General features: G+C 73.3%; 51 protein-coding genes (1 of these 51 only partly in view). 26 read left to right on the forward strand and 25 right to left on the reverse strand.

The features are described from left to right. Positions 1-30: 30 nt before the first annotated feature. Both DT019_RS39210 and DT019_RS32050 read right to left on the reverse strand, forming a co-directional pair. Positions 31-231 (reverse strand): hypothetical protein, encoded by a 201-nt coding sequence (locus tag DT019_RS39210; RefSeq protein WP_147267368.1) that lies wholly within the window; start codon positions 229-231, stop codon positions 31-33. Positions 232-353: 122 nt separating this feature from the next. After that, complete coding sequence (locus tag DT019_RS32050; RefSeq protein ID WP_114040481.1) at positions 354-1466, reverse strand: citrate synthase 2; 1113 nt, start codon at positions 1464-1466, stop codon at positions 354-356. A gap of 303 nt (positions 1467-1769) precedes the next feature. Here DT019_RS32050 and pdxH point away from each other — a divergent pair, with 303 nt between their 5' ends. Further along, complete coding sequence (pdxH, locus tag DT019_RS32055; protein ID WP_114040564.1) at positions 1770-2393, forward strand: pyridoxamine 5'-phosphate oxidase; 624 nt, start codon at positions 1770-1772, stop codon at positions 2391-2393. Between the two features lie 262 nt (positions 2394-2655). Here pdxH and DT019_RS32060 read toward each other — a convergent pair whose 3' ends face one another. Next, a complete protein-coding gene (locus tag DT019_RS32060; protein ID WP_114040482.1) occupies positions 2656-3036 on the reverse strand; it encodes a VOC family protein in 381 nt (126 codons plus the stop codon). Positions 3037-3218: 182 nt separating this feature from the next. Between DT019_RS32060 and DT019_RS32065 the strand changes: the two genes are divergently transcribed. Further along, the gene (locus tag DT019_RS32065) at positions 3219-4583 is read left to right on the forward strand and encodes a PAS domain-containing protein (protein WP_114040483.1); all 1365 of its coding nucleotides are present in this window, start codon (positions 3219-3221) and stop codon (positions 4581-4583) included. 674 nt (positions 4584-5257) lie between these two features. Here the strand turns inward: DT019_RS32065 and DT019_RS32070 are convergent. After that, positions 5258-6013 carry an SIS domain-containing protein gene (locus tag DT019_RS32070; RefSeq protein ID WP_114040484.1) on the reverse strand — a complete coding sequence of 252 codons (756 nt, stop codon included), beginning with the start codon at positions 6011-6013 and terminating at the stop codon, positions 5258-5260. A 202-nt stretch (positions 6014-6215) separates the two neighbouring features. Here DT019_RS32070 and DT019_RS32075 point away from each other — a divergent pair, with 202 nt between their 5' ends. Together DT019_RS32075 and DT019_RS32080 are read left to right on the forward strand one after the other, a co-directional pair. Beyond that, positions 6216-6908, forward strand: a complete 693-nt coding sequence (locus DT019_RS32075) for a metal-dependent transcriptional regulator (RefSeq protein ID WP_100573958.1) — start codon at positions 6216-6218, stop codon at positions 6906-6908. A 609-nt stretch (positions 6909-7517) separates the two neighbouring features. Next, the gene (locus tag DT019_RS32080) at positions 7518-8381 is read left to right on the forward strand and encodes an alpha/beta fold hydrolase (RefSeq protein ID WP_114040485.1); all 864 of its coding nucleotides are present in this window, start codon (positions 7518-7520) and stop codon (positions 8379-8381) included. Positions 8382-8515: 134 nt separating this feature from the next. Here the strand turns inward: DT019_RS32080 and DT019_RS32085 are convergent, their stop codons facing one another. From DT019_RS32085 to DT019_RS32095, 3 genes are all read right to left on the reverse strand, one after another. Continuing rightward, positions 8516-10123, reverse strand: a complete 1608-nt coding sequence (locus DT019_RS32085) for a transporter (RefSeq protein ID WP_114040486.1) — start codon at positions 10121-10123, stop codon at positions 8516-8518. Further along, positions 10120-10941 (reverse strand): ABC transporter ATP-binding protein, encoded by an 822-nt coding sequence (locus DT019_RS32090; RefSeq protein ID WP_114040487.1) that lies wholly within the window; start codon positions 10939-10941, stop codon positions 10120-10122. The genes DT019_RS32085 and DT019_RS32090 overlap by 4 nt, the downstream gene beginning before the upstream one ends. A 67-nt stretch (positions 10942-11008) precedes the next feature. Continuing rightward, positions 11009-11698, reverse strand: coding sequence for a bifunctional DNA primase/polymerase (locus DT019_RS32095; protein ID WP_114040488.1), 690 nt, complete (start codon positions 11696-11698; stop codon positions 11009-11011). Positions 11699-11957: 259 nt separating this feature from the next. On the opposite strand from DT019_RS32095, the gene DT019_RS32100 reads away from it, so the two are divergent. Further along, a complete protein-coding gene (locus DT019_RS32100; protein WP_114040489.1) occupies positions 11958-13340 on the forward strand; it encodes a transcriptional regulator in 1383 nt (460 codons plus the stop codon). A 91-nt stretch (positions 13341-13431) separates the two neighbouring features. Continuing rightward, complete coding sequence (locus tag DT019_RS32105) at positions 13432-15024, forward strand: hypothetical protein (RefSeq protein WP_114040490.1); 1593 nt, start codon at positions 13432-13434, stop codon at positions 15022-15024. A gap of 105 nt (positions 15025-15129) precedes the next feature. On the opposite strand, the gene DT019_RS32110 is transcribed toward DT019_RS32105, so the two are convergent. Continuing rightward, positions 15130-16491 carry an ABC transporter substrate-binding protein gene (locus tag DT019_RS32110; protein WP_114040491.1) on the reverse strand — a complete coding sequence of 454 codons (1362 nt, stop codon included), beginning with the start codon at positions 16489-16491 and terminating at the stop codon, positions 15130-15132. A gap of 173 nt (positions 16492-16664) precedes the next feature. Between DT019_RS32110 and DT019_RS32115 the strand changes: the two genes are divergently transcribed. Further along, on the forward strand, positions 16665-17111 hold the full coding sequence (locus DT019_RS32115; RefSeq protein ID WP_114040492.1) for an SCO4402 family protein: 447 nt from the start codon (positions 16665-16667) through the stop codon (positions 17109-17111). A 56-nt stretch (positions 17112-17167) separates the two neighbouring features. After that, a complete protein-coding gene (purU, locus tag DT019_RS32120; RefSeq protein WP_114040493.1) occupies positions 17168-18019 on the forward strand; it encodes a formyltetrahydrofolate deformylase in 852 nt (283 codons plus the stop codon). A gap of 42 nt (positions 18020-18061) precedes the next feature. On the opposite strand, the gene DT019_RS32125 is transcribed toward purU, so the two are convergent. Next, complete coding sequence (locus DT019_RS32125; protein ID WP_114040565.1) at positions 18062-19507, reverse strand: zf-HC2 domain-containing protein; 1446 nt, start codon at positions 19505-19507, stop codon at positions 18062-18064. Positions 19508-19515: 8 nt separating this feature from the next. Then, positions 19516-20100 (reverse strand): sigma-70 family RNA polymerase sigma factor, encoded by a 585-nt coding sequence (locus DT019_RS32130; protein WP_114040494.1) that lies wholly within the window; start codon positions 20098-20100, stop codon positions 19516-19518. Between the two features lie 215 nt (positions 20101-20315). On the opposite strand from DT019_RS32130, the gene DT019_RS32135 reads away from it, so the two are divergent. Continuing rightward, positions 20316-20690: an STAS domain-containing protein gene (locus DT019_RS32135; protein WP_114040495.1), complete on the forward strand. Its 375-nt coding sequence runs from the start codon at positions 20316-20318 to the stop codon at positions 20688-20690. Positions 20691-20780: 90 nt separating this feature from the next. Beyond that, positions 20781-21329, forward strand: coding sequence for an EF-hand domain-containing protein (locus DT019_RS32140; RefSeq protein WP_317617827.1), 549 nt, complete (start codon positions 20781-20783; stop codon positions 21327-21329). Between the two features lie 9 nt (positions 21330-21338). Here the strand turns inward: DT019_RS32140 and DT019_RS32145 are convergent, their stop codons facing one another. After that, complete coding sequence (locus DT019_RS32145) at positions 21339-22283, reverse strand: phosphatidylinositol-specific phospholipase C (protein WP_114040497.1); 945 nt, start codon at positions 22281-22283, stop codon at positions 21339-21341. Between the two features lie 37 nt (positions 22284-22320). Then, positions 22321-23856, reverse strand: coding sequence for a class I adenylate-forming enzyme family protein (locus DT019_RS32150; RefSeq protein WP_114040498.1), 1536 nt, complete (start codon positions 23854-23856; stop codon positions 22321-22323). Positions 23857-24005: 149 nt separating this feature from the next. Between DT019_RS32150 and DT019_RS32155 the strand changes: the two genes are divergently transcribed. The 3 genes from DT019_RS32155 to DT019_RS32165 all read left to right on the forward strand — a co-directional run bounded on the left by DT019_RS32155 (position 24006) and on the right by DT019_RS32165 (position 26969). After that, positions 24006-25169 (forward strand): acyl-CoA dehydrogenase family protein, encoded by a 1164-nt coding sequence (locus DT019_RS32155; RefSeq protein ID WP_114040499.1) that lies wholly within the window; start codon positions 24006-24008, stop codon positions 25167-25169. After that, positions 25169-26029: an acyl-CoA dehydrogenase family protein gene (locus tag DT019_RS32160; protein WP_114040500.1), complete on the forward strand. Its 861-nt coding sequence runs from the start codon at positions 25169-25171 to the stop codon at positions 26027-26029. Before DT019_RS32155 ends, DT019_RS32160 begins: the two co-directional genes overlap by 1 nt. Before the next feature lie 418 nt (positions 26030-26447). After that, entirely contained in the window at positions 26448-26969 is a 522-nt protein-coding gene (locus tag DT019_RS32165; protein ID WP_114040501.1) for an ATP-binding protein, read from the forward strand. 249 nt (positions 26970-27218) lie between these two features. Here DT019_RS32165 and DT019_RS32170 read toward each other — a convergent pair whose 3' ends face one another. Next, a complete protein-coding gene (locus DT019_RS32170; protein WP_114040502.1) occupies positions 27219-28145 on the reverse strand; it encodes a cyclase family protein in 927 nt (308 codons plus the stop codon). 87 nt (positions 28146-28232) lie between these two features. Between DT019_RS32170 and DT019_RS32175 the strand changes: the two genes are divergently transcribed. The 3 genes from DT019_RS32175 to DT019_RS32185 all read left to right on the forward strand — a co-directional run bounded on the left by DT019_RS32175 (position 28233) and on the right by DT019_RS32185 (position 31781). Then, positions 28233-29159 carry an SDR family oxidoreductase gene (locus tag DT019_RS32175; protein WP_114040503.1) on the forward strand — a complete coding sequence of 309 codons (927 nt, stop codon included), beginning with the start codon at positions 28233-28235 and terminating at the stop codon, positions 29157-29159. Between the two features lie 436 nt (positions 29160-29595). Next, positions 29596-30735, forward strand: a complete 1140-nt coding sequence (locus tag DT019_RS32180) for an acyl-CoA dehydrogenase family protein (RefSeq protein WP_114040504.1) — start codon at positions 29596-29598, stop codon at positions 30733-30735. Then, the gene (locus DT019_RS32185; protein WP_114040505.1) at positions 30732-31781 is read left to right on the forward strand and encodes a Zn-dependent alcohol dehydrogenase; all 1050 of its coding nucleotides are present in this window, start codon (positions 30732-30734) and stop codon (positions 31779-31781) included. Before DT019_RS32180 ends, DT019_RS32185 begins: the two co-directional genes overlap by 4 nt. Positions 31782-31809: 28 nt before the next feature. On the opposite strand, the gene DT019_RS32190 is transcribed toward DT019_RS32185, so the two are convergent. Continuing rightward, positions 31810-32814: a GlxA family transcriptional regulator gene (locus tag DT019_RS32190; protein ID WP_114040506.1), complete on the reverse strand. Its 1005-nt coding sequence runs from the start codon at positions 32812-32814 to the stop codon at positions 31810-31812. 118 nt (positions 32815-32932) lie between these two features. Between DT019_RS32190 and DT019_RS32195 the strand changes: the two genes are divergently transcribed. Together DT019_RS32195 and DT019_RS32200 are read left to right on the forward strand one after the other, a co-directional pair. Then, entirely contained in the window at positions 32933-34240 is a 1308-nt protein-coding gene (locus tag DT019_RS32195) for an MFS transporter (RefSeq protein WP_114040507.1), read from the forward strand. A gap of 82 nt (positions 34241-34322) precedes the next feature. Continuing rightward, positions 34323-35000 (forward strand): hypothetical protein, encoded by a 678-nt coding sequence (locus DT019_RS32200; RefSeq protein WP_114040508.1) that lies wholly within the window; start codon positions 34323-34325, stop codon positions 34998-35000. Positions 35001-35135: 135 nt separating this feature from the next. On the opposite strand, the gene DT019_RS32205 is transcribed toward DT019_RS32200, so the two are convergent. From DT019_RS32205 to DT019_RS32220, 4 genes are all read right to left on the reverse strand, one after another. Then, positions 35136-35726 (reverse strand): flavin reductase family protein, encoded by a 591-nt coding sequence (locus tag DT019_RS32205; RefSeq protein WP_114040509.1) that lies wholly within the window; start codon positions 35724-35726, stop codon positions 35136-35138. A gap of 77 nt (positions 35727-35803) precedes the next feature. Further along, a complete protein-coding gene (locus DT019_RS32210) occupies positions 35804-36616 on the reverse strand; it encodes an enoyl-CoA hydratase/isomerase family protein (protein WP_114040510.1) in 813 nt (270 codons plus the stop codon). Positions 36617-36859: 243 nt separating this feature from the next. Then, positions 36860-39085, reverse strand: coding sequence for an acetate--CoA ligase family protein (locus tag DT019_RS32215; RefSeq protein ID WP_114040511.1), 2226 nt, complete (start codon positions 39083-39085; stop codon positions 36860-36862). 743 nt (positions 39086-39828) lie between these two features. Continuing rightward, positions 39829-40971: a flavin-containing monooxygenase gene (locus tag DT019_RS32220; protein ID WP_114040512.1), complete on the reverse strand. Its 1143-nt coding sequence runs from the start codon at positions 40969-40971 to the stop codon at positions 39829-39831. Positions 40972-41132: 161 nt separating this feature from the next. Here DT019_RS32220 and DT019_RS32225 point away from each other — a divergent pair, with 161 nt between their 5' ends. The 3 genes from DT019_RS32225 to DT019_RS32235 all read left to right on the forward strand — a co-directional run bounded on the left by DT019_RS32225 (position 41133) and on the right by DT019_RS32235 (position 42820). After that, positions 41133-41585 carry a DoxX family protein gene (locus DT019_RS32225; protein ID WP_114040513.1) on the forward strand — a complete coding sequence of 151 codons (453 nt, stop codon included), beginning with the start codon at positions 41133-41135 and terminating at the stop codon, positions 41583-41585. A gap of 68 nt (positions 41586-41653) precedes the next feature. Beyond that, positions 41654-42130: a Zn-ribbon domain-containing OB-fold protein gene (locus DT019_RS32230; RefSeq protein ID WP_189390109.1), complete on the forward strand. Its 477-nt coding sequence runs from the start codon at positions 41654-41656 to the stop codon at positions 42128-42130. A gap of 132 nt (positions 42131-42262) precedes the next feature. Further along, positions 42263-42820, forward strand: coding sequence for a GNAT family N-acetyltransferase (locus DT019_RS32235; protein WP_114040515.1), 558 nt, complete (start codon positions 42263-42265; stop codon positions 42818-42820). 76 nt (positions 42821-42896) lie between these two features. Here the strand turns inward: DT019_RS32235 and DT019_RS32240 are convergent, their stop codons facing one another. Both DT019_RS32240 and DT019_RS32245 read right to left on the reverse strand, forming a co-directional pair. Continuing rightward, a complete protein-coding gene (locus DT019_RS32240) occupies positions 42897-43547 on the reverse strand; it encodes a pyridoxal 5'-phosphate synthase (RefSeq protein WP_114040516.1) in 651 nt (216 codons plus the stop codon). Positions 43548-43647: 100 nt separating this feature from the next. Further along, a complete protein-coding gene (locus tag DT019_RS32245; protein WP_114040517.1) occupies positions 43648-44826 on the reverse strand; it encodes a thiolase C-terminal domain-containing protein in 1179 nt (392 codons plus the stop codon). Positions 44827-45262: 436 nt separating this feature from the next. On the opposite strand from DT019_RS32245, the gene DT019_RS32250 reads away from it, so the two are divergent. Together DT019_RS32250 and DT019_RS32255 are read left to right on the forward strand one after the other, a co-directional pair. Beyond that, entirely contained in the window at positions 45263-46450 is a 1188-nt protein-coding gene (locus tag DT019_RS32250) for an acyl-CoA dehydrogenase family protein (RefSeq protein WP_114040518.1), read from the forward strand. A gap of 38 nt (positions 46451-46488) precedes the next feature. Further along, positions 46489-46947, forward strand: coding sequence for a nitroreductase family deazaflavin-dependent oxidoreductase (locus tag DT019_RS32255; protein ID WP_114040566.1), 459 nt, complete (start codon positions 46489-46491; stop codon positions 46945-46947). 101 nt (positions 46948-47048) lie between these two features. Here DT019_RS32255 and DT019_RS32260 read toward each other — a convergent pair whose 3' ends face one another. After that, a complete protein-coding gene (locus DT019_RS32260) occupies positions 47049-47696 on the reverse strand; it encodes a TetR family transcriptional regulator (protein WP_114040519.1) in 648 nt (215 codons plus the stop codon). A gap of 424 nt (positions 47697-48120) precedes the next feature. Here DT019_RS32260 and DT019_RS32265 point away from each other — a divergent pair, with 424 nt between their 5' ends. From DT019_RS32265 to DT019_RS32275, 3 genes are all read left to right on the forward strand, one after another. After that, on the forward strand, positions 48121-48912 hold the full coding sequence (locus DT019_RS32265; RefSeq protein ID WP_114040520.1) for a VOC family protein: 792 nt from the start codon (positions 48121-48123) through the stop codon (positions 48910-48912). 161 nt (positions 48913-49073) lie between these two features. After that, positions 49074-51431, forward strand: a complete 2358-nt coding sequence (locus DT019_RS32270; RefSeq protein WP_114040521.1) for a PQQ-binding-like beta-propeller repeat protein — start codon at positions 49074-49076, stop codon at positions 51429-51431. Between the two features lie 396 nt (positions 51432-51827). Beyond that, a complete protein-coding gene (locus tag DT019_RS32275; RefSeq protein ID WP_114040522.1) occupies positions 51828-52616 on the forward strand; it encodes a putative protein N(5)-glutamine methyltransferase in 789 nt (262 codons plus the stop codon). 4 nt (positions 52617-52620) lie between these two features. Here DT019_RS32275 and DT019_RS32280 read toward each other — a convergent pair whose 3' ends face one another. The 4 genes from DT019_RS32280 to DT019_RS32295 form a co-directional block, all read right to left on the reverse strand. Then, the gene (locus DT019_RS32280; protein WP_223279861.1) at positions 52621-53238 is read right to left on the reverse strand and encodes a hypothetical protein; all 618 of its coding nucleotides are present in this window, start codon (positions 53236-53238) and stop codon (positions 52621-52623) included. Between the two features lie 234 nt (positions 53239-53472). Then, positions 53473-54246: an enoyl-CoA hydratase/isomerase family protein gene (locus DT019_RS32285; RefSeq protein ID WP_189390101.1), complete on the reverse strand. Its 774-nt coding sequence runs from the start codon at positions 54244-54246 to the stop codon at positions 53473-53475. Beyond that, positions 54243-54674 carry a Zn-ribbon domain-containing OB-fold protein gene (locus DT019_RS32290; protein ID WP_114040523.1) on the reverse strand — a complete coding sequence of 144 codons (432 nt, stop codon included), beginning with the start codon at positions 54672-54674 and terminating at the stop codon, positions 54243-54245. Before DT019_RS32290 ends, DT019_RS32285 begins: the two co-directional genes overlap by 4 nt. Before the next feature lie 3 nt (positions 54675-54677). Then, positions 54678-55659, reverse strand: the 3' portion of a protein-coding gene (locus tag DT019_RS32295) for a lipid-transfer protein (protein ID WP_114040524.1). Its footprint extends 167 nt past the window's final position; the window shows 982 of its 1149 coding nt (coding positions 168-1149); its start codon lies off the right edge, out of view; its stop codon occupies positions 54678-54680.

Below are 55659 nucleotides of genomic sequence, written 5' to 3' on the forward strand. Positions count from 1 at the left end.
CGCGCCCGTGCTGTGGAGCGGGGGTCCGCGTCAGAGGAGCCCCAGGTCCAGCAGGTGATGATCGCGGTCGTGGTGCCAGCCGTGGTGATGGTGGCAGTCACCGTCGTGATCGTGGTCGTGTGCCGCTACGCGCGGGGCGGCCTGCGGAGCCGCCTGGGCGGTCGCGGCGGCGGGGACTATGACGGCGGCGGAAAGCGCGACCACAACGGCGGCGCGTCGGATGAGGCTCACAGTGAACTCCACGTTCGGTGGAAAAAGCGGACACTCCGACGCTAGGTCGACCCTCCGGGGTTGTCGCGCTGAGCGACCGTACGGCTACTCCGTGTGTGGGCCGCCGGTGCGACCCACCCCGCTCAGTGCGCGCTGATGTCCGTGATGTCGGTGTAGCCCTCGATGTCCCGGGGGTCACGCGAACCCGGGCCCACGTAGCGGGCCGACGGCCGCACCAGACGGCCCGTCCGCTTCTGCTCCAGGATGTGCGCCGACCAGCCCGCCGTCCGCGCGCAGGTGAACATCGACGTGAACATGTGCGCCGGGACCTCCGCGAAGTCCAGGACGATCGCCGCCCAGAACTCCACGTTCGTGGCCAGCACCCGGTCGGGCCGACGCGCGTGCAGCTCGTCCAGGGCCGCCTTCTCCAGGGCCTCCGCCACCTCGAAGCGGGGCGCGCCCAGCTCCTTCGCGGTGCGGCGCAGCACCCGGGCGCGCGGGTCCTCGGCACGGTAGACGCGGTGCCCGAAGCCCATCAGGCGCTCGCCGTTGTCCAGGGCCTGCTTCACGTACGCCGTCGCGTCGCCGGTCCGCTCGATCTCCTCGATCATGCCGAGCACCCGGGAGGGGGCGCCGCCGTGCAGCGGGCCGGACATCGCGCCGACCGCGCCGGACAGCGCGGCCGCGACGTCGGCGCCGGTCGAGGCGATGACGCGGGCGGTGAACGTCGAGGCGTTCATGCCGTGCTCGGCGGCGCTCGTCCAGTACGCGTCCACCGCCTTGACGTGCTTGGGGTCCGGCTCGCCGCGCCAGCGGATCATGAACCGCTCGACGATGGACTCCGCCTTGTCGATCTCCCGCTGCGGCACCATCGGCAGGCCCTGCCCGCGCGCCGACTGGGCGACGTACGACAGCGCCATGACGGCGGCCCGCGCCAGGTTGTCGCGGGCGGTGCGCTCGTCGATGTCGAGCAGCGGCTTGAGTCCCCACACCGGCGCCAGCATGGCCAGCGCGGACTGCACGTCCACCCGGATGTCCCCGGAGTGGACCGGGATCGGGAACGGCTCGGCCGGCGGCAGGCCGGGGTTGAACGCGCCGTCGACCAGGAGGCCCCACACGTTTCCGAACGAGACGTGCCCGACCAGGTCCTCGATGTCGACGCCCCGGTAGCGAAGGGCGCCGCCCTCCTTGTCCGGTTCGGCGATCTCCGTCTCGAACGCGACGACTCCCTCAAGTCCGGGTACGAAGTCGGACATCAGGCGGCTCCTCAAGATGTGTGCGTCGGGCTGCGGGCGGCCCCTGCCGCCCCGGGTCCCTCGGTCATGCCCCGTACGGCAGTCAGGAACCCCGCCGTGGGCCCTCACGTGTATGGAGGCCACAGTGGCCCAGCCGAGAGTTTGGCGGGTCCCGCCGATGCGGGGAAGCGTGACATCCGGCACACTGCCGCAATTCGTCGGCTCAGGGTTAACGCCCCGCCGCCGCGGGCAGACTGGGCTCCCGCCGGGCGGACGGCGACGGTGCGGCAGGATGGGTGCGTGACCGACCTGGACCCCGCAGCGATGCGCGAGCAGTACCGCACCACCCTCCTCGCGGAGGAGGACCTGGCCGCCACGCCCATGGCGCAGTTCGCGCGCTGGTTCAAGGAGGCCGTGGCCGGGGGGCTGCACGAGCCCAACGCGATGGTCGTCGCCACCGCCACCCCCGACGGCCGCCCCTCCACCCGCACGGTGCTCCTGAAGTCCTACGACGAGCACGGCTTCGTCTTCTTCACCAACTACGCCTCGCGCAAGGCCGCCGAACTCACGGCCAACCCGTACGTCTCGCTGCTCTTCCCCTGGCACCAGCTGGCCCGCCAGGTCATCGTCACCGGCACCGCCTCCCGCGTCTCGCGCGAGGAGACCGAGCGCTACTTCCGCAGCCGCCCGCACGGCTCCCGGCTCGGCGCCTGGGCCAGCGCCCAGTCCACCGTCATCGCCTCCCGCGCCGAACTGACCGCCCGCTACGAGGAGTTGGCGGCCCGCTACCCCGAGGGTAGCGAGGTCCCGGCGCCCGAGCGGTGGGGCGGCTTCCGGGTCGCCCCGGAGGCCGTCGAGTTCTGGCAGGGCCACGAGAACCGCCTGCACGACCGGCTGCGGTACGCCGCCGACGGCGCGGCCTGGCGGGTGGACCGCCTCGCTCCCTGACCTGGGCCGCACGGCCCCGGGCAAGCAGAAACCCGCGGGCTCGGGTTCCTCCGGAGAGGAGCCGGCCGGACGTACCGGCGAGCCCGCGGGTCGGTGACTGCTGGGAAATTGGCCGACGTCATGCCGGCCCCGCACTAGGAGTGCGACTGGCAGGCGTCAGCCCGCAGCCACCTCACGCGTCCGGTTTGCATACATCTGTCAAACCACCTCCCTTCTCGTGTGCACCACACATTAGGCAGCCGTCCGGGGCCCCTCAACCGATTTATTCGGCGCCCGCCCGCTCCCCGGCACCGCGCTCCACACAGAACTCGTTTCCCTCGATGTCGGCCAGGGTGAGCCAGCCCGTGCCGTCCGGGCGGCGGTGGTCGGCGACGAGGGTGGCGCCCAGGGCCACCAGGCGGTCGGCCTCCTCGTCGCGGGTGCGGTCCTGGGGCTGGAGGTCGAGGTGGACGCGGTTCTTCACCGACTTGGCGTCCGGCACCGCGATGAAGAGCAGCGAGATGCCGTCGGCGGTGACGAGCGCCTCCGGGTCGCCGGGCACGTCGTCCTCGCCCAGGGAGCCGTCGAGCGCCTCGGCCCAGAAGGCGCCGAGCCGGTGGGCGTCGGCGCAGTCGATGGTCACATGACGTACGAGAGAGGTCATGGGCGTCACTATGGGCACGCCCGGCCGAGGCGTCCAGGGGCGGCCGGTAACCGCCGTCGGCCGGAAGGGATTTCGCCGAAGTCGGTGTGGGCTGCGTCACGTTCGAGTTGAATGATCCGACGTGCGTGAGTCCGCGCGTCAGCCGCGTGATGCGGCGACCACGTCCTGCAGGGGGTGCCAGGATGAGTGCTTCCCGGAGTGAGACCGCCAGTGCGCCGGTTCCGGACGGGACCGGAGCCGGGCCCGCGGGCCCGGCCGAACCCGGCGGAGACCTCCTCGCCGCGCTGCTCGACGGGATGGACGTCGCGCTGTGCGCCTTCGACGCGGACGGCGTGGTCACCCACTGGAACCGCGAGGCCGAGCGGATCCTCGGCTGGCCGTCCGAGGAGGCCGTCGGGCGCCGGGGGTTCACGGGCTGGGCGGTGCGGCCCGCCGACGCCGACGAGGTGCGCGAACGGCTGATGGCGGTGATGGACGCACCGGGCCGCCAGGTGCACGAGTTCGCCCTCCTGCGCAAGGACGGCAGCCGCGTCCTGGTGCGTACGCAGACGGCGGGCGTCCGGGGCGCCGACGGCAACCCGGCCGGGGTGTACTGCGCGTTCAGCGAGGTGCACGCGCAGATCGACCTGGAGCGGTCCATCGCGCTGAGCGAGGCGCTGTTCGAGGACGGGTCCTGGGGCGTCGTCCTGGTCGACGTGGACCTGCGGCCCACCATCGTCAACGCCTACGCCGCCCGCGCGCTCGGCACCGGACGCGCGACCCTGCTCGGGCGTCCGCTGGGCGAGTTGATCGTCCAGGGCGTCGAGGAACTGGAGGGCGCGCTCCAGCACGTCCTGGCCGAGGGCGCTCCGGCCAGCCCCGCCGAGGTGTGGGTGACGCTGCGCACCGCGGAGGGCGAGCGGCGGCGCTGCTGGCGCAGCGGATTCCTGAGGCTGGCGTCGCCGCTGGCGGAAGAACCGGTTCCGCTCGGGGTCGGCTGGCTCTTCCAGGACGTGACCGAGGCGAAGCTCGCCGAACAGGAGATGGACCGGCTCCGCTTCCGCTCCAATCAGCTGCACCGTGCCGCGCGGGCCGCCGCCGAGTGCGAGGACCCGATGGAGGCGGTGACCTGCCACCTGGACTTCGCGCTGGCCGGTTTCGCCGACCACGCGCTGGTGGACCTGGCCGTGGGGGAGCGCCTCGTACGGGCCGCGGCCACCCCGGCCGGTGCGCCGGGCCCGGCCGCGCCGGTGGTCGGCGGCGGCATCCCGGTGCGCTATCCGGCGGGCCACCCCGCGCTCCAGGCGGTCGACCGCATCGGCTCCGTCCGGGCGAGTGCGGGGGGCGCGGACGAGGAGTGGGCCCTGGAGCGCCAGTGGCCGCCCGACACGGCGCACGCCCTGTGCGCGGTGCTGCGCAGCCGGGGCCGCACCCTGGGGGTGCTGACCTTCCTGCGCACGGCGGGCCGGCCGGCCTTCGAGCGGCCGGACGCGGCGTATGCGGAGAGTGTGGCGGCGCGGGTGGCGACGGGGGTGGACCTGGCCGGGGTGGTCCCCGCGACCCCCTGACCGCCGTCCGTCCACCCGGGCGCGGGTACGGGGCCGCTCGCGCCACCCCGCCCGGGGTCCCAGCGCGTATCCGCTCCGTGGGGGGTCTTTTGTCTGCGGGCCGTGCGTGGCTGGTCGCGCCGTTCCCCGCGCCCCTGGGGGGCGGGTGCAAGGGGAGCGCTTCCTCTGCACCCTGGGGGTGTCTTCTGTCTGCGGGCCGGACGTGGTTGGTCGGGCCGTTCCCCGCGCCCCTGGCTGTCCGGTGTGGGGTGGTCGAGCGATCTCCACGCTCCCGGGGGCCGTCCTTTGTCCGCAGGCCGTGGACGGCTGGTCGCGCAGTTCCCCGCGCCCCTGGGTGTCCGCTCCGTGGGGGGTCTTTTGTCTGCGGGTCGTGCGTGCTTTCTCGCGCAGTTCCCCGCGCCCCTAGGTATCCGGTGCGGGGCGAGTGCTTTCTCTGCTCCCCAGGGGCGTCTTTGACCGCGGGCAGTGGACCGCTGGTCGCGCCGTTCCCCGCGCCCCTGGGCGCCCTGTTGGGATGGCCTTGCGGGCTTGGGGTCCCCTTCGGCCCGGGGAGGCAGAATCAGCCCCTCCGGCGTTTGAGGAGCGGGGTCCGGGGCGGAGCCCCGTGTCCGGCGGGGGCGGAGGTCCGAGAGGGGCCCGGGGCGGGGCCGGGGCACCGAGAACCCGGCGGGGCCTCAGTGGCGGAAGAAGATGCGGTCGCCGTATTCCGACATCACGCGGCCGTTCCACTCGTGGCCCCCGTCGACGTTCCCGGAACGCAGCAGCGGGGGCTCGATGCCGCGGGACACCAGGGCCTCCGCGGCCGCGGCCATCGTCGCCTGCATCAGCGCGCTGGTGACCACGGTGGACGCGGGTGCGAAGGGCGCCTCGATGCCGTCGTGGGTCAACTCGGCGTCGCCGACCGCGATCTTGCTGTCCAGCACGATGTCGCAGTGGTCGCGCAGGAACGTACCCGAGACGTGCCGCGACCTGGTGCCCTCGGCGTACGCCAGCGAGGTGACCCCGATGACCTTGAGGCCGAGCGCCCGCGCGTTCATCGCCATCTCCACCGGCAGCGCGTTGCGCCCGGACAGGGAGATGATCACGAGTACGTCGCCGGACCTGGCGGGGCTGGAGTCGAGCACCGCGCCCGCGAGCCCGTCGACCCGTTCGAGGGCGGAGCCGAGGGTGGCGGGCATGACGTCGACGCCGACCACCCCGGGCACCGCGAGGAGGTTCATCAGGGCGAACCCGCCGGCCCGGTAGACCACGTCCTGCGCGGCGAGCGAGGAGTGTCCGGCGCCGAAGGCGAAGAGCCGGCCGCCCGCCTCGACGGTGTCGGCGATCAGGGACCCGGCGGCCGCGATGTTCAGCGACTCCTCCTCCCGCACCCGTCCCAGGAGCCCGATCGCGGCGTCGAAGAACTGACCGGCCAGCTTGCTCTCGCTCATCGCCGAGGACCCTTTCCGGGGTGGGGTTACGACCGTGCGCCGATCACGGTGCGGTCTGGACCTTTCCCCTGTCAATACGGTCTCGCCGGGCGGCTGGTCAAGACGGCGACGGCCACCGCGGCACGGTTGTCAGCGCGATGCGTCAGAATTGCTTCAGGGCCAGCGGTACGACGTTTTTATGTCACAGCATCGAGGGGCACGTATGTCCGGACTGATCGACACCACGGAGATGTATCTCCGCACCATCCTCGAGCTCGAGGAGGAGGGTGTGGTCCCCATGCGCGCCCGCATCGCCGAGCGCCTGGACCAGAGCGGCCCGACGGTGAGCCAGACGGTGGCGCGCATGGAGCGCGACGGCCTGGTGCAGGTCGCGGGCGACCGCCACCTGGAGCTGACCGACGAGGGCCGCCGCCTGGCGACGCGGGTCATGCGCAAGCACCGGCTCGCCGAGTGCCTGCTCGTCGACGTGATCGGCCTGGAGTGGGAGCAGGTGCACGCGGAGGCGTGCCGCTGGGAGCACGTGATGAGCGAGGCGGTCGAGCGCCGCGTCCTGGAGCTCCTGCGCCACCCGACCGAGTCGCCGTACGGAAACCCGATCCCGGGCCTGGAGGAGCTGGGCGAGAAGGCCGAGGCCGACGCGTTCCTGGAGGACGGCATCATCAGTCTGGGTGAGCTCGACCCGGGCCCCGAGGGCAAGACGGTGATCGTGCGCCGGATCGGTGAGCCGATCCAGACCGACGCCCAGCTGATGTACACGCTGCGGCGGGCGGGCGTGCAGCCCGGCTCCGTGGTGAGCGTGACGCAGTCGCCGGGCGGAGTCCTGGTGGGCAGCAGCGGCGAGGCCGCCGAGCTCGGCGCGGACGTCGCGTCGCACGTGTTCGTCGCCAAGCGCTGACCCCTCGCGGCGCCGCGCCCGGCGGCGGTGCCGGGCGCCGTGGCCGTGGCGGAACCCCTCCGACCGGCAGCTGTGACCGAGCGTCATCGGCCCTTCTCCGTACGGCAGTTGAGCGCGCTTCGTGAAGGGTGCGGGAAGCTTGCGGGGAAGGCCGGTTTCCGGGTGGAATGGCAGCGGCCGGGCGGATCGCGTGCGAGGCTTTGCCTTGAGGCATATGACCGCAGAGGCGTGCGGCACGGGAGGGGGCGGCAGCATGGCGCCGTTCGAACCACTCGCACCACCTTCGGCGCCCGGCCCTGTCCGGGCGGCTTCGCCCGCAGACCCGCTTCGGGAAGACCAGGGCCCCGGCGCCTCGCGGCGCCGGGGCCTGTCCTCCCCGGTGACGACCCGGAGCCCCGAGCTCCCAGGGTCGACCCCCGCGGACCGTCTTCCCCGAGCGGCCCGCCTCCCGGAGAAGATCTCCCCTCGGCACGTTGGGTCAATCCTTGAGCGTGGTCACTCGAACGAGGGGTGTTGCGCGAGAGACGCGAGTTTTCGAATACAGGTTCGATACTCTGCCGTGAACTGACCACTCGGGAGCTGTCGGGGCTGAAGGGGGTGCCAGGGCACATGGTGCGGCGCATCGATGTGACGGGGGCCGGCGGGGTGCGCCTCGCCGCCTGGGAGTTTGCGGAGCAGCCCAAGGCCCGCGCGGAGACCGAGGGCGCTCCGGGTGTCTTACTGCTCCACGGACTGATGGGCCGGGCCTCGCACTGGGCCTCCACGGCCCGCTGGCTCGCCGAGAAACACCGGCCGGTCGCCCTCGACCAGCGCGGCCACGGCCGCAGCGACAAACCCGCCGACGGCCCCTTCACGCGCGAGGTCTACGTGGCCGACGCCGAGGCCGCCGTGGAGCAGTTGGGCCTCGCCCCCGTCACCCTCATCGGCCACTCCATGGGCGCCCTCACCGCCTGGCAGCTCGCCGCCAAGCGCCCCGACCTGGTCCGCGCCCTCGTCATCTGCGACATGCGCGCCTCGGCGCTCGGCGCGGCCTCGCAGCGCGAGTGGGAGGACTGGTTCAAGTCCTGGCCGGTGCCGTTCGCCACGCTGGCCGACGTACGCAAGTGGTTCGGCGAGGACGACCCCTGGGTCGAGCGGCCGAGCCCTTCGCGGGGCGAGTTCTTCGCCGAGGTGATGGCCGAGCGGGCCGACGGCTGGCGCCCGGTGTTCTCCCGCCGCCAGATGCTGACCTCGCGCGAGACCTGGGTGTACGACGCGCACTGGGAGGAGCTCGCCCAGGTCGAGTGCCCCGCGCTCGTGGTGCGGGGGCTGGACGGGGAGCTGGGCCGCGCGGAGTCCCAGGAGATGGTCCGGGTCCTGCCGCGCGGGCAGTACGCGGAGGTGGCCGATGCGGGGCATCTCGTCCACTACGACCAGCCGGAGGGGTGGCGCGACGCGATCGAGCCGTTCCTCGACGGGGTGCTCACCCCCTGAACCCCGCCGCGCCGGGGCGCCCCTTGCGCAGTTCCTCGCGCCCCTTGAAACCCGGTTTCGTCCGCGGACCGTGGACGGCTGGTCGCGCAGTTCCCCGCGCCCCCAGCAGAGTGGGCCCTGCGGGGGCGGGGGCGTCAGCCTGTGCTTACTGCTGTCAGGATTTCCGGGAGGCGGGATGCCGCTCGGGGGGCCGCCGCCTTCAGGCCCAGCCAGCTGATGAGTGCTCCGTACGCGGCTCCCAGGGGGAGCAGCAGCCACAGGGCGTCGTGGTTGGCGGACACGTGCAGCCAGATCGCCAGCGCGATCATCGGCGCGCACAGCAGCGTGCTCACGGCCATCCCGCCCAGGACCGACAGGAACGCGATGCCGCCCTGCCCGGGCGCCACGTTCTTGCGGCTGTCCTGCGGGATCGAGTACGCCAGCGTCGCCGACGCCACCGAACCCGTCGCCAGCATCGCGCCGAGCAGCGCGAGCGCCAGCCCGACGACCTCGGGCAGCTTCGCCCAGTCGCCCAGCATGCCGGCCGTCACCGCCGCCACGAGCAGGGTGTACGGAAGCGTCACGAGCAGCAGCGCCAACGCCCGGGCGCGCAGCTCCAGATAGGCGTCCCGGGTCGAGGAGATGGTCAGGAGCACCATCCAGAACGCCGAGGTGTCCTGCCCGAACTGGTTGTACATCTGCATGCCGAGCATGCCCGTGGCGAAGCACGCGAAGTAGACGGTGCCGCTGCCCTGGAGGGCGTTGAAGACCGGCACGATCAGGCCGATGGCGAGCGAGGTGATCCAGGCGGCCTTGGTCTTCGGATCCCGCCAGGCGTAGCGCAGCGTACGCAGCATCACGGTGCCGGTGCGGCCCTCGGGGAGGAGCGCGACGAGCCCCTTGCCCGAGGCGTCCTTGCGGGCGGCGTCGGCGGCCTGGAGCGTCGACCCGTCCGGCGTCGTCATCAGCTTCACCAGCGAGCGCTGCCAGGCGTACAGGAGGAGCCCCAACCCGGCCACGGCGACCAGGAGTTGGGCCACCGCGCGTCCGTACGCCCCCGCGCTCGCCGAGTCGACCGCGCCGATCGCGGAGGCCGGCGGCAGCCAGCGCACCACGTGCGCGACCGGGTCGAGGGCGGAGAGGCCCCCGGTGCGGCCGAGCCGCTGCGCGCCGAAGTTCACGAACTGGATGCCGACCGCGATGACCAGGCCGCTCAGCACGGCGAGGTCGCGACCCTTGCGCGAGGTGAGGAGCCGGGTGTTGGCGGTGGCGACGGCGCGGGCGAGCGCGACGCACCCGAGCAGCGCCAGCGGCACCGCGAGGACCGCGATCACCGCCGCGCCGGGCCCGTGCGCCACGGCGATCGCCGAGCCGAGGATCAGGCAGAGCGTGAACAGCGGTCCGATGCCCACCAGGGAGGCCGCGAGCAGCGCGCCGACCAGGGGCCGCGGCCGCAGCGGCAGCATGACGAGCCGGGTCGGGTCCAGGGTTTCGTCGCCGCTCGGGAAGAAGAGCGGCATCACGGTCCAGCCGATGGCCATCAGCGCCACGAGCAGCACGGTCAGGGTGCCGGCGTGCTCGTTGCCGCGCAGCACGATCAGGCCCAGCAGTTGCAGCGCCGCGAAGAGCAGGGCCAGGACGGCGGAGGTGATGTAGGCGGCCCGGCGTCCGCCGGACTGCCGCAGCCCGTTCCTGAGCAGCGACAGCTTGAGGCGTACGAAGAGGGGTGTCAGGGCGGTGGCGTGGGGAGCGGGCGCGGTCATCGGGCGCCGCCGAGCCAGTCCAGCGAGTCCCCGGCGTCACGGCCGCTCGCGCCGACCAGTTCGAGGAAGGCGCTCTGCAGCGAGGCCGCGTCGCCGCGCACCTCGGCCAGGGTGCCCTGGGCGCGGATGCGGCCCGCGGCCATCACGGCCACCCAGTCGCACAGCGACTCCACGAGCTCCATGACGTGACTGGAGAAGACGACGGTGGCGCCCGAGGCGGTGTAGCGCTCCAGGACGCCGCGGATGGTCTGGGCGGACACCGGGTCCACGCCCTCGAACGGCTCGTCCAGGAACAGCACTTCGGGGTTGTGCAGCAGGGCGGCGGCGAGCCCGATCTTCTTGCGCATGCCGGTCGAGTAGTCCACGACCAGCTTGTGCTGGGAGCCCGCGAGGTCGAGCACGTCCAGAAGCTGGGAGGCCCGCTTGTCGACCTCGGCGCCGGGCAGACCGCGCAGCCGCCCGGAGTAGCCGAGGAGTTCGCGTCCCGAGAGCCGCTCGAACAGGCGCAGCCCCTCCGGCAGCACGCCGATGCGGGACTTCACGGCGACCGGGTCGCGCCACACGTCGTGCCCGGCGACCTCGACCGTGCCCTGGTCCGGCCTGAGGAGCCCGGTCACCATGGACAGGGTGGTGGTCTTGCCCGCGCCGTTCGGGCCGACCAGACCGATGAACTTGCCCGCGGGCAGCTCCAGATCGATCCCCGCGACCGCGATCTGCTCCCCGAAGCGCTTCCACAGTCCCTGGACGCGTACGGCGGGCGGCGCCGTACGCGCTCCGCCCACCGTGTCCGCCGAAGTCTCGGATGCCTGGTCCGGCATGCTGATGCCTTTCGTCCCCGTGATGATGCCTACCTGGACACCATAGGAGCCGGGGGCGGCACGAGCGCTAGGGGCGGCGTGACCTCGCCGCGGCGGCCTCGCGTCCACAGGCGTAGGCGAGCGGGCTGATCAGCTCCTCGGCGTCGGGCAGCCAGCGGTTCGCGGGGGTCGGGCGGCGCGCCCACTGCACCGCGCCCGACCCGCCGACCCGGGTCGGCGGCGCCGCCACGTAGTCGCCCTCGCCGCGCGTGATCAGGTCGACCGAGGCGGGCGTCCACCCCAACTTGCGGACGAGATCGGGGACCTTGGCGCCCGCGCCGGGCAGCACGAAGAAGAGCATCCGGCGGTCGGGGGTGCAGGTGACCGGGCCGAGCGTGAGCTCCATCCGCTCCATGCGGGCCAGCGCGAGGAACCCGGCCGACTCCGGTACGTCGATGGCGTCGAAGGTGCGCCCGGTGGGAAGCAGGATCGAGGAACGGGGGTGCTTGGACCACAGGCGGCGGGCGGCGACCGCGCTGCCGGTGGCCTGCGTCGCCCAGTCCGGCCGGGCCGGGTGCGCGCCCGGTTTCGGGCACGCCGTGTCACCGCACGAGCAGCGCTCGACCCCTTCGTCGGCCTCCAGGAAGGTGCCGGGGAAGACGTCCCAGTGCCGCTCCTCCGCATACCGTACGGCGCTGTCCAGGAGCTGTTCGCCGCGCTGCTTGGGGATCTGTGCGGATTCCGTATCCGTGACCGTGCCTGTGATGGTTTCTTCCACGACGGACTCAACTCCGCCCACCACCGAGGGTTACGGGCGCGGCGAGCGTGGGATCAGCGGTATCGGTCCTGCATATGGGGCGCATGGGTGCATGGGCGGGGGCGCGCGTGGGGCTGTGTGTCGGTCGGCGGGTAGCCATATGCGGGGGAAGCACACAGGAATTCTGGCAATGACGCCATATTCCCGATTCCCCTCGTTTCTCTGCATATTCGCAGGGCAGTGATCACTGTGCTGATCACTGCCGCTCCAGGGGGTTCTCATGGCAGCCAGGCCTCTCGTCGCCCGCCAGCCCAACGAACGGCTGCAGGCGCTCATCCAGGAAGCCGGATGTTCCAACGCCGGCCTCGCCCGCCGCGTGAACATGGTCGGCGCCGAGCGGGGCCTCGACCTCCGCTACGACAAGACGTCCGTGGCGCGCTGGCTGCGCGGACAGCAGCCGAGGGGGCGGGCTCCCGGCATCATCGCGGAGGCGCTCGGGCGCAAGCTGGGCCGCACGGTCACGATCGACGAGATCGGCATGGCCAACGGCAAGAACCTCGCGTCGGGGGTGGGGCTCCAGTTCTCGCCCACCGTCCTCGGCGCCATCGAGCAGGTCTGCGAGCTGTGGCGCAGCGACGTGGGGCGCCGCGACTTCCTGTCCGGCTCCACCGTGGCGGCCTCGGCGCTGGTCGAGCCGAGCCGGGACTGGCTGATCACCGGGGCAGACGCGCAGGTGGCGCGCAACGCGGGCCAGCGCGTGGGCACCGCCGACGTCGAGGCCGTCAAGGCGATGACCGAGGCGCTGGTGCAGCTGGACCACCGGTTCGGGGCGGGCCATGTGCGCCCGGTCGTCGTCCACTACCTCAACAGCGTCGTGTCCGGCCTGCTCGCCGGGTCCTACCGGGAGTCCGTGGGGCGGCAGTTGTTCGCGGCGGTCGCCCGGCTCACCGAACTCGCCGGGTACATGGCCGTCGACACCGGCCAGCCCGGCCTCGCCCAGCGCTACTACATCCAGGCGCTGCGGCTCGCCCAGGCCGCCGACGACCGGGGTTACGGCGGCTACGTCCTGGCCGCGTCCATGAGCCACCTCGCCGCCCAGCTCGGCAACCCGCGCGAGATCGCCCAACTGGCGCGCGCCGCACAGGAGGGCGCGCGCGGCCGGGTCACCCCGCGCGCCGAGGCGATGTTCTACGCGGCCGAGGCGCGCGGGCACGCGCTGCTCGGCGACGCCCGCACCTGCCAGGCGGTGGCGGGCCGGGCGCTCACCGCGCTGGACGCGGCGGACCCCGGGTCCGGCGACGACCCGGGCTGGATCGCGCACTTCGACCACGCCTACCTCGCGGACGAACTCGCCCACTGCCACCGGGACCTGGGCCAGCCGGAGGCGGCGGCCCGGCGGGCCGAGGAGTCGCTGGCCGGGCACCCCGAGTCGCGGGCCAGGCGGCGCGCCATCGGCCTCATCCTGCTCGCCACCGCGCAGGTCCAGCAGCGCGAGGTCGAGGAGGCGTGCGCCACGGGCACCCGCGCGGTGGAGCTCCTGTCCACGCTGCGCTCCAACCGGGGCGCGGACTATCTGGAGGACCTCCAGCAGCGCCTGGAACCGTACGGGGACGAGCCCGCCGTGCGGGAGTTCGGGGAGCGTCTGGAGGTCCAGGCGGCCTGAGGGGAGCGGGTTGAGGGAGGGCTTGGCAAGGGCGTAGGGGCACCCGGTAGCGTGAACCGACGATTCCGTAGGTCCACGTACAGGAGTTCCGGTGACGCAGAGCCGACAGGGTGACGAGCCGCAGCTTCCGGCTGTACGGCCCGCGCACGAGGGCGTCGTGCTGCCCGCCGACGGAAGCGGCCCCCGTGCCGGGGAGCCGTTGCCCGCGCCTCCTGGAGCCCAGCCCTGGGATCAGCCCTGGGGCCCCCAGGGCCACGCCTCGCAGCCGCCGCCTCCCCTCGCCCGGCCGCAGGGACCGGCGACGATCGGGCAGCCCCTCCCGCCCGAGAACGGCGGCCGGGACGCGGACGCCACGCAGTACATAGCGCCCGTGCCCGGCGACTCCGGCAGCGAGGCCACGCAGTACCTCGCGCCAGTGCCGGGCGGTAACAACGGGGACTCCGAGGCGACCCAGTACATCGCGCCCATGCCCGGGAGCTCCGGCAGTGAGGCGACGCAGTACATCGGGCCGCTGCCGGGCGGTCATGGGGACTCGGAGGCGACGCAGTACATCGCGGCCGCGCCCGGGAGCTCCGGCAGTGAGGCGACGCAGTACATCGCGCCCGTGCCCGCCGGTTCGGGCGGTGAGGCCACGCAGTACATCGCCCCGGTCTCCGGCCGGGCCGGAGCGCTGCCGCCGGAGCACGCCGGCGAGTCGACCGCCTTCCTCGGCGCCCAGGCCCCCGGCCAGGACGCGGGACCGACCCAGATGCTGCCGCCGGTGCCCCCGCCCCCGCAGGACGCGCCGTACGGGATACGCCCGGGCGCTCCGGGTGAGCGGCAGCCCCCCGCCGAGTTCGACAGCCTCTTCCGGGCCGACGGGCCGCCCCAACAGGGCGCCGAATCCGCCCAGTTGCCGCGCTTCCAGCCCTCCGTCCCGCTGAACCGGCCCCAGTCGCAGGCGCCCTACCAGCCGCCGCAGGCGCCGGGGCCGCAGTTCGCGGCGCAGCCCCCGTACCAGGAGCCCGGCGGGCAGCCGTCCGGGTACGGGCCGGAGGCGCCCCGGCGCAAGTCGCGGGTCGGCCTCATCGCCGCCGTGGTCGTCGGCTGCGCTGCGATCGGGCTCGGCGCGGGCGCGCTGCTCAGCGGCGGCGGGGACGACGCCAAGAAGGACGACAAGCAGCCCGCGGGCGTCAGCTCGCCCGCCACCGGCGACGGCGGCGGCGCCAAGGCGGCCGACGACCCCGCCAAGGCGCAGGCCGAGGCGCTGGACAAGGTGCTCGCCGACAGCGGCAACAGCCGGGACGCGGTGATCGGCGCCGTCGCCGACATCCGCAAGTGCGACAAGCTCGACCAGGCGGCCGCCACGCTGCGCTCGGCCGCCAAGCAGCGCGGTGACCTGGTGACGCGCCTGGGCCAGCTCTCCGTCGACAAGCTGCCGAACCACGACCAGCTCTCCGCCGCGCTCACCAAGGCGTGGCAGTCCTCGGCCGCGGCCGACGACCACTACGCGGCATGGGCGGACGCGGTCGCCGGTGACAAGGGGAAGGGCTGCAAGGACGGGCACGCCAAGCGGACGAAGGACGCGGGCCTCGGCGACAAGGCGAGCGGTGACGCGACCAAGTCGAAGCAGGAGGCCTCCGGGCTCTGGAACGCCATCGCCACGAAGTGGAACCTGACCAAGCGTGGAGCCACCCAGCTCTAGCGCGCGGGCGTCCGTGCTTCCGCCCGGTGGTCCCCGGGCGCGGGCCGTCAGGGGCTGGTCGCGCCCGGGTGGCGGAACGCGCCGGGGCACGGCCCCGCGCCGCGGTCAGCCGTTCGCCGCGGTGTTCTCCAGGGTGGAGCTCACGTCCACGAAGCCCTTCTTCAGGGAGACCAGCCGGCCGTCGCGCACGACCTGGAACGTGGCCTGGCGGTTGACGATGCGGGGGAAGTCCGGAGCCGCCAGCATGTCCTCGAAGCGCCAGCGCAGGTCGGGGGTGAGGCCGCCGGTGTTCACACTGACGCCCTTGTTGAGCGCGCGCACCACGTCCACGGCGCGCACCGAGTCCTGGCCGAGCGACTCGACGACCTTCTTCAGGGCCGTGTACGCGATCCACGTGGTCTGCACCCCGGCGTCCGCCGCGTCGATCGCGTCGTCCCCGAAGGCCTGTTCGCGGATGACCTTCTTCATCGGGTCCCAGCGCGGGTCGTCGGCCTCCGGATACCAGCCGGTGACGTACGCGCCCTCGAAGGGGCCGTCCTTGCCGCCGGTGCGGTCGATGAGCGGCTGGCCGATGGAGCCGATGACGGACGCCACCCGCACCTTCTGGTCGTCGCTCTCCACCCGCCGGAAGGAGTCGAAGAAGGTCTCTGTGCGGTCGCCGAGCACGGCCGTCACGCAGCCCTTCCGCGCCTTCTGCCCGGCCGCCTTGCGACCGAGCCGGTTCACCTGCGCGGGATCCGCCCCGGCCTGCGCGAGGGCGCGCTGGGCCTCGGCGGTGTAGTCGCCGGCGTCCTCGGTCGTACGGATGTCGGCGACCGGCTTGCGGTGTGCGGCGAGCAGCCCGGCGTTGAGCAGGGTCGGCAGCACGTCGCCGGCGATGGTGTCGGGGCGTACCAGCGAGACCGCTTCGCAGTCCGGGGCGAGCTGCTGTCCGCTGCCCGCGATGAGAGCGGCCTGGCCGCCGTTGACGGGGTAGGACAGCGCGCTGGTGAACTCCTGGTCGGATATGCCGTATCCGCCGAGGTAGGGGATGCCGGCCACTTCGAGGGAGGGCATGAAGGCGCTGCCGTACTGGCTGTAGGAGCCGACGACGGCGACCGCCTTCTCCTTCACCGCGCGGCGTGCGCAGTCCGAGGCGCCGGTCGCGGTGTTGTGCTCGTTGCAGGTGTGGACGTTCAGCTCGTGGCCGTCGATGCCGCCGTTGGCGTTGACCCAGCGGGCGAACGCCTTCGCCATGGCGGGCATGCCGGGGGTGTTGGTGGCCGAGGTGCCGTCGGGGGCCCAGGTCATCACGGTGATGGGCTCCCTGGAGCCCCCCGCGACTCCAGGGAGTACACCGCAGCCGGTCAGGGCGCCGACGCCGACCGCCGAACACGTGGCGAACACGGCGGCCTTCGAGCTGATCGAACTGATCGAGCGCCAGGGCCTGGTCGAGCCCCGAGGACGCCGCCATCCGTAACCGGTCATGTGCCCACACACTTCCGCCTCATGGGTAACGGCGAAGTGAGCATGCTTCAACGCAGGGTGACACAAAGGTGAATTGCAGGGGCCGGTCGGGCGGCGATCGTGGGGAACGTACGATCGAAAACGTGCAGCAAGGTTCAGCAAGCCCTTCCCGTCGCGGCCGTCGCTCCTCCACCATGGGCGGCATGCCGTTGAATGACATGCCGTGGTGGCGCTGGCGTACGAACGTACGGTCCGCGCTGCACATGCTCTCCGACCCCGTCTTCCACGAGGAGACCTGGCTGGCCGGGCGCGAGGGGTTCGGGGACGTCACCGACGCCGTGTACCGCCTGGTCGAGGACACCTGGCTGGACAACTGGTCCGCCGAGAAGTACGTCGGCACGATCTTCCGCGACTCGGGCGAGGCCGCGCTCGTCGACCTCGCCGTCCTGCGGGTGCTGCGCATCATGCACCAGGTCGGCGCGGACGCCCCGGTCTCCGCCTACCTCGCGCACCACGCCTGGCCCGAGGCCGTGCGGGCGGCGCGTGAAGCGCACGTGCGGCTCGCGCAGAGCGACGGCGAGGACCCCGACGCGCCGCCGCGCTCCCTCGAAGTGCTGCGCATCCTGACCCGTTCGGCCTGAGGTCCGGATCCTGGGCCGGAACCTGCGCGGGTGCCGGATTGTGGCATCCTGCCTGGATGACTGACCAGTACGTCCTCACGCTCTCCTGTCCGGACAAGCAGGGCATCGTGCATGCCGTGTCGAGCTACCTGTTCATCACGGGATGCAACATCGAGGACAGTCAGCAGTTCGGAGACAGCGACACGGGTCTCTTCTTCATGCGGGTCCACTTCTCGGCCGAGGCCCCGGTGACCGTCGACAAGCTGCGCGCCAGCTTCGCGGCCGTCGGCGACTCCTTCCAGATGGACTGGCAGATCCACCGCCCCGAGGAGCGGATGCGGATCATCCTCATGGTGTCGAAGTTCGGGCACTGCCTGAACGACCTGCTGTTCCGCTCCCGCTCCGGCGCGCTGCCGGTGGAGATCGCGGCGGTCGTCTCGAACCACACCGACTTCGCCGAGCTCGTCGCGTCCTACGACGTGCCGTTCCACCACATCCCGGTCACCAAGGACACCAAGGCCGCGGCCGAGGCGCGGCTCGTGGAGCTGGTGCGCGAGGAGCGGGTCGAGCTGGTGGTGCTCGCGCGCTACATGCAGGTGCTCTCGGACGACCTGTGCAAGGAGCTCAGCGGGCGGATCATCAACATCCACCACTCGTTCCTGCCGAGCTTCAAGGGCGCCAAGCCCTACCACCAGGCGCACGCGCGCGGCGTGAAGCTGATCGGCGCGACCGCCCACTACGTGACGGCCGACCTCGACGAGGGGCCGATCATCGAGCAGGAGGTGGAGCGCGTGGGCCACGAGGTCACCCCCGCCCAGCTCGTCGCGATCGGCCGGGACGTCGAGTGCCAGGCGCTGGCGCGGGCCGTCAAGTGGCACGCCGAGCACCGCATCCTGCTCAACGGCCGCCGTACGGTCGTCTTCGCGTAACCCGTACGCGGGCGAGCCCCCCCCCGAGGGCTCAGAGCCCGCTCAGAGTCGGCTCAATGAGGCGGCCGCGAACAGGACGTCCCTGATGGCCTCGCGGTCGCCGAGCTGGCCCGCGGCCGCGTCCTGCGGCGGCACGTGCCCAGCGGCCAGTTTGCAGAACTCCACGCCGTCCAGGGCGACATGGGCCACCTCGTGCTCGGGCGAGGCGACGGCCGCCGGGGAGTCGAGCGCGATGTGCCAGTCGCCGCCGCCCACGCCCTCGATCTCCAGGCGCAGCGAACGGCCCGGGGAGCCCGCCGTGACCAGGCCGCGCGGCGGCGCGGCGAGCCCCGCCCGGCGGCGGTCGGCCAGGACGGCGGGCAGGATGCGCGCCGCCAGGTCGATCATGCCGTGCAGATGCGTCCCGGACGGCGGGTCGTACGGATAGTCCACGGCCTCCGCGATGTCCCCGGCGTGGATCCAGCACTCGAAGGCCCGGTCGAGCATCGCGTCCTGCAGCGGCAGCGCGAACTCCCCGTAGCACACGTCCAGTTCGGCCGCACCCCGGCCCGCGAAGGACACCGTGCGGATCAGCGTGTGGGACTGCTCGCGCCAGGGGTCGCGGACCGTGCGGGTCAGCGGGTACTGCCCGGCCTGCCACAGTGCCTCGGTGCGCGCGGTGGGGCCGCCCGCCGCGGCCTCGGCGTCGAGCGGCACCGGCTCGTCGAGACCGAGGGCGGTCGCCACCAGCGCGTCGACGGCCATCAGGTGTCCGATGACCCCGGCGACCGTCGTCCGCCGGGTGGCCCGGCGCTCCCGCTCGAACCACTTCAGACGCACCGGCGCATGCCACTCGGCGTCCCCGAAGTCGTTGAGCAGCGCGTCGAGCCGGGCGGCCTCCGCGTCGTACGGGGCCGCCCAGGCGGGCACCGGAATGCGGGCCGGGCGACGGCCCAGGCAGTTTTCCAGGACGCGGGCGCGCAGCATCGGGTCGAGGTCGAGACTGCGCTCCGCCTGGAGCAGCCCCACCGCGTCGCGCAGCCGCAGCGCCTCGTCCGCGCAGGGCGCGCACTCGGTGAGGTGCGCCTCGACGGCGTCGGTCTCCTCGGCGGAGCACGCGGCGAGCGCCCAGGCGCCGAGCAGCGACTTCAGCACGGTGTGCGAGGGCGGCGCGGCTTCCCGCGGGACGGGTTCGTGCGCCGTCGCTTCCTGGGGGGCGGCTTCGGGGCCCGTCGGCCCCGCCTCGGCGGTGGACGGTTCGCCGTCCGCCGCGGCTTCCGGCTCCGCGCCGGGATCCGTCGAGCCGCGCGGTGCGGGCTCGGGGCCCGGCTCGGGCTCGGTCGCGCGGGGCGGTTCCGGGGACGCCGGGAGGAAACGGTTTCCCTCGCGCGGCCCGGGCACGAACGCGCCGGAGCCCCGCTCGCCGCCCGTCAGGTCGTCGCCCGCCGCCCGCGGTGACGGTATGCGCGGGGTGTTCTCGTCGTCGGGCGTGGGCTCGCCCTGCTCCATCGGCCCGCTCACAGCGCCCGTCCGTATCCGGGCGGCGCGGCTCCTTCCGGCGGCCGGGTGATGGCCGAGGAGAGCAGTTGCAGGCCGAGCCGCAGGCGCCGGCGCGCCTCGTCCTCGGTGATGCTGAGGTCGGCGGCGGCCTGCCGGTAGTCGCGGCGCTGGAAGTAGGCGAGCTCCAGGGCGGCGCGCAGCGGGGCGGGCATCGACGTCACGATGTAGTCGGCGCGGGCGGCCGCCGACGCGCGGCGCACCTTCAGCTCCAGCTCCTCGGTCGAGCAGCCCCCGCCGTTCTCCGCGTACGAGGACGCTTCGTCCTGGCGCAGGCGCTGCACGGCCTGGCGCTGGGTGAGCTTGGCGACCCAGGAGCGCATCGAACCCTGCTTGGGGTCGTAGGCGTCCGGGTTCTCCCACACGTACCCGAAGACCTCGCGGGTGATCTGGTCCGCCGCGGCCTCGTCGCTGAGCACGCGGTGGGCGAGGCTGTGCACCAGGGAAGCGAACCGGTCGTAGAGCTCGCCGAGCGCGGCCGCCTCGCCGCGCGCGAGCCGCTGCTGCATCCGGCGGTCCCACCGAGGTGGTGCGTCCTTCGGCATAGGCTCCCCAACCCTGTCGTCCCCGTCTGTGCCCCTGTGCGCCCGTCCCTGTGTACCTACGAATGTAATGCGACGGGCTGACAATGCACGGAGGTTTGCACCAAGTACGCCCTCGCAAAGTCCGCTGGTGGTAAAGGGCGTGTTTCGCGGGAGTGGGGCGGGGCAGGGCGCAACCACGGGGCACGGCAGCAAAGAGAAGAAGAGGGGCCGGCGACGTGACGCTGAGGGTGGACGAGTCCGAGCAGGGCGCGTGGACGGTGCTGCGCGTGAGTGGCGAGCTGGACCTGGTGACCTCACCGGGGCTGCGCCGGCAGGTGCACGCGGTGGTCGCCGACGGCCGCCGGAACCTGGTCCTCGACCTGTCCGGGGTGGTGTTCTGCGATTCGATCGGCGTGGGCGTGCTGATAGCGGCCCGCCGTCTGATGCGTTCCTGTCAGGGCCGGCTGCGGCTGATCCTGCCCGCGCGCGGCGCCCTCGACGGCAGCCATGTGAACAAGGTGCTGGCCGCGCTCGGGGTGCGCCGGCTCTTCGAGGTGTACGGGGATGTGGGTTCGGCCTCCGACGACTTGGCCGAACCCCTCTCCGCGTAAAGCCGCCGCGTCCCCGTGACCGGGACCCCGCTCGCGGTACTCGTCCGCGTAACCCCCTCGCGCGGGCGCCGTTGGTCGTACGCTCCGGCCATGGACAGCATGGACAGTCCCGAGCGCCCCGAGAGCCCCGACAACGCGGAGTACGAGCGCAGGGTGGCCGCCCGGTTCGCCTCCTTCGACCAGGACGGCAACGGCTGGATCGACCGGGAGGACTTCTCGACGGCGGCCGCCGCGCTGCTCGCCGAGTTCGACACGACCGCCCGCTGCGACAAGGGCCAGGCGCTGTACGGCGGCGCGGAGGCGCTGTGGCAGGGGCTGGCCGGGATCGCGGACGTGGACGGCGACCAGCGGGTGACCCGGCAGGAGTTCGTGGGCGGCGCCGTGAAACGGCTGCGGGACCGCACGGCCGGGTTCACCGAGATCGCCCGGCCCTTCCTGCACGCGGCGTTCGCGGTGGCCGACACGGACGGCGTCGGCACGGTCTCCGTGTCCGACGCCGAGCGTGCGCTGCGGGCGCTCGGCGTCGCGCCCGGGATCGCCTCCGACGTGGCCGTGGCCCTGGACGCGGACGCCGACGGCCGGATCACCGAACCGGCCGCGCTGGCCGCGTTCGCCGCCTACTTCACGACGCTGCCGTAGCCGCGGCGGTCAGTGCCCGTTCCAGTCGATCAGGGTGCGCAGGGTGTCCGCGTGGAAGTCGGGGAAGTCCATCGGGACGACCCCGAGGTGGGTCCTCTGGCTCAGGCGCGCGGCCAGATAGCTCTGTACGCCGGGCATGATCGCGTCCGCGTTGACCTTGGGCCAGCCGCCGCCCGCGTAGCTCGTGAAGTTGATGTAGAGCTGGGCCGAGTCCTGGTCGTTGAAGGCGTTGTCGAACTGCTGGGTGACCTTGGCGGTCTTCTTCGACGGCCAGGACAGACCCTGGTAGATGTCCTGGAGCCGGATGTACTGGTTGGACAGGAAGTCGTTGTCCCCGCCCGGCCATTGGAGCACCGGCCAGTCGTTGTCGAACTGGGCGATGAGCACGATTCTGCCGCGCGCCTCGCCGAGCGTGGGCACCCGGTCGGTGATCAGGAACCGGGGCCGCCAGCCCTTCTGGTCGAGGTAGACGTCGAGGACGTTCTTGAAGTCGGCGCCCACGTCGTTGCTGGTGCCGTTCTCCTTCTTGAGCCGCATCAGGAGCACTTCACCGGGGTGCGCGTCCAGGAAGGCGGCGCTCTGGGTGAGCACGTCGCCGAACGTCATGCCCTGGTAGAAGGCGCCGTGGTAGATCCCGAAGGCGTCCTTGAGGTGACCCTGGAGCCCGTTGGCCCGGATGTCGAAGAAGCGGATCCCCTGCTGCAACTGCTGGGTCAGACCCCAGTTCTGGGTGTGCGACCACTCGGTGCCGTTGTTCGGGTTCGTGCAGCAGGAGTCGTGCGTGCCCGGGATCGTCATGCGGAGCAGCGAGAGGCCGTCGGGCAGCGCCGCCATCCAGTCGGCCGGGTTCGCGCTCGCGCGCGGCCGGACGGCGGCGTGCGCCGTGGCCGGGAGGAGGGTGGTGGCCGAGAGCGCGGCGGCGCCCAGCATGAGGTGTCTGCGAGTGAGTTCCATCGGTCCGTCCTCGTCGGGGAGGGGCAGGGCGCAGGGGTCATGCCCCGCCGAAGCGCTCGCGCAACTTGTACTTCAGCACCTTCCGCAGCGTCTCGTTCCTCGGCAGCGCCTCCATCACCTCGAGCCGCTCGGGCAACTTGTGCACGGACAGCCCCTGTTCGCGCAGGAACGAGGTGAGGCCGACGAGCGTCAACTCGGCCGCTCCCGGCGGTTGTTCGACCACCGCGCACACCAGCTCGCCGCGCTCGGCGTCGGGGAGGCCGACCACGGCGGCGTCGCCCACCCCGGGATGGGTGTGCAGCAGGTCCTCGATCTCCTTCGCGGAGATGTTCTCGCCCTTGCGGATGATGATGTCCTTGATCCGCCCGGTGAGGACCAGGTGCCCGGACTCCTTGACGTGCCCGACGTCCCCGGTGATCAGGAACCCGTCGGCGTCGAAGGCGTCCTTGGACTGGGCCGGGTCGAGGTACCCCCGGCACACCGCCTCGCCGCGCAGCCGCACTTCGCCGTCGGTGCCGGGGGGCACCGGCCGGCCCGCCTCGTCCGTGACGCGGATCTCCATGCCGGGCGGCGGGCGGCCCTCGGTGGTGGCCAGGTTCTCGGCGGTGTCGTCGGGGGCACCCATCGTGATCATGGGGACCTCGGTCATGCCGTACCCGTGGGTGAGCTGCACGCCCATCTCCCGTACGACCGCGTGGTAGACCTCGGGCGGTTTCGGGGCGCCGCCGCCCGCGAGCAGCCGCAGGGTGGGGATCACCTTCTCGCCGGGGCGCTTGCGCTGCTCGGCCAGGAACATCGAGTAGAAGGCGGTCGAGCCGCCCGCCACCGTCACCCCGTGGCGTCGGTACTCCGCCAGCGCGTCCGGCAGCGCGAAGTGCTCGAACATCACCGCGGGAAAGCCGTAGAGCAGCAGCATCACCGTGTAGTCGGGACCGGCGATGTGGGCGAACGGGAAGGCCATGGAGCCCACGTCGGCGGCCGACAGGCGCAGGGCGTGCGCGAGGCAGGAGCCGCCCGCGATCAGTGAACGGTCGGTGTGCAGCACGCCTTTGGGGTCGGAGGTGGTGCCGGAGGTCCAGTAGATCCAGCGGACGGACGTGCCTTCGGTGGGCGGGGGCGGCAGCAACGCCGGGTCGCCGTCCGGAAGTTGTCCGTACGCCTCGAAGACGTTCCGCGCACCGAGGCGGCGGGCCAGGGCGGTGTGGTCGAAGCCGCGCCACACCCCGGGCGTCGCGAAGAACTCCGCCCGGGACGCGCGCAGCGCGAAGCCGACCTCGCGGTCCCGGTAGAAGGGGATCACCGGCGACTGGACCGCGCCGAGCCGGGCCAGCGCGAAGGAGAGCACCGCCGTCTCGATGCGGGTCGGCAGCTGCCAGGCGACCACGCTCCGGGGGCGCACGCCCATCCCGTACAGCCCTGCGGCCACCCGCTCGCAGCGCTCGCGCAGGCCGCCGAAGGTGAGGGTGCGGTCGCCCTGGAGCAGCACCGGGCGGTCCGGGGTGAGCTCGGCCCGGCGCTCGATCAGTTCCCAGAGCGTGCGCGAGGAGCCCAGCGCGTGTGCGGTGTCGGTCATGGCCCAGCCCCCAGATGACGAGCCGTCAGATATGCCCGAGAGGGTAGGCGCCCGCTCCTTGCTGGTCCAGAGGCGCGGGAGCTAGCCTGCCATCTGACGGAGCATCAGATATGCGAGCCGAGGGTCCGCGGGCCTGCCGAGGAGCGCCGATGGATTTGACGTACACCGAGGAGGAAGAGGCCTTCCGGGCCCGGCTGCGGGAGTGGCTGGCGGTCTCGCTGCCCAAACTCCCGCCGAAACCAGACCCGTTGGACTGGCCGGCGCGACGCGCCTACGACACCACCTGGCAGCGGATGCTGTACGACGCCGGGTACGCCGGGCTGCACTGGCCCGAGGCGGCGGGCGGACGCGGGGCCACCCCCACCCAGCACCTCATCTACCTGGAGGAGACCGAGAAGGCGGGCGCGCCCTACGTGGGCGCGAACTTCGTGGGACTGCTGCACGCGGGCCCCACCATCGCCGCCGAGGGCACCCCCGAGCAGCGGGCGCGCTGGCTGCTGCCGGTGCTGCGCGGCGACGAGATCTGGTGCCAGGGCTTCAGCGAACCGGACGCGGGCTCCGACCTCGCGGCGCTGCGCACCCGGGCGGTGCGCGACGGCGACGACTACGTCGTGACCGGCTCGAAGATCTGGACCTCGCACGCCGAAGTCGCCGACTGGTGCGAACTGCTGGTGCGCACCGAGCCCATCAGCGAGGCGGTGCCCAAGCACCGGGGCATCACCTGGCTCGCCCTGCCGATGGACGCCCCCGGCGTCACGGTCCGCCCGCTGCGCACACTCGCCGGGTCGGCCGAGTTCGCCGAGGTGTTCCTGGACGAGGTACGGGTCCCGGTGGGCAACCGGGTCGGCGCGGAGAACGACGGCTGGCGGGTCACCATGGTCACCCTGTCCTTCGAGCGCGGCACCGCCTTCGTGGGGGAAGTGGTGGCCTGCCGCCGGACGCTCGCCGAACTCGCGGCCGCCGCGAAGGAGAACGGCCGCTGGGACGACAGCGCCCTCAGACGTCAACTCGGCCTGCTGAACGCCGAGTTCACCGCGCTGTGGCGGCTGACCCAGTGGAACGTGAGCGAGGCGGAGCGGGGCGGCGGAGTGCCCGGCCTCGGCGGCTCCGTCTTCAAGCTCCGCTACTCGCACGCCCGCCAGGAGCTGTACGACACCGCGGCCCGGGTGCTGGGCCCCGACTGCCTCGACCTCGACCACGACTGGACCCTGGACCGGCTCTCCTCCCTCTCGTACACCATCGCCGCGGGCACCTCGCAGATCCAGCGGAACATCGTCGCCGAGCGCATCCTCGGCCTGCCCAAGGGGCGCTGATGGACTTCCAACCCACCGATGAGCAGCGCGCGTTGCGGGCGGGGATGCGGGAGCTGCTCGACGCCCGGTTCGACCACGAGGCCCTGCGGGCCGCCGTGGAGCGGCCGGGCCTCGACCGCGCCCTGTGGCGCGCGCTCGGCGACGCGGGGTTCTTCGCCCTGCGCCTGCCGGAGGACGAGGGCGGGGTCGGGTTCGGACTGCCCGAGGCGGTGCTCGTGTTCGAGGAGGCCGGGCGGGCGCTGCTGCCGGGACCGCTGGTGGCGACGCACCTCGCGGCCGGGTCCGTGGCGGGCGCGGCCACCGGCGAGACGGTGGTGACCCGGGTCGACGGCGGGCTCGTCGGCTGGCTGGCGGAGTCCGACCACGTCCAGGGCGACGCCCGCGACGCGAGGCCCCTCCGCTCGCTCGACCCGCTGACGCCGCTGCACCGGACGCCAGGGACCCGTACGTCCACCGTGCCCGAAGCCGTGCTGCTCGCCGCGGCCGAACAGCTGGGCAGCGCGGCCCGCACCACCGAGCTCGCCGTCCAACACGCGCGGACGCGCGAGCAGTTCGGGCGGCCGGTCGGCGCGTTCCAGGCGGTGCAGCACCTCTGCGCGGACATGCTCGTACGCACCGAAGTGTCGCGGGCCGCCGTCTACGCGGCGGCCGTGACGGGCGACCCGGACGAGATCGCCGGGGCCAAACTACTCGCCGACGAGGCGGCCGTGCGGGGAGCGCGCGACTGTCTCCAGGTGCACGGCGGAATGGGCTTCACCTGGGAGGCCGACGTGCATCTGCACCTCAAGCGGGCCTGGGTGCGGGCCGAGCAGTGGCAGTCGGCGTCGCAGGCGGCCGAGGCGTTGGCCGCCGCGCTCTAGGGCGGCGGCCAGGAGGTGACCCGTGCGCGGTACATGGTCACGGTGTGTTGACAACCGGCAGGCCCGGCGCACTCTCCACGAGCCGGACCCGGGGGTGCTCTCCGGTACTCTCCGTGGGATGCGAGAGGTGGTGTGGCCCGGCTCTCCCGGCGTTGCCGATGCGGCGGCTCCGGGCCCGGAAACGCACGCCGACCGCGCCGGACGGGGGCGTTGTACGTGCTCCCGTTCGGTTCTCCGCACGGTGAGCCGCACAGTATGCACCACGCATACTCCTTCGCGCTGGAATATGCCCGAAGCGCTTGTTGCGGTGACTGTACGTCAACCATGCTGTCTCCCATGGGAATCACATTCCGTGACCCCGATGGTGGTCCCTGTGAGGCGCGAGGCGATGTGTCCGCCGGTTCGGATGGTGTGAACGGTGCAGGTGCTTCAGGTTCAGTTGGAGGTCGGACCGGATCCCGCCGAGGTGGGCCGGGCCCGGAAGTGGGCGCGCTCGCGACTGGCGGGTTCCGGCATAGGGCTCGATGAGCCGTGCGCCGAGACGTTGATCCTGCTGATCTCGGAGCTCGTCACCAACGCCGTGGTGCATACGGGCTGTCCGGCGGTGCTGCGGATGCTGCTCGGCCCGGCGGAGGGCGGCACGGTGCGGGTCGAGGTGGCGGACAGCAGCTGTTGTCCGCCCCGACCGCGCCACGCCCAGGGTGACGACACCAACGGGCGCGGGCTCGAACTCGTCGACGGGCTCGCCGACCGCTGGGGCTGGCGCCCCGAGGGCGGGGGCAAGTCGATCTGGTGCGAGGTGGACCGCGACGCGCCCGGAGCGCAGTCCGCACCGGAGCTTTCGGGTCATTCGGGGCTCAAGGAGCGTTCGGGGCGCACGGACGGGGCGTACGGGAGCGGGGCTTACGAGGCTCCACGCGCTGTCACAAATACCGCATAAGTGACGAACCACCCACCGGGTGTTGACGCATCGTTGCGCCCTGATCACCCTGGGATGAGCGATTCGTCGCGAGGGGACGCCGAGGCCCTGCACGGCCTCGGCGAGTGCGGGTCGCGGCTCGGCGTCAGCTCCACCAGGACGAGGCTCCTCTCAGGGCACACGAGGAGCGGAGCCGGTCGCCGATGCCGGGTGGCGGCGACGGTGCCGCGCTCGGGGCGCGCACGCGGCGCCGCCACCCGTGAGTCGGGCCTAGAGAACGGCCACCGGGGCGACGGGCGTTCCGGTCGCTCCCACGAACGGCTCGGGCATGGCGCTCAGCAGGAACGCGTAGCGCGACGCCGCCGCGCAGGCCGTGGACAGCGTCTCCAGGTTCCAGTTCTGGCCCTGGAGCATCCCCATCTCCACCAGGTCGAGCGCGTGCACCGGCAGCCACAGGTCCTCGATCTCGGGCGGGAAGATCTCGAAGGTGAGCGTGTCGTTGGCGACCGCCGCCACGTCCCGGGCGTGGAACCACTCGGGCGTCCGCACGGAGAGCCCCGGCGACGGATAGCCGTAGCCGAGCCTGTCCCCGGACAGGTACACCCGCATCTGTCCGGTGCGTACGAGGACGATGTCCCCGGCGCGCACGGTGACCCCCGCGAACTCCTCCGCCTCCGCCAGGTCCTCCGGGGTCACCGCGTGCCCGCCTTCGAGCCGGTCTAGCCCCTTGGCACGGGCCACGTCGAGCAGGACCCCGCGCGAGACGACAGGGCCGGTCTTGTCGATGCCGCTGAACTCGGCGCCGCCGTGCGCGGTGATGGTGGCGGCGGGGCGGCCGTTGTAGATCTTCCCGGAGTGCGAGACGTGCGTGAGGGCGTCCCAGTGGGTGGCCGCCTGGAGCCCGAAGGTCACCGCGTCGTCGCTGCACGCCACGGTGCCGGGTCCGAAGATCTCCTGGTTGATCTGGACCATGGTGTGCAGCGGGTTGATCCGGCCGGGGATGATCCCGGTCTGGACGCCGTCCTGCCGGAGCGGGAGCGCGAGCGGGATGCGGCGGCCGGACCGGACCTCGGCGGCGGCGCCCCGCATCACCTCGTCGGTGATGAGGTTGAGCGTGCCCCGCTCGTCCTCGGCCCCCCAACGGCCCCAGTTGTTCACGCGTTTGGCTATGTCGTGGAACTCGGGCGGCAGTGACATACCCGTCCCTCCCGGGGTCTTGTGGTGACGCGTCCGACCGGACATAAAATCTAACGGGCCGTCAGAAACCGCGGGAAGGGGCCGGACGTGGGGAACTTCTTGGCAGGCAAGGTCGTCGCCGTGACGGGGGCCGGCCGGGGCATCGGCCGCGCCGTCGCGCTCGCCGCGGCCGCCGAGGGAGCCAGGGTCGTCGTCAACGACTACGGCGTCTCGATCGAGGGCGGTGAGCCCAGCAGCGAGATCGCCGACGGGGTGGTCAAGGAGATCGTCGCGGCGGGCGGCGAGGCCGTGGCCGTCGCCGACGACATCTCCACGATGGCGGGCGGCCAGCGCATCGTGGACACGGCGCTGGCGCGGTACGGGCGGATCGACGGGGTGGTGTGCGTGGCGGGCATCCTGCGCGAACGCATGCTGTTCAACATGTCCGAGGAGGAGTGGGACCCGGTGGTCGCCACGCACCTCAAAGGCACGTTCACGGTGTTCCGGGCCGCGTCGGCGGTGATGCGCAAGCAGGGCTCGGGCACGCTGATCGGCTTCACCAGCGGCAACCACCAGGGCAGTGTCGCCCAGGCCAACTACAGCGCGGCGAAGGGGGGCATCATCTCGCTGGTACGCAGCGCCGCGCTCGGCCTGCACAAGTACGGGGTGACGGCGAACGCGGTGGCGCCCGTCGCCCGCACCCGGATGTCGGCCAACGTCCCCATGGAGCTCAAGGAGATCGGCTCGCCGGAGGACGTCGCGGCGCTGGTGGTCTATCTGCTGTCCGAGCGGGCCCGGGACGAGGGGATCACCGGGCAGGTGTACACCGTCGCGGGTCCCAAGATCGCGGTGTGGGCGCAGCCGCGGGAGCTCCGCGCGGGGTACGCGGAGGGGGGCTGGACGCCTGAACGCATCGCCGACTTCCTGCCGGGGACGGTGGGGGTGGATCCCATGCCGATGCTGGCGCGGCTGGAGGAGATGGCTCAGGCCGCGGCGTCCTCGGCCCGTCCCAACGCGGGGCCCCCTGCGGGCTGAGCGTGCCCTCCCTCCGCCATGCCCGGGGCTCCGCCCCAGACCCCGGGGGCTTGCCCACCCGCCCGTGCGGCGGGTCGAGATGGCTGAGCCCCGGGGGCGCCGCCCCCGAACCCCCCGCTCCTCTCATGCCGGAGGCGATGGATGCCCGCACGACCCCCGCGGACCGTGCCCGCTTCTCGCGCAGTTCCCCGCGCCCCTTAACCCCCTTCGATCTGCGGACCGTGCCCGCTTCTCGCGCCGTTCCCCGCGCCCCTGGCGGGATGGTGCTGGCCCGCACGGGGCGTTTCAGCCCGTCATGGGGGTCCCCCCTGGCCCTTAAGGCCTTGGGGGAGATTGAGGACGAGCGCCCTTAAGGCGCGAACGGGGTCTGGGGCGGAGCCCCAGGGATGCCCGCACCCGCGGGGTGGGGAAGAACGCTCTCTCGACTGGAGGCACCGTGGACTTCCGCACAGACCCGCAGGACGACACCTTCCGCCACGCCGCCCGTACCTGGCTGGCCACCCACATGGCCGACCAACCCGAGGACTGGGAGAGGGAGTTGGGCCGGGGCGGCTGGATCGGGCTGGGGTGGCCGGACGGAGCGTACGGCAACCGCACCGCCACCCTCACCCAGCAGGTCGTCTGGGCCGAGGAGTACGCCCGCGCCGGGGCCCCCACCCGCACCGGCCACATCGGCGAGAACCTCCTCGCCCCCACCCTCTTCGCCCACGGCACCCCCGCCCAGAAGGACCGCTTCCTGCCCCCCATCGCCCGCGGCGAGGAGCTGTGGTGCCAGGGCTACAGCGAACCCGGCGCGGGCTCCGACCTGGCCGGGGTCCGGACCGCCGCCCGCCGCGACGGCGACACGTACCGCGTCACGGGTCAGAAGATCTGGACGTCGCTGGCCCACGAGGCCGACTGGTGCTTCGTGCTGGCCCGTACCGAGGAGGGCTCGCGGCGCCACCACGGCCTGTCGTTCCTCCTCGTCCCGATGGACCAGCCGGGCAGGATCGAGGTCCGCCCGATCCGGCAGATGACGGGGACGAGCGAGTTCAACGAGGTGTTCTTCGACGGCGCCGAGGCGCGGGCCGAGCACCTCGTGGGCGGCGAGGGCAACGGCTGGCAGGTCGCCATGAGTCTGCTCGACTTGGAGCGCGGGGTCTCCACGCTGGCCCAACAGGTCGGCTTCGAGGCGGAGTTGGGGCGCGTCGTATCCCTCGCGCTCGACAGCGGTGCCGTCCGTGATCCCGTCCTGCGGCGGCGTCTCGTCGACCAGTGGGCCGAGCTGAGGGTCATGCGGTGGAACGCCCTGCGCACGCTGGGGGGTTCGGGCGAGTCGGGCTCGTCCAGCGTGGCCAAGCTGCTGTGGGGCGGCTGGCACCAGCGGCTCGGGGAGCTGGCGATGGCGGTGCGGGGGGCGGCCGGCGCCGTGGGACCGGCCGACTGGGACGAGGCACGGCCCTACGGACTCGACCCGCTCCAGCACCTGTTCCTGTTCAGCAGGGCCGACACGATCTACGGCGGCTCGGACGAGATCCAGCGCACCATCATCGCCGAGCGGGTGCTCGGCCTGCCCAGGGAGGTCCGTGTTCCGTGAGAGGCGTCGTGTTCGACGGGAAGCAGAGCCAGGTCGTCGACGATCTGGAGGTACGGGACCCGGGCCCGGGGGAGGTGCTCGTGGCCGTCGCGGCGGCCGGGCTGTGCCACTCCGACCTGTCCGTCATCGACGGCACGATCCCGTTCCCGGTGCCGGTGGTGCTCGGCCACGAGGGCGCGGGCGTGGTGGAGGCGGTGGGCGCGGGGGTCGGCCATGTGGCGCCCGGCGACCACGTCGCCCTGTCCACGCTGGCCAACTGCGGGGCGTGCGCCGAGTGCGACCGGGGCAGGCCGACGATGTGCCGCAAGGCGATCGGCATGCCGGGCCGCCCGTTCTCGCGGGGCGGAGCGCCGCTCCACCAGTTCGCCGCCAACTCGGCGTTCGCGGAACGCACCCTGGTCAAGGCCGTACAGGCGATCAGGATCCCCGAGGACGTGCCGCTCACCTCGGCGGCCCTGATCGGCTGCGGGGTCCTGACGGGCGTGGGCGCGGTGCTCAACCGGGCCAGGGTGGACGTCGGCGAGACGGTGGTGGTCATCGGCACCGGGGGGATCGGCCTCAACGTCATCCAGGGTGCGCGCATCGCGGGCGCCTCGGTGATCGTCGCCGTGGACACCAACCCGGCGAAGGAGCCGCTGGCCCGCCGGTTCGGCGCCACCCACTTCCTGCCCTCCGCCGACGGCGTCCGCGACCTCCTGCCCAGCGGCGCCGACCACGCCTTCGAATGCGTGGGCCACCCGGCCCTGGTCCGCGCGGCCGTCGACCTCCTGGACCGGCACGGCCAGGCGATCCTGCTCGGCATGACCGCCCCCACGGTCGAGGCGTCGTTCGCGCCCGCCGCCCTGTTCCTGGACAAGTCCATCCTGGGCTGCCGCTACGGCAGTTCGCGCCCCCAGCGCGACATCCCGCGCTATGCCGACCTGTACCGCCGCGGCGCCCTGCTCCTCGACGAACTGGTCACCAGGACGTACCCCGTCGAGGACTTCACCAAGGCGGCGGACGACCTGCACCACGGGAGGGTGGCGCGGGGGGTGCTGACGTTCTAGCCGGGCCGCGCCTCCTGCCGCGGCGGGGTCAACTCCCCACGCCCGCACGGAAGGCGCGCCGATAGGCGGTCGGGGGGACGCCGAGGGCCGCCTGGAGGTGCTGGCGCAGGGAGGTCGCCGTGTTGAAGCCCGCCGCGCGGGCTATCGCCTCCACCGAAAGATCCGTGGATTCGAGCAGGTGGCGGGCGTGCTCCACGCGCTGCTGGGTGAGCCACTGGCCGGGGCTCAGACCCACCTCCTCACGGAAGCGGCGGGTGAAGGTGCGCACCGACATCGCCTCCCGCTCGGCCAGGTCGCGCAGCTGGATCGGTTCGTGCAGGCGGCCGAGCGCCCAGGCCCGCGCGCCCGTCGTGGTCGCCAACTGCGGCTCGGGGACCGGGCGTTCGATGAACTGCGACTGCCCGCCGGGCCGGTGCGGCGGCACCACCGTGCGCCGAGCCACGTCGTTGGCGACGGCCGAGCCGTGGTCGCGCCGCACGATGTGCAGGCACAGGTCGATCCCGGCGGCCACCCCGGCCGAGGTCAGCACGTCGCCGTCGTCGATGAACAGCACCTCCGGGTCCACCTCGACGGCGGGGAAGCGCCGCTGGAAGTGCTCGGCCGAGGCCCAGTGCGCGGCGGCCGGGCGGCCGTCCAGGTAGCCCGCGGCCGCCAGGACGTAGCCGCCGGTGCAGATGGCCACCATGCGGGTGCCGGGGCGTACGAGGGCGAGTGCGGCGGCCAGTTCGGGGGTGAGCACACCCTCCTCGAAGACCGGGCCGAGCTCGTACGAGGCCGGGATCACCACGGTGTCGGCGGTGGCCAGCGTCTCGGGCCCCTTCTCGACGAGGATCGAGAAGTCCGCGTCCGTGCGCACCGGCCCCGGCGGCCGCACCGAGCACGTCACCACCTCGTACAGCGCCCCGCGCTCCGGGTCCACCGCGCGTCCGAAGATCCGCTGCGGGATGCCGAGCTCGAAGGGGAGCAGCCCGTCGAGCGCGAGCACCACGACGCGGTGGGGCGCGCCTCCCGCACGGCCGGGGCGCTGGTTCATGGCGGTTCTCCCTCTCGATCACGGGCCACGGGCAGCGGCCGGGGCGTGGCCCGATCCCTGCGAAGGGTGACCTTTGAGCCACTCGTTCGGCCACCAGCGTACGGCCAGGCTGTGTGACGTGACCCAGACAACCGACAGCCCCCAGGTCGAGCCCGCGCCGCTCAGGAAGGCCGAGTCCAGGATCCACCGCGCGTGGTTCGTGGCGGCCGTCGCCTTCGTCACGATCATCGGGGCGGCGGCCTTCCGCTCGCTGCCCGGCCTTCTGATCGACCCGCTGCACGACGAGTTCCACTGGTCGCGCGGCACCATCGGCGCCGCGGTCTCGGTGAACCTCGCCCTCTACGGCCTCACCGCCCCCTTCGCCGCCGCCCTGATGGACCGCTTCGGCATCCGCAAGGTCGTCGCGGTCGCCCTGACCGTGATCGCGGCGGGCTCGGGGCTCACCGTCTTCATGCACGCTGCCTGGCAACTCATCCTGTACTGGGGCCTGTTGGTGGGCCTGGGCAGTGGCTCGATGGCGCTCGCGTTCGCGGCGACCGTCACCAACCGCTGGTTCACCGAGCGCCGCGGCCTGGTCACCGGCATCCTGACCGCGGCCTCCGCCTCCGGCCAGCTGATCTTCCTGCCGCTGCTGTCCTGGATGGTCGAGGCCCACGGCTGGCGTCCGGCCGCCATCACCGTGACCCTGGCCGCGCTCGCCGTCGTCCCGTTCGTCTGGCTGCTCCTGCGCGACCACCCGGCCGACGTGGGCCTCGCGCCGTACGGATCGGGGGCGTACGTACCCAAGCCCGCGCCCGTCACCGGCGCGGCCCGCCGCACCCTCACGGTGCTCGTGCGGGCCGCCCGCACCGGGCCGTTCTGGCTGCTCGCGGGCACCTTCGCGATCTGCGGGGCCTCCACCAACGGCCTGGTCCAGACCCACTTCGTACCCGCCGCCCACGATCACGGCATGCCGGTCACGGCCGCCGCGGGGCTCCTCGCCGTCATCGGGGTCTTCGACGTGGCGGGCACGATCTTCTCCGGCTGGCTTACCGACCGCTTCGAAGCCCGCCGCCTGCTCGCGACGTACTACGCCCTGCGCGGCGTCTCGCTGCTCTTCCTGCCGATGCTGCTCGCACCAGCCGTCCACCCGCCGATGATCTTCTTCATCGTCTTCTACGGGCTCGACTGGGTGGCCACCGTGCCGCCCACCATCGCCCTGTGCCGTCAGCACTACGGCGAGGACAGCGCCATCGTCTTCGGCTGGGTGCTCGCCTCGCACCAGGTCGGCGCGGCCCTCATCGCCTTCCTCGGCGGCCTGGCCCGCGACGTCTTCGGCAGCTACGACGTCGTCTGGTACGCCGCGGGCGCGCTGTGTGCGGCGGCCGCCCTGATGGCCCTGGTCATCCGCCGGGGCGGCCCCGCCGGGGAACCGCTCGCCGTGTGATCCCCTCTTCCCGTACGGGGACGGCGCCGGGTGCCGCTCGGCGGGACCCGCGTTCCCCGACGGGCAACCGAGGGGGAACGCCATGAACGCCATGAAGGCCGGGAGACCCGGAGCCGTACCGCGCGCCGTGCTGGTCGTGGCCCTGCTGTATGCCGCCGTGGCCGCCTGTGGAGAGTCCGGTCCGGGCGATCCGGCGGCCGTCGCCCCGCCGAAGCCGTCCGCCACGTCGGCCGCTCCCTGCGGCGATGGCACGACGGAGGAGGGCGCGGGCGGCGCGGGTCCGGCGACGGAGGACGAGGCCGGGACGCCGGGCCCGCCGACGGACCAGGACGCGGGCAGCCCCGGTCCGCCGACCGACCGGGATGCGGGCAGCCCTGGCCCGCCGACGGACGGGGACGCGGGCAGCCCTGGCCCGCCCACCGACGCGGACCCCGGCACACCCGGCCCGCCCACCGACGGCACCGCGCCGCCCTGCCTTCCGGCGGGCTGGTTCGACATGACCCGGGACTTCGTCGACTACTACGGCAAGCACCTCACCAAGGCCGACGACGGAATGTGGCCGTCGGTGGTGGCGGTGCGGATTCGCAAGCAGGGCGCGGCCGAGCAGGCCGTGGTGACGGTCAACTTCACTCCGCCGGCGGGGGACGGCGGCCGGGTGGCCGAGGTCTTCGCGGACTGGCGCCACGCGGAGTACGGCGACAAGGGCGCCCTGCGCGTGGAGACCCGCAGCGGAGGCCTCATCACCGAGGGGTCCTGGTGAGCGGGGTCCGGGTGGTCCGGGGGCCGCGGGAGTGAGCGGCAGCTTGAGGCACTCAGGAGTCGCTGGGGGCGGGGGCCGGGGCCTTCGGGAGCCCTGAGCCGCCCTGGCACAGGGGGCTTGGAGGAGCCGCGCCGTTCAGTCGGTGAAGCGGCCGAACCGGCCCCGGTGGAAGAGCAGCGGCTCGGCGTCGTCGCCGGTGCCCAGCGCCTCGACGCGGCCGACCACGATGAGGTGGTCCCCTCCGGTGTGCACGGCGTGGACGCGGCAGTCGATCCACGCCGGTACGCCGTCGATGCGGGGCGAGCCGGTCGCGGGCGCGGCGTCGTGGCCGACCCCGGCGAACTTGTCCGCCCCGCTGACCGCGAACCCCCGGCACAGCGCGCCCTGTCCGGCGCCCAGCACGTTCACGCAGAACGCCCCGGCGCGGGCGATGCGCGGCCAGGTCGTCGACGTACGCGCCACCATGAAGGCGACCAGGGGCGGGTCGAGGGAGAGCGAGGCGAAGGACTGGCAGGCGAAACCGGTGGGCCCGTCGGCGTCCTCGGCCGTGATGACGGTGACCCCGGTCGCGAACTGGCCCAGCACGCGACGGAATTCGGCGGGATCGACCGGTGCCCGCTCGTCGTCCCGTACGGCCCGCAGGTCCGGCCGGGGCAGGAACTCGACGGGCTCGGCGGCCGTGGCGGCGCCGACGGACCTGAGGTATCGGACGACGGTGGCCGCCATCCCTGCGTGTCCCATCACACCAGCCATTGAAGCTGACGGTACGTCAGATAGGAAGTGCCGCACGGCACTGAAAGTCCTTACAGCCCCCGGTATTTGGGGGTGCGCCGCTCCTTGAAGCCGGCCACTCCCTCGTTCGCGTCCCGGGTGGTCATGTTGATCTCCTGAGCCCAGGCCTCGGCGGCGAGCGCGGTGCTGCGGTCGGTGTCCAGTGAGGCGTTCACCAGGTGTTTGGTGAGGGCGAGCGCGCGGGTCGGCCCGGTGGCGAGCCGCTCGGCCCACTCCTTCGCGGTGGCGGCGAGCTCGGCGTCGGCGACGACCCGGTTGACCAGGCCCATGCGCTCGGCGTCGGCCGCGAGCAGCGCGTCGCCGAAGAACATCAGCTCCTTGGCGCGCTGCGGACCCACGAGGCGCGGCAGCAGGTAGGCGCCGCCTCCGTCCGGCACGAGGCCCCGGCGTACGAACACCTCGATGAACCGGGCCGATTCGGCGGCCAGGACCAGGTCGCAGGCGAGGGCGAGGTGGGCCCCGAGACCGGCGGCGGTGCCGTTGACGGCCGCGATCACCGGCTTCTCGCAGTCGAGCACGGCCGTGACGAGCCGCTGGGCACCCTGGCGGATCATGCGGGCGACATCCCCCGCGACCCGCTCGCCGTCCGCGCCGGAGTCGGCCTGGGGAGCACCGCGCAGATCGGCGCCCGCGCAGAACCCCTTGCCGGTACCGGTGATCACGACGGCCCGGACGGCGGGATCGGCCGAGGCCGCGCCGAGCAGCTCGATGACCCGTTCCCGCTGGGCCCAGGTGACGGCGTTCAGGGCGTCGGGCCGGTTGAGCGTGATCCAGGAGACGCCGTTGTCAGTGGCGTGCAGTACCAATGAATCGAGCGGTTCCATGCGGGCTCCAAGGCTGGGGCGGGCCGGACTGCGGGACGGGGGAGCGGGATGGCGGGGGAGCGGCGCGGGTGGGGCCCGGGTGCCGGTCATGGGCGGGGCTCGGCGGTGGGCCTGGAGCCGGGGGAGGTTGCGGATTGCGGGCGGGGCCCAGCGGTCGTTCGCGGGCCGGGCTCGGGTGCCGGTCATGGGCGGGGCTCGGCGGTGGATCGCGGGCCCGGCCGGGCGGGCGATCGCGGGTCGTGCTCAGCGGCAGACGGCGAGGGCGTCGAGCGCGACGGCGCCCTGTCCACGGGGGAGCACCACCAGGGGGTTGATGTCCAACTCGGCGAGGTCGTCGCCCAGTTCCAGGGCCATGCGCTGGACGCGCAGGACGACCTCCACGAGCGCGTCCACGTCCAGCGGGGGCCCGCCGCGCACCCCGTCGAGGAGCGCCCGCCCCCGGAGCTCGCCGAGCATGTCCCGCGCCTGCTGCTCGCCGAACGGCGGCACCCGTACGGCAGAGTCGCCGAGCACCTCCACCAGCACCCCGCCGAGCCCGACGGTCACGGTCGGGCCGAACAGCGCGTCGTGCGTGACCCCGACGACCATCTCGACACCGCGCTCGACCATCTGGCAGACCAGGATGCCGTCGAGTTCGACGCCCTCGTAGCGTGCGATGTCGGTGAGTTCGCGATAGGCGTCCCTGATCTGGCTGGCCGAGGTCAACCCGACCTTGACCAGGCCGAGTTCGCTCTTGTGGGCCAGGCGGGCGCCCGAGGCCTTCATGACGACGGGGTAGCCGACCAGGCCCGCCGCGCGCACGGCGGCCGCCGCGCTGGTCACGAGCTGTTCGCGCGGCACCCGGATGCCGTACGCCCGAAGAAGCTGCTTCGCCGCGTGCTCGCTGAGCTGCTGACCCGGGCGCATCAGCGCCTGCGCCTTGCGGAAGGAGGGGGAGGGCACCCGGGGTGCCTCGTCGAAGGGGGAGCGGTAGCCGGTGGTGAACCGGTGGTGGGCGAGGTACGCCCGTACGGCGCCGATGCAGTTGGCGAACGTACGGAAGGTGGCGACCCGGGACGAGCCGAGCAGCGTCTCGCGGTAGGCGGCCTCGGTGCCCAGCGGCGACCCCCACACCACGCACACCAGCTTGTCCGTCTGCTCCGCCGCGTCCACCAGGTCCTGCGCCAGCTTGTCGCTCATGGGCGGGAACGGCCCGGTGATGGGGCAGATCAGCACCCCGACGGAGGGGTCGGCGAGGATCGCGTCGATGATCTTGCGCCCGCGCCAGTCGCCGACGGGGTGGCCGCCGTTGTCGACGGGGTTGGCGACGTTCAGGTAGGACGGTATCCACGCGTGGAGCTCGTCCTGCTTGGCGGGCGAGAGGGTCGGCAGGTGGAGCCCGGCGGCGGTGGCGAGATCCGAGAAGTGCGCCCCGGTGCCGCCCGAGATCGAATACACGACGACGCCGTCGGCCCGCGGTGCCCGGGACCGGGCCAACAGGGCGGCCGTGTCCTGGAGTTGGTCGAGCCCGTCGACGCGGATCACGCCGTACTGGCGCATGGCGGCGTCCACGACGTCGTCGGCGCCGGTCAGTTTGCCGGTGTGTGACGCGGCCATGCGGGCCCCCGCGTCGGTGCGGCCGACCTTGACGGCCACCACCGGCACCCCGGCGCGGGCCGCGCGGTCGGCGGCGAGCAGGAAGGACCGCCCGTCCTTGAGTCCCTCCACATAGCAGGCGATGACGCCGACCTCGGGGCGCTCGGCGAAGTAGGAGATGAAGTCGGCGGTTTCGAGGTCGGCCTCGTTGCCGGTGGGTGCCCAGTGCGAGAGCCGCACGCCGAGCTCTTGCATCGTGAAGACGGGCCGTCCCTGGTGCCCCGACTGCGTGATGAGCGCGATGGCCGGGCCGTCGAGGTCGTCCCGGAACCGCTCGAAGGCGTTGAGGTTGGTGTTGGGTCCGAGCAGCCGGAGCCCGGACCGCTTGACGGCACGGGCCAGCCGTTCCTGGGCGGCGGCGCCCTGCTCGCCGGTCTCGGCGAAACCGGAGGCGAAGGCGACGGCGAACTTCACCTTGGCCTCGGCGAGTTCCTCCACGACGGGGAGCGGGTCGCCGACCAGGAGTACGGCCAGATCGACCTGTTCCGGCAGGTCGGACACGGAGGGGACGCAGGGCAGCCCGAAGACGGAGGCACGGGTGGGGTGGACGGGGTGGAGGCGGGCGCCGACCCGGCGGGCCCAGTCGATGAGCTGGCGGGTGATGCCGGTGTTGGGGCGGCCCTCGGCGTCGGAGGCGCCGACGACGGCCACGGACTCGGGCCGGAAGAACCGGTCGAGGTCGGGCACGTCGGCGTAGAGGGGGCGGCCGCTGACGTCCAGGTCGCCCTCGCCCGCCGCTCTGCCGTGGACGGCGCCGGGGGCGGGCTGCTCGCCGCAGGCGACCACCCGCGCGCGGAAGTCGGTCGTGAGGGTGCCGTGAGTCGATCCAAGCATCGTTCCGCCCGCTCCTGGTCGAGGGCCAACATGACTGAGCCGTGCCGGTCGTAACTGACGCATAGTCAGATTACAGACCTGACGACTTGTCAGGAACTGGTCTGCGAGCAAAGCCTCGGCCCTGCGGGGCGTGGGGGTGCCGTCCTCCGCCCGGCGGAGCGTGCGCTGGACCTCCCCTCAACCCTGCTGTTCGCAAACCCCGTTGAGCGCTATCGGGCGGGAGGCCCTCCTTTTTGTCCGAGAACCCCCACCAAGTGGCCGAGCCCCGGCCCCGGCGCCCCCGCGGCCCTGACTTCCCCCGGACCGGGGTTGCCCCGGCGCCCCGCCCTCCGCGGCCTGCGGGCCGCGTGTGGCCGTTCGCGCAGTTCCCCGCGCCCCTAACAGCACCGTGCTGGTCAGCACAGGCAACCTCAGCCCGTCATGGGGGTCCCCCCTGGCCCTTAAGGCCTTGGGGGAGTTTGAGGACGAGCGCCGTTCAGGCGCGAACGGGGGTGCGGGGGCGCAGCCCCCGCCGGGGTTCGAGGGGCGGAGCCCCTCGGGGGGTCTGGGGCGCAGCCCCAGGGGCGGAACCATCCAACCCCCCGCACGGGCGGGCGGGAGGGCAAACCCCCCGGGGGCCCGGGGGCGGAGCCCCCGCCCGGGGTCTGGGGCGGAGCCCCAGGGGCTGTACCCATCCAACCCGTTGCACGGGCGGGTGGGTGGGCAAATCCCTCGGGGGGTCTGGGGCGGAGCCCCAGGGGGTGCTAGGTGGACAGGGACTTGGCGATTCGGGTCGCGTCGATGCGCAGCTCCCGCAGCATCCCACTGATGGGATTGGTGAACCCCGTGAAGTACAGCCCCGCCGCCCCCCGCACCGTACGGGCGCCATGGGCGCGGGGCCGGCCCCGCTCGTCCAGCACGCCGAGGTGCCCAGCGAGGCCCTCCAGCCCCCGCCGATACCCCGTCGCGCAGATGACCACCTCCGGCGAGATCCGCGTCCCGTCCGCGAGGACGACCTTGCCGCCCTCGAAGGACTCCACCGCCCCGACCGGCTCGACCCGCCCCGCGCGGACCGCCTGGACGAGCCCCACGTCCTGCACGGGAATCGCCCCCTCCCGCACCCGCGAGTACAGGCCCCCGGCCGGCCGGGGCAGACCGTATGCGGAGAGGTCGGGCACGGAGAGCCGCTCGGCCACCGCCGCCGCCCGGTCCACGAGGCGTACCGGGAGCCGTCGCACCAGGATGCCGGTGGCCTGCGCGGGCCACCCCGCCGTGGACCGGCGCAGGATGTGCGGCGCGGTCCGCACCGCGAGCCGCACCCGCCCGGCCCCGCCCCCGGCGAGGTCGGCCGCGATCTCGGCCCCGGTGTTGCCCGCGCCGACGACGAGGACGTCCCGCCCGGCGTAGGGCCCGGGGTTGCGGTAGCGGCTCGCGTGGAGGAGCTCACCCGGGTACGCGTCGGCCCCGGCCCACTCGGGCACGTACGGCGTGTGGTTGTACCCGGTGGCCACCACCACCGCCCCGGTCACCAGCCGCCGTCCCCCGGTCGCGTGCAGCACCCAGCCCTCGTCGCCGGGCCCGCGCTCGATCCGCTCGACCTCGACCCCGGTGACGATCTCCAGCTCGTGGACCAGCGCGTACTTCTCCAGGTAGCGGACCAGGTCGTCGCGCGACACCCACCGCCCGAACCGGCGCGGGATGCGCAGCCCGGGCAGCGCGGAGAGGCGGCGGGTGGTGTGCAGATGGAGCCGGTCGTAGTGGCGCCGCCAGGAGGCGCCCACGGCGTCGGACTTCTCCAGTACGACGGCCCGCACGCCCCGGGCACGCAGCGCGGCGGCGACGGCGAGACCGCCGGGCCCGGCGCCGATCACGTAGACGGGGCTCGTGGCATTGGTGGTGTCGGCCATGAACGCTGAGCGTAACGGCGCGAATACTTGATGGGTCTCGGTCAAGACCGGAATCGGTTGCGATCTGATCACGCGTACGCCCCTCTTGCGCCCGCGCTCCCGATCCGCTGAACTGACGTACCGTCAGAAACGGAAGCGGAGCACCGGGAAGGGGGCCCAGGGTGGACTCGATCTGGCTCAGCGGCGCCGAGTGGCTGGCCGTCCTGCGCATCGGCCTCGGCCTGTGGTGGCTGGAGAGCTGGCGCCACAAGGACAAGAAGGACTGGTTCGAGCACGGCACCGGCATCGGCTGGGCGTCCGACGTCGCCGCCAAGCACCGGTGGAACGCCGTCCGCAGCGGCTTCGACGTCGTGGTCAACCCCCGCCCCAGGACGATGGCGTACGTGGTCGTCTACGCCGAACTCGCCCTCGGGCTCGGCCTGGTGACCGGGTTCCTGACCCCGATCGCGCTCATCTCCGGCCTTCTGCTCAACCTCGTGTACCTGGTGCTGATGATCCACGACTGGGCCGAGCAGGGTCAGAACGGGATGATGACCCTCATCTCGCTCGTCGGCCTCGGGGGCATGTCGTGGCAGACCTGGTCCCTCGACCACGCGCTGGGACTGTTCCCATGAGCCCGGCCGACCCGATCAGCCCGATCATCCCGATCAGCCCGGCCGACCCGGTCAGCCCGAGCGGCCGGATGGGCTCGGCCGCACCGCTCGGCTCGACCGGCGCTCCGGGACCGACCGGCGCCCCGAGTTCGGGCGTCGTCACCGCTGCCACCCCCGAGGCGGACGCCTTCACCCGGCCGTACTGGGACGCGGCCGCCGAGGGGCGCCTCCTCATCCGGTACTGCGCCGACTGCGACCGCCACCACCACTACCCGCGCGAGTTCTGCCCGTACTGCTGGAGCGAGAACGTGGAGTGGCGCCCGGCGAGCGGCCGGGCCACGCTCTACACCTGGTCCGTCGTGCACCGCAACGACCTGCCGCCGTTCGGCGCGCGCGTCCCCTACGTCGCCGCCGTCGTCGACCTCGCCGAAGGGCCTCGGATGATGACCGAGGTCGTCGACTGTCCGCACGAGGGGCTGCGGATCGGGATGGAGCTGCGCGTGGCGTTCCGGACCGGGGCCGACGACGGTGTGAGCGTGCCGGTGTTCGGCCCCGACCCGGCTTGAACCCGCAGGCCGCGCGCCCCACGGTCGGGGTCCTTCCGCAGTCTTTCCGCAGGGACAGCACCATCCCCTCCTGCCCGTCCCGCCACGTGAAATTTCCGCACCCGCCGCGCCGGGCGGGGGTTGAATGACGGCATGGACCACCAGCTCATACCGGCCGACCTGCGCGGTCACGGCCTGCGCCTGCGGACCTGGCGCGACGACGACGTGCACGTCCTCCTGCGCGGGGTGACCGACCCCGAGTACCTGCGCTGGAACACCCACCCCGCCCCCGTCGAGGACGAGGCGGCCGTGGCGGAGCTACTGCGGCGCCGGACGCTGGGCTGGGCGCGGGGCGAGTTCGCCACGTACTGCGTCACGGACGAGTCCAGCGGCGCGGTGCTCGGCCAGGTGAGCCTCAACTCCGTGAACTGGACGATGCGTTCCGGCCGGGTCGGCTACTGGACGCTTCCCGAGGAGCGGGGACGCGGCGTGGCGCGCCACTCCCTGGAACTCCTCACGCGCTGGGTCTTCGACCAGGTGGGCCTGCACCGCGTCGAGCTGGCGCACGCGGTGGGCCACGAGGCGTCCTGCCGCGTGGCGGAGCGCGCCGGATACGCGGCGGAGGGCACGCTGCGGGGAGCCATGTTCGAGGCCCAGCGCCGGGACGCCTTCCGCGACCTGCACCTCCACGCCCGTCTCGCGACGGACTAGCGACCCGCAGCGACCGGCTCGTTCCGCGCGGCCCCACGCCCCGACTGCGGGGCGCGGCCCCGGTGGGTCCGGCCGGTCACGGCCAGAGGAGCTCGCGGGTCCAGGCGGGGCCCTCGCGGCGGTAGCGCAGCCGCACGTGCCGGCGCTGTGCGTCGCCCTGGAAGAACTCGACCTCCGCCGGGTCAAGGACGTACCGGGTCCAGGTGGGTACCGGCGTCTCCGGCTCCGTCCGCGCCCGCTCCCATGCCACGGCCGACGCGTCCTCCAACTCGTGGTACTCGTCCAGCACTTCACTCATCCGGCCGACCAGGGCCGCCGCTAGTGCCCCCGTCGAGCGGGCGTGCAGATCGGCCTGCGAGGCGGCCTGTCCGGCCGGGGTGACGCTTCCGCGCACCCGGACCTGGCGGCCCACCTCGGGCCAGTAGAAGCCGAGCGCGGCGACGGGGTGGGCGGCCAGCTGCCGCCCTTTCGCGCTGGTGGAGTGCGAGGCGAAGTGCCAGCCGTCCGCGTCGGCGTCGTGCAGCATGAGCGTGCGTACGTCGGGGCGGCCCTGCGGATCGACCGTCGCGAGCGACATGGTGTGCGGCTCGGCCTGGCCCGCCCCGGCCGCGTGCATCAGCCACTCCTGGAAGAGGGGCAGGGGCGTGGCGGGCGCCGTGGCCGGGTCGAAGTGCGGAAGCTCCACGTCCCAGACGCGCAGCGTGTGCAGAAACTCGCGGAATTCCATGCCGCGATTCTCCCGGCCCGGCGGGGCCGGGGGCCGCCCCGCCCCACCCGTTCCGCCCGTGCGGTCACCGATCCCGCGCCCCCGTCCGAGGGCGCGCCCCTCACTCCCGGCCGAGCACCACCGTCCCCGACGAGCAGAACCATCCGCCGGTGCCGGACGCCACCGCGAGCTCGGGCAGTCGTCCCCCCGCCTTGCGCACCTGCCCCGCACCCGCCTCGCCCCTCAACTGGCGTACGGCTTCCACGAGGAGGAACAGGCCCCGCATCCCCGGATGGCAGGCGGACAGGCCGCCGCCGTCCGTGTTGACCGGCAGCTCGCCCTGGCGCAGCAGCCGCCCCTTCACCACGAACGTCCCGCCCTCGCCCTTCGCGCAGAACCCGAGGTCCTCAAGCGTCACCAGCGTCATATAGGTGAACGCGTCGTAGATCTCGGCCAGGTCGACGTCCGCCGGGCGCACCCCCGCCCGCTCGAAGGCGAGCCGGCCGGACACCGCTGCGGGGGACACGGTGAAGTCCTCCCACTCCGACATCGTGGTGTGCGACACCGACGTGCCCGAACCCAGCACCCACACCGGTGCCTTGGCCGTGTCCGGTACGTACTCCTCGGCCGCCAGCAGCACCGCGCAGCCGCCGTCGGAGCGGATGCAGCAGTGGAGCTTGGTGAACGGGTCCGCGATCATCGGGCCGCTCAGCACCTCGTCCACGGTGATCGGTTCGCGGAACATCGCGTCCGGGTTGGTGGCCGCGTTGGCCCGCGCCTGCACCGCGACCTCGGCCAACTGCTCGATGGTGGTGCCGTACTGGTGCATGTGGCGGCGTGCGGCCATCGCGTACTTCGAGATCAGCGTGTGGCCGTACGGGGCCTCGAACTGGAGCGGGCCCCGCGCCCCGAAGGAGAGGTTCGAGGTGCGCCGCCCGGCCTTGATGTCGGCGCGCGCGGTCGACCCGTACACCAGCAGGACGGCGTTGGCGTGCCCGGCGGCGATGGCGTCGGCGGCGTGCGCGGCCATGACCTCCCAGGTGGCGCCCCCGACGGCCGTCGAGTCGACCCAGGTGGGGCGGAGTCCCAGATACTCGGCCACCTCGACCGGCGCGAGCGTGCCGAGCCCCGCCGAGCCGAACCCGTCCACGACCGAGCGGTCGAGCCCGGAGTCGGCGAGCGCCCTGCGGGCGGCCTGGGCGTGCAGGGCGTACGGGGTGGCGTCGTCCACGCGGCCGGTGTCGGAGAGAGCGATGCCGACGGCGGCGACTCTGCGGCGCCGTTGCGTTAAGGGTGCCATTTACCTGACGGTACATCAGATGTCCTCACCCGGCCCGTGCTTCAGGCCCCTGGGGCTCCGCCCCAGACCCCGTTCGCGCCTTGAGGGCGCTCGTCCTCAATCTCCCCCAAGGCCTTAAGGGCCAGGGGGGACCCCCATGACGGGCTGAGGATGCCCATGCCGGCCCCCCCTGCAGGGGCGCGGGGAACTGCGCGAGAAGCGGGCACGGTCCGCAGATCGAAGGGGGTTGGGGGCGCGCGAGGACACCCCGCGAGGGCCGCCGTCCCCAGGGGCGCGGGGAACTGCGCGGGCAAGCGAGCACGGTCCGCAGATCGAAGGGGGTTGGGGGCGGGCGGGGGTGATGGGGCGGGCCGCGGGCCTGTCCATCTGCGCACCTCGCCCCTAACATGACGACCCGTCAGATCAGAGGCTCGGGCCTCTGGGGGAGGAGCCGACGATGGACGCCGCCTTCACCGCGGAGCAGGACGAGATCCGCCGCACCCTGCACGAACTGCTCGCCAAGCACTGCGGTCCACAGGACGTGAAGAGCGCGGTGCGCACCCCGGTCGGTCACGACACCGCGCTCTGGGGGCGGCTCGCGGCCGAGCTCGGGCTGCCGGGGCTCGCGCTGCCCGAGGGGTACGGGGGCGTCGGCTGCACCACCGCCGAGCTCGCCCTCGCCTGCGAGGAGACCGGCCGCGCCCTGCTGCCCTCACCGCTGCTCGCCACCGCCGTGCTCGCCGCCCCGCTCATCGCAACCCTCGGCACCGGCGCGCAGAAGACGGCGCTGCTGCCGCCCCTCGCGCGCGGCGAGCGCGGTGCGGCCCTCGTCGTGCCCGGCGCCGGTCTCGCCCTCGCGCTCGGGCTCACCGGTGCGTACGCGGACGGCGTCTGGGCCGGGGGCGGCCGGGCCGGGGGCGTGCAGGCCGGGCGGGCGCCGGACGGCGGCTGGCGCCTCTACGGGGAGGCCGAGCAGGTGCTCGACGGGCACAGCGCACAGCTCCTCCTCGTCGCCGCCCACACCGGCGGCTTCGCACGCAGCCGCACCCTGCTCTTCGTGGTGCACGGCGACGCGGCCGGGCTGCGGCGCACCCGGCAGACCACGCTCGACGAGACCCGCTCCCAGGGCCGGGTCCAACTGCGCCATGTCGAGGCCGAGTTGTTGGGGGACGACGACGCGCTCGACATCCGGGCGGCTCTGGCCGGTGCCGGGCGCTCGGCCGCCGTCTGCCTCGCCGCCGAGGCGGTCGGGGCCGCGGCCGAGGCGCTGGAGCGGACCGTGGCGTACGTCAAGGAGCGGGAGCAGTTCGGGCGGGCCATCGGGTCCTTCCAGGCGGTCAAGCACCGGCTCGCCGACCTGTACGTCCAGGTGCAGGCGGCCAGGTCGGCGGCGTACTACGCGGCCTGGGACCCGGGGGCGGGCGCCCTCGCGCTCGCGCAGGGGCTCGACGCGCTGCGGGCCGCGGCCTCCGAGGCCGTCCAGCTGCACGGCGGCATCGGCTTCACCTGGGAGCACGAAGCGCACCTCTACTTCAAGCGGGCCGCCTCCGACGAACTGCTCTTCGGGCCCGTGCACCGCCTGCGCGACCACGCCGCCGAACAGGCCGGACTGTTCGGCCCGGCCGCGTCGGAGGTGGCGGTGTGAGCCCCGCGCCCACCAGGACCGCACCCGGGGTGCGGCTCATGCAGAAGCTGTCCTCGACCCGTACGTTCGCCAGGATCGCCCCGCACGTCGTCCCGGCGATGGACCGCGCCGTGCACCGGCTGACCCGCGGCCGGGTCATCCTCAGCGCCCAGATGCTGCCCGGCGTCGTGCTCACCACGCGCGGCGCCAAGTCGGGCCTGCCGCGCACCACTCCGCTGGCCTGCATGCCGGAGGAGGGGCGGGACACGTGGATCCTGATCGGGTCCAACTTCGGGCGGCCCGGCCACCCGGCGTGGACCGGCAACCTGCTCGCCCACCCGGACGCGGAGATCAGCTGGAGGGGCCGCGACATCGCGGTGCGGGCCCGGCTGCTCGACGGGGAGGAGCGGTTGGAGGCGTGGCAAGCGGCGCTCAACTTCTGGCCGCCGTACGCCACTTACCAGTCCCGGATCGAGCGCGAGATCCGGCTCTTCCGCCTGGAACGCAGGGACCGGTAGGCACGTGCAGACGGGAACGCCGACGGCGGTCGCCCCCGGAAGGGGGGGCGCACCGCCGTCGGCGCGACAGGACGACGTGGGTATCGGCCGACGTGTGAGGGCTACTTCGTCGGCTTCTTTCCGGTGATGCCGAGGTGGACCAACAGCGCCAGGTTCGGCCTCAGTTCGGCCTGCTTGACGCCCCAGGTCTGGAAGCCCTTCTGGTGCGAGGCCACCGACGCCAGCATGGCGACGAGCGAGCCCGCCATCGCCGCGGGGCTGACGTCCTTGTCGACCTTGCCCTTGGACTGGAGCTCGGTGACCGCGTCCGTAAGGGAGTTGGTGACCGAGTTCAGGATCTTCATGCGGATCTTGTAGAAGCGCTTGTCGCCCTCGGCCGCGCCCAGATCGACGACCCGCAGGATCGCGTCGTTCCTGCGCCAGAAGTCGAGGAAGCCCTCCACGAGTTCCTCCGCCGTCTGCCAGCCGGCCCGCCCGACCCAGGAGCGGCCCTCGACCAGAGCGGTCAACCCGGCGCCCTCCTTGGCCATTTCCTCGGCGATCTCCAGGACGGCGCCCTCGACGTCGGGGAAGTACTGGTAGAAGGTCGCGGGCGAAGTGCCCGCCTTCCGGGCCACGTCGATGACTTTTACGTCCCGGTACGGCGAGGAGCTGAGCATCTCACTGAGGCAGTCGAGCAGCTTCTGCCGGGTCGCCTGGCCGCGTCGGCCGGCCACGCGGCCGTCGACGGTGCGTACTTGTCCTGTCATGCCGTCAGCTTACCGAGGGGTGATCGGAGCGCTATTCGGCCGAGTGCAAATGGGGGCCCGGGGGCGGTACGTCCCGATGCGCGCGGGGAACCGGGTGCCCCGGGAGCCCGTCCAGCGGGGGGCTCTCCGTGTCGTGGCGCGGAGTGCGACCGCGGGCCCGCGGTCGATGAGGGCATCGGGTTTCGGTCGTCGCGCTCCGTGGCCGCCCGACCCGCCCGGCCACTCGAATGGTGTTATCAACACCCTGTGGACAACTTTGGTGGACAAGCCGTGCGGGACTTGGCCCGTCGCCACGCCGCGTGCGGAAATCTGGCCATACGTTCGAATTGTGCGACCGCGTCGCACGTGAGGGGTCGTTAGCTTGACCCCGAACGCGGCAGCGCCCCGGCTCCCCGGCGGGGCACCTCAGGAAGGAATCAGGCGCATGGGCGGATATCCGGAAGGCGCGCCGTGCTGGGCCGACGTCTCGCTGTCCGATCTGGCGGCCGGCAAGAGGTTCTACGGGGAGCTCCTCGGCTGGACCTTCGACGAGGCCGCCGACGCGGCGTACGGGAACTACACCACCGCCTACAAGGACGGGCGGCGCGTCGCGGCCCTCCAGCCCAAGCGGGACGGCCGGATGCCCACCTCCTGGACCATCTACCTCGCCACCCCCGACGCCCACGCCCTCGCCGCCCGGATCCGCGCGGCCGGTGGCCGGCTGATCACCGACCCGACGCCGGTGCCGCCCCACGGCACCATGGCGGTCGCCGCCGACCCGGGCGGCGCCGTCTTCGGCCTGTGGCAGGGCCAGGCGCACACCGGCTTCGAGCTGATGCGCAAGCCCGGCTCGTACTGCTGGACCGAGGTGTACACCCGCGACAAGGACCAGGCCGACGCGTTCTACGAGTCCGTCTTTGGCTACCAGGGCGGCGACCCGGGCAGCCCCGACGAGATCGGCGCCGACTTCCGCACCTGGTCGCTGCCCGGCACCGAGCCCGGCCCGGACGGCGCGATCGGCGGCCGCAGCCTGATGTCGGACGCCTTCCCCGCCGCCCTGCCCGACCACTTCCTCATCTACTTCAGCGTCGAGGACTGCGACGCGGTGGCCGCCGTCTGCACCCGCCTCGGCGGCCGGGTCACCGCCGAGCCGTTCGACATTCCGTACGGGCGGATGGCGGTCCTCAACGACAACCAGGGAGCGGCCTTCGCCGTTCTGCAGGGTTCAGGCACGTAGAACGCGCGCGGCATGCCCGGGGTGTCCCGGATCGGGAGGGGACATACCGGTCTGGACCCGGGTTGGCCACCGGCCACCTCCGGCAGGGAGAATCGGGGTGCCGCGTGAGACGCTGCACGGGGCCGAATTTCGCACGGCCCGTACGGGGAGGTGGCAGGCAAGTGGAGCAGCTGACGCAGCACGACCCGAGGCGGATCGGCCCCTTCGAGGTGCTGGGACGGCTCGGTGCCGGCGGCATGGGGCTGGTCTATCTGGCGCGCTCGGCCTCCGGCCGCCGCGTGGCCATCAAGACGGTGCGCACCGAACTCGCCGAGGACCAGCTCTTCCGGGTCCGCTTCACCCGCGAGGTGGAGGCGGCCCGCGCGGTCAGCGGCTTCTACACGGCCGCCGTCGTCGACGCCGACCCGCGCGCCCCCGTCCCGTGGCTCGCCACCGCCTATGTTCCGGCGCCCTCCCTCGAAGAAATAGTGAACGAGTGCGGGCCGCTCCCGGCCCAGGCGGTGCGCTGGCTCGCGGCCGGCATCGCGGAGGCGCTGCAGTCCATCCACGGCGCGGGCCTGGTCCACCGCGACCTGAAGCCGTCGAACGTGCTGGTCGTCGAGGACGGGCCGCGCGTGATCGACTTCGGCATCGCGTCCGGGGTCTCCAACACCCGCCTGACCATGACGAACGTGGCGGTGGGCACCCCCGCCTACATGTCCCCCGAGCAGGCCAAGGACTCCCGCAGCGTCACCGGCGCCTCCGACGTCTTCTCGCTCGGCTCGACCCTCGTCTTCGCCGCGACCGGCCACGCGCCCTTCCACGGCGCGAACCCCGTCGAGACCGTGTTCATGCTGCTGCGCGAGGGTCCCGACATCACCGGCCTGCCGGACGAGCTGCGCCCGCTCATCGAGTCCTGCATGCAGATGGAGCACCCCAACCGGCCGTCCCCCGAGGACCTCCAGGCCCAGCTCGCGCCCCACCTCTTCGCCTCGGGCTCGGACGACAGCGGCACCGCGTCGGCCTGGCTGCCGCCCCGCTCCGTCGCCATGATCGAGCAGCGCAGGGGCGGTGGCCGCATGCAGGTCGCCCCGGCCGCCGAGCCCGCGCCGAGCGCGGTGCGCTCCAGCAGGCCGGGACCCCCGGCGCCGCCCCGCCCGGCCGAGCCCCCGTACCCGGGCCGGCACGCCGGTTCCTCGGTGACCTATCCGCCCGTCCACACCGACGAGCCGGTGCGGCTGCCCGGCGCCAAGGTGCCGATCGGGCCGGGCCCCAGGGCCGCCGACGCGTCCCGGGTGGCGGTCGACGCCGGGCCCGCCACCGGCTGGGTACGCAGGCCCGGCGCGCCCGCCGCCAACGGAGCCCAGGCCGCCCCGGTGCCGCCGCCCGCCCACCCGCCCGAGGCGCCGGGCCGCTGGCGCCCTTGGCGCTTCCGCATGTCGAACGACGTGTGGGGCACCCCGGCCGTCGCGGGCGACCTCCTCTACGTCACCTCCTTCGAGGTGCACGCGCTGGACGTGGGCACCGGCCGCCGCCAGTTCAAGACGCGCGACGTCGCCTGGGCGATGGCCGTCGAGGCGGGCCGCATCCACGCCTCCGACGGCCCCACCCTGTACGCCCTGGACGCGACCGACGGCGGCGAGCTGTGGCGGCTGCCCACCGACGCCTGGGTGTACTCCCTGAAGGCCGACCGGGGCACCGTCGTCACCGCCACCCGCGGCGGCGGCGTCCAGGCCTGGGAGGCCGCGAACGGCGAGAAGCTGTGGGAGACCGCCGGCGCCCAGACCGACTTCGAGACCCCCGAGGCCGGGCCCGCGATCCACGACGGCACGGTCTACGTCTGGCAGGACGCCCGGCTGCGCGCCCTGGACGCCCGCACCGGCGCCGAGCGCTGGTCCTACCCCGTCGGCGACGCGGCCTCCTGCGGTGGTGTCCCGGTCCGGGTGGCACCCGCGCAGGACGGCTACGTCTACGTCTCGGCGGGCACCCGCGTCCTCGCGATCGACATCGCCTCCGGCCACGTCCGCTGGCACTTCGAAGCCCCCGCGGTCTTCCTGTGCCCGCCGGCCTTCGCGCCGGGCCCCGCGGTGGCGGGCGGCGGCGTGTACCTCGCCGACTACCTCGGCACCGTGTACGCGCTCGACGCCTCGACCGGCAAGGACCGCTGGCGCATCGCCACCGAGTCCCGCCAGTCCGTCGAGCCGGTTCTGGTGGCCGACGGCAACGTCCACGTGGGCAGCGGCAACGCGCTCTACACCCTGGACGCGGTCACCTCGACCCCCAAGTGGCGCTTCGCGGCGGGCGGCGAGGTCGTGGGCGCCCCCGTCGTCGCCGACGGCCGCATCCACTTCGGCTCGGCCGACCACTGCCTCTACACCCTGGACGCGGCGGGCGGACAGCTCCGCTGGAAGCTGGCCACCGGGGGTGAGATCACCGGGTCGCCCGTCGTCCGGGGCGGGGTCGTGTACGCGTGCAGCAAGGACCGGTGCGTTTACGCTCTGGACGCGGTGAAGGGGACGGCTACCTCGGGATCCCGCTAGGCGCGGGCTGCCTTCCCCGGGCCCGCTGGGCCCGGGTCCCGCTGGGCGGGGGTCCGCTGGGTGCGGGGCCCGGTGGTTTTCCGCGGGCCGTGCGTGGCTGGTCGCGCAGTTCCCCGCGCCCCTCAGGGGATTCTGGTGGCGCGGGCCGCAATGGTGGCGCCGCGCCCCTCAGGGGGTTGGGGTGGCGCGGGGCGCATGGTGGCGCCGCGCCCCTCAGGGGGTTGGGTGGTTCGGGCCGCATGGTGGCGCCGCGCCCCTCAGGGGGTTGGGTGGTTCGGGCCGCATGGTGGCGCCGCGCCCCTCAGGGGGTTCGGTGGTTCGGGCCGCATGGTGGCGCCGCGCCCCTCAGGGGGTTGGGTGGTTCGGGGCGCGAAAAGGTGAAGGGGCTTGATCTGTATGGCAGTTGAGGTGCTCTCGTCCTCCGTCGTCGTCGAGAGGCTGCGGGCCGCCGGGTGTGTGTTCGCCGAGGACGAGGCCGAGTTGATACTCGGCACGGCCAAGGACGCCGCCGAGGTTGCCGCCATGGTGGAGCGCAGGGCCTCGGGGCTGCCGCTCGAACACGTCGTGGGGTGGGCCGAGTTCCACGGGCTCAGGGTCGCCGTCGAGCCCGGCGTCTTCGTGCCGCGCCGCCGCACCGAGTTCCTGGTGCGGCAGGCCCTGGCCGGCGCCGACACCACCCGGCCGGTCGTCGTGGTGGACCTGTGCTGCGGCTCGGGCGCGCTCGGTGCGGCGCTCGCCACCGCGCTGCCCGGGGCGGAACTGCACGCCGCCGACATCGAGGCGGCCGCCGTGCGCTGCGCCCGCCGCAACGTGGCCGCGCTGGGCGGCCAGGTCTACCAGGGCGACCTCTTCGCGCCGCTCCCGCCCGGACTGCGCGGCCGGATCGACATCCTGGCCGCGAACGTGCCCTACGTACCCTCCGACGAGGTCGGCCTGCTGCCCCCGGAGGCCCGCGACCACGAGCCGCTCGTCGCGCTCGACGGAGGGACGGACGGCCTCGACATCATGCGCCGCGTCGCCCTCGAAGCGCCCGGCTGGCTCGCCCCGGGCGGCACCCTGCTCGTCGAGACCAGCGAGCGGCAGGTGCCGGGCGCGCTGGCGGCGATGTCCGCGGGCGGGCTGCGCGCCCGCCTCGTCACCTCGGAGGAGCTGTACGCCAACGTGGTGATCGGCGTCCGCGCCTGAGCCCTCAGGGCCGGGGCGGTTCGTACGGGGGCTGCGGCTCATGCGGCGGCGGCCCGGTAGGCGGCTCGAAAGGACCCTCATAGGGGCGCTCGGGCGGCGGCTCGTACGGGCGCTCCGACGGCGGCGGCTCGTACGGATGCTCCGACGGCGGCGGCTCGTACCGGGCGTCCGGGGGCGGTGCTCCGGGGGTGGCCGGTTCCGGCTCGGTCCTGCGGCGGCCGGACATCAGGGCCGCAGCGAGCAGCAGCACAAGGCCGGCGCCCAGTGCGATCGCCACGCCCTGTCCCAGGCCGCGCCCCGACGAGTCCACGGTCAGGCTGCCCGTCGCCTGGCCCTGCCGCACCATCCACAGGATGGTGAAGCCGAGCACGACGAGACCGGCGACGGCGACCAGGACGCGCGAGCGCAGCACCAGGCCCACCAGCGTCACGAGCGCGGCGAAGGCCAGGGGGAGCAGCACCGAGCCGGCCACCTCCGCCTTGGTCGCGGAGATGCCCGAGAACAGGTCGTCGATCCGGTAGGTGCTGCCGTGACGGCCGTCGTACCAGGCACGGAAGGGGCTCCAGACGGCGGCCGTCGCTCCGAGGAGAGCGAGGATCGAGCCGAGGACGTTGCGGACCATCTCCGGCCCTCCTTGTAGGCGGCTCTCGCTGCCGACGCTACGCCCGGCACGCGCACCCCGCTACCCGGCGGCCGGGCGGCGCGCTCGCCGGTTGTCCCTGCCGGGCGCGACACCGGCCGCCATGGCGAGGCCGAAGACGGAGCCGACCACGCGGGAGCCCGCCCGGCCGCGGGCCCGGTGGGCGCACCGCCAGGGGCTCGAAGGGACGGCGCCGGACAGCGGCCGCCCCGCTTGTCACCGCATCCGGAAGTCCTTGGAGCGGCGCGTGGTGAACAGCTCCGCCTGGCGGTCGGGCGGCAGGTTGCCGAGGGTCACGAAGGCCGGGGCGCGGGAGTGGGCCGCGGCGAGGGTGGCCTCCTTCGCCGCCCACACCGAGCGGACCGTGCCCTGCACGGCCTCGGTCGGGTACGAGGCGATGGTCTCCGCGCAGCACAGCGCAACGGTCAACTCCTCGCCGGGCACGGTCACTTCGCTCACGAAGCCGATCTCGTACGCCCGCCGCGCCGACATCCGCTCGGCCGTCCCCATCAGCGCGAGCCGGGCCGCCTCGCCGTGCGGCATCCGCAGCGCCAGATACATCGACTCGTACGCGCTGACCATGCCGTACGTCGTGTGCGGGTCGAAGAACGTGGCGTCCTCGGCGGTGATCACGAACTCCGCCTCGCCCAGCAGGTAGAACGCCCCGCCGCAGGCCATCCCGCGCACGGCGGCGATCACCGGCTTCCACAGGTCGTTCGCCTTCGGCCCGATCGCGATCAGGGGATCGTCGGTGGAGTACGGGGACGAGGGCTGTGCCACCTCGGCCGAGCGGTCGATGCCGGTGCAGAAGGCCCGCTCGCCGGCGCCGGTGAGCACCACCGCCCGGACCGTCTCGTCGAACCTCAACTCACGCCAGATTCCGCTCAGTTGCTCTGCCGTGTCCAGGTCCACGGCGTTCAGGCGCTCGGGCCGGTTCAGGGTGACCACCGCGACGCCGGTCTCCTTGTCGCGGGTCATCAGGACGCTCACGAGCGCTCCAGGAGCCAGCGCGGCACGGTCACCCCGTCGACCTCGGTGAACGCGACCTGCACCCGGGCGCCGATCCGCAGGCGCGCCGGGTCGACCGAGTCGAGGGGGGCGCCCGGCTCGGCGACCACGTTGCCGACCAGGCGGATCAGCGGGTCCTCGGCGAGCTCGACGACCACCGCGTTGTACGGGGCCTGGACCGCGTAGTCGGGGAGCAGCGGGGGGTGGGGGAAGACGTACGACCAGATGCGGCCGCGCCCCGACATCCGGCGCCACTCGCTGTCGAAGGACTGGCAGTGCGGGCAGCAGGGCCGGGGCGGGAAGCGGAGCCGGCCGCAGTCGGGGGCGGCACAGGCCTGGACGCGGAGCTCGCCCTGGGCCGCGTACTCCCAGAAGGGGGCGCCGTCGTCGTCCACAACAGGGGAAAGCATCTCTCAACTCCTCAGCAGAACGGCGGAGGTGGGCACGCCCTCGCCCGCGGTGACCAGGCAGGTCGCGGCGTCGGGGACCTGGGCGGTGCTGGTGCCCCGCAGCTGTTTGACGCCCTCGTTGATGAGGTTGAACCCGTGGACGTAGGCCTCGCTGAGGCCGCCGCCCCCGGTGTTGATGGGCAGCCGCCCGCCGATCTCCAGCGCGCCGCCCTCGGTGAACGCGGCCCCTTCGCCGCGCCCGCAGAAGCCGTAGCCCTCCAGGGACAGGGGGATGAGCGGGGTGAACGCGTCGTAGATCTGGGCCACGTCCACGTCGTCCGGGCCGAAGTCGGCCTGCTTCCACAGGTGCCGGGCCGCGGTCCAGGCGGGCCCGGTCAGCGGGTCGTCGTTCCAGTAGTTGACCATGCCGTGGTGCTGGGCGGGCAGGGCCTGGGCCACGGAGTGCACGTACACCGGCTTGTGGCGGCAGTCGCGGGCCCGCTCGGCGGAGACGAGGACGCACGCCAACGCGCCATCTGTCTCGAGGCAGTTGTCGAAGAGACAGAGCGGTTCGCTGATCCAGCGCGACGTCATGTACATCTCGCGGGTCAGCGGGCGCTCGTACATGATCGCGTCCGGGTTCTGGTTGGCCCGGTTGCGGCAGGCGAGGGCCACGTTGAACAGGTGGTCGCGGGTGGCGCCGTACTCGTGCAGATAGCGGCGTGCCAGCATGCCGATCTCGTCGGCGGGCCGCAGCAGACCGAAGGGGCGGGTCCACTGGGCGGGGGTGGGCAACTGAACGGCCGTGTTCTTCCAGGGCCTTGGGCCGCTGCCGCGTTTGCGGGAGCGCCAGGCGACGCCGACGCCGGCCTGGCCGGTGGCGATCGCGGCGGCGAGGTGCGCGAGGGTGGCGCAGGAGCCGCCGCCCCCGTAGCCGACCTTGCTGAAGAAGGTCACGTCGCCCGCGCCGACGGACTTGGCGACCTCGACCTCGTCCGTCTCCTCC

This window comes from Streptomyces sp. SDr-06, assembly GCF_003324565.1.
Lineage (GTDB): Bacteria > Actinomycetota > Actinomycetes > Streptomycetales > Streptomycetaceae > Streptomyces.

Bases quoted from the DNA above. Each gene is read 5' to 3' on its own strand.
- DT019_RS32050 (WP_114040481.1), bottom strand. From the start codon at position 1,466: ATGTCCGACTTCGTACCCGGACTTGAGGGAGTCGTCGCGTTCGAGACG.
- pdxH (WP_114040564.1), top strand. From the start codon at position 1,770: ATGCGCGAGCAGTACCGCACCACCCTCCTCGCGGAGGAGGACCTGGCC.
- DT019_RS32060 (WP_114040482.1), bottom strand. From the start codon at position 3,036: ATGACCTCTCTCGTACGTCATGTGACCATCGACTGCGCCGACGCCCAC.
- DT019_RS32065 (WP_114040483.1), top strand. From the start codon at position 3,219: ATGAGTGCTTCCCGGAGTGAGACCGCCAGTGCGCCGGTTCCGGACGGG.
- DT019_RS32070 (WP_114040484.1), bottom strand. From the start codon at position 6,013: ATGAGCGAGAGCAAGCTGGCCGGTCAGTTCTTCGACGCCGCGATCGGG.
- DT019_RS32075 (WP_100573958.1), top strand. From the start codon at position 6,216: ATGTCCGGACTGATCGACACCACGGAGATGTATCTCCGCACCATCCTC.
- DT019_RS32080 (WP_114040485.1), top strand. From the start codon at position 7,518: ATGGTGCGGCGCATCGATGTGACGGGGGCCGGCGGGGTGCGCCTCGCC.
- DT019_RS32085 (WP_114040486.1), bottom strand. From the start codon at position 10,123: ATGACCGCGCCCGCTCCCCACGCCACCGCCCTGACACCCCTCTTCGTA.
- DT019_RS32090 (WP_114040487.1), bottom strand. From the start codon at position 10,941: ATGCCGGACCAGGCATCCGAGACTTCGGCGGACACGGTGGGCGGAGCG.
- DT019_RS32100 (WP_114040489.1), top strand. From the start codon at position 11,958: ATGGCAGCCAGGCCTCTCGTCGCCCGCCAGCCCAACGAACGGCTGCAG.
- DT019_RS32110 (WP_114040491.1), bottom strand. From the start codon at position 16,491: ATGACCGGTTACGGATGGCGGCGTCCTCGGGGCTCGACCAGGCCCTGG.
- DT019_RS32115 (WP_114040492.1), top strand. From the start codon at position 16,665: ATGGGCGGCATGCCGTTGAATGACATGCCGTGGTGGCGCTGGCGTACG.
- purU (WP_114040493.1), top strand. From the start codon at position 17,168: ATGACTGACCAGTACGTCCTCACGCTCTCCTGTCCGGACAAGCAGGGC.
- DT019_RS32125 (WP_114040565.1), bottom strand. From the start codon at position 19,507: ATGGAGCAGGGCGAGCCCACGCCCGACGACGAGAACACCCCGCGCATA.
- DT019_RS32130 (WP_114040494.1), bottom strand. From the start codon at position 20,100: ATGCCGAAGGACGCACCACCTCGGTGGGACCGCCGGATGCAGCAGCGG.
- DT019_RS32140 (WP_317617827.1), top strand. From the start codon at position 20,781: ATGGACAGCATGGACAGTCCCGAGCGCCCCGAGAGCCCCGACAACGCG.
- DT019_RS32145 (WP_114040497.1), bottom strand. From the start codon at position 22,283: ATGGAACTCACTCGCAGACACCTCATGCTGGGCGCCGCCGCGCTCTCG.
- DT019_RS32150 (WP_114040498.1), bottom strand. From the start codon at position 23,856: ATGACCGACACCGCACACGCGCTGGGCTCCTCGCGCACGCTCTGGGAA.
- DT019_RS32155 (WP_114040499.1), top strand. From the start codon at position 24,006: ATGGATTTGACGTACACCGAGGAGGAAGAGGCCTTCCGGGCCCGGCTG.
- DT019_RS32160 (WP_114040500.1), top strand. From the start codon at position 25,169: ATGGACTTCCAACCCACCGATGAGCAGCGCGCGTTGCGGGCGGGGATG.
- DT019_RS32170 (WP_114040502.1), bottom strand. From the start codon at position 28,145: ATGTCACTGCCGCCCGAGTTCCACGACATAGCCAAACGCGTGAACAAC.
- DT019_RS32190 (WP_114040506.1), bottom strand. From the start codon at position 32,814: ATGAACCAGCGCCCCGGCCGTGCGGGAGGCGCGCCCCACCGCGTCGTG.
- DT019_RS32200 (WP_114040508.1), top strand. From the start codon at position 34,323: ATGAACGCCATGAAGGCCGGGAGACCCGGAGCCGTACCGCGCGCCGTG.
- DT019_RS32205 (WP_114040509.1), bottom strand. From the start codon at position 35,726: ATGGCGGCCACCGTCGTCCGATACCTCAGGTCCGTCGGCGCCGCCACG.
- DT019_RS32210 (WP_114040510.1), bottom strand. From the start codon at position 36,616: ATGGAACCGCTCGATTCATTGGTACTGCACGCCACTGACAACGGCGTC.
- DT019_RS32215 (WP_114040511.1), bottom strand. From the start codon at position 39,085: ATGCTTGGATCGACTCACGGCACCCTCACGACCGACTTCCGCGCGCGG.
- DT019_RS32220 (WP_114040512.1), bottom strand. From the start codon at position 40,971: ATGGCCGACACCACCAATGCCACGAGCCCCGTCTACGTGATCGGCGCC.
- DT019_RS32230 (WP_189390109.1), top strand. From the start codon at position 41,654: ATGGGCTCGGCCGCACCGCTCGGCTCGACCGGCGCTCCGGGACCGACC.
- DT019_RS32235 (WP_114040515.1), top strand. From the start codon at position 42,263: ATGGACCACCAGCTCATACCGGCCGACCTGCGCGGTCACGGCCTGCGC.
- DT019_RS32240 (WP_114040516.1), bottom strand. From the start codon at position 43,547: ATGGAATTCCGCGAGTTTCTGCACACGCTGCGCGTCTGGGACGTGGAG.
- DT019_RS32245 (WP_114040517.1), bottom strand. From the start codon at position 44,826: ATGGCACCCTTAACGCAACGGCGCCGCAGAGTCGCCGCCGTCGGCATC.
- DT019_RS32250 (WP_114040518.1), top strand. From the start codon at position 45,263: ATGGACGCCGCCTTCACCGCGGAGCAGGACGAGATCCGCCGCACCCTG.
- DT019_RS32255 (WP_114040566.1), top strand. From the start codon at position 46,489: ATGCAGAAGCTGTCCTCGACCCGTACGTTCGCCAGGATCGCCCCGCAC.
- DT019_RS32260 (WP_114040519.1), bottom strand. From the start codon at position 47,696: ATGACAGGACAAGTACGCACCGTCGACGGCCGCGTGGCCGGCCGACGC.
- DT019_RS32265 (WP_114040520.1), top strand. From the start codon at position 48,121: ATGGGCGGATATCCGGAAGGCGCGCCGTGCTGGGCCGACGTCTCGCTG.
- DT019_RS32275 (WP_114040522.1), top strand. From the start codon at position 51,828: ATGGCAGTTGAGGTGCTCTCGTCCTCCGTCGTCGTCGAGAGGCTGCGG.
- DT019_RS32280 (WP_223279861.1), bottom strand. From the start codon at position 53,238: ATGGTCCGCAACGTCCTCGGCTCGATCCTCGCTCTCCTCGGAGCGACG.
- DT019_RS32290 (WP_114040523.1), bottom strand. From the start codon at position 54,674: ATGCTTTCCCCTGTTGTGGACGACGACGGCGCCCCCTTCTGGGAGTAC.